Origin of the sequence: Mesorhizobium sp. M1142, assembly GCF_040318565.1 — a bacterium.
In the GTDB taxonomy this organism is placed as follows: domain Bacteria; phylum Pseudomonadota; class Alphaproteobacteria; order Rhizobiales; family Rhizobiaceae; genus Mesorhizobium.
The window spans coordinates 228,352-286,022 of record NZ_JAMYMK010000006.1; the positions used below are offsets into that span (position 1 = coordinate 228,352).

Below are 57,671 nucleotides of genomic sequence, written 5' to 3' on the forward strand. Positions count from 1 at the left end.
GCTCTTTCGGCCTGTTCGCGCTGACGGCGGTGCTTCAGTGGTCGCGGATATCGGCTTGGCGCCGGCGCTCGCCTCAGCTCCTGGCTTCCTCGACCGCCGCGCTCTCGTCTTCGGTTTTGGCGTTCCCGCTTTGTCTGCCGGTTCGCTATGAACTACTGCTGACTCGGTTTCCAGGGGATTGGCCATGAAATGTTCCACTCGCGGTTTGTCCAAAGGTTCAGCATCAGGGGCCACGACAGTAGAGTCAACAAGCTGACGATTTAACGGCTCGACTTCCTTTGCTGTCTCGGCCATCGCCGCGGCGATGTCGAAATTGCCCCAGATGGAACGTGCGGCTTTTTGATAATTGCGCTTTTGTTTGACTTCCACGGTGAATGGTCGCGTCTGCCGCCTCATAGTTCCTTCCTGAATAGAAGAATGAAGTCGCCGCTCGAATTTTTGGCGCTTCCTGCTTAGCGCGGAGCACTATCGTATAGCCGCTCAACGGGCAAGTGATGCCGGTCTTCGATGGCTGACCCATCTGGGGGGATTTGAGCGGCTTCGCGCGTCCTGCGCATGCCTGTAAGGCCGCCAAGTTTTCTGGGTTAGCAGGCGCGCCACTGTGGCAGCTTGGCTTGTACGGCGAGGCCATGGTTGAGTGAGGCGAAACAAATCCAGCCCCGCGGTCGATCCCGAAGCTTCCCACAATGGCGAAGAGAACATCTTCACTCGTTCCTTTTGAGCACAAGACCTTCCGTTCGCTATGGTCGTCTGCACTCATTTCGAACCTTGGCACCCTAGTGGAAGGTGCGGCGGCAGCTTGGCTGATGACGAGCATCGCAGCAGTAATTTTTGATCGCCCCATTCGTGCTGTGTACCAGCCCTGTGTCTTGCGCAAGTGGTCACGAACGGCTGCCGGAGCCTCGAAGACGCCCTAAAAACACATGCTGCGATTTTTGAACACGCTTGACGTGTTAGATTAATTCATCCACAATGCGTGTGTTGAACACGCGAGGTGAGTTATGAACATGAAAGAGCTTAGGGTTCGACTGGGCATGACTCAAAAAGATTTGGCAGAGCAGATGGCAACGACGCAACAGACTGTGGCCCGTTGGGAAACAGGCAAAACGCAGTTGAACGTCGAGCAGATCAAGGACCTTTGTCTCACGTTGAAATGCACGGTCGAGGAGCTGCTGGGCTGGAAGATTGATGTCGAGGAGTGGCGCACGAGCCCGTTTGCAATTGCCGATGCCGAAACGCGATACGGCACGCTCAGAATCAAGACGACTGTTGGCAGCCGCCAATATCCTATCGATGAAAAGGCGCGTGAATCGATTTTACGTCAGTTGAAGGAACTTCATAATCTGCGTAGAAATAACACAAGCAGGCCATGGCTGTATTGTTGGAGCCTTGACAACAAAATACTCTTGATAAATCCGCAATATGTCCGCACCATTGAGCTTATCGGTGACGATGTAGAGGAGATGCCAGAGTATTATCATCCAGAAATCTATCGGGCTTTGGATGACTGGGATAAGGGTGAGGTTTCAGGAAAGCTGAAGAAAGAATGCGATGCCATCATCGCAGAGATGGGTGATCAGGAAGCCGCGCGCATGGCCTCCTATGTTCGCGTCACATATGACGACGGAGAAGATGAGTGGAACTTCTTGGATGAAGAAACCGCTACGACTTTCTTCGGATTGGAAGCTGCGACCTTTGACGTTCCCCAGTGTAGTTTCGCCGAAGTGGAGGAAGAAGGTTACTACCGAGCGCGATATGCCAACCTTGATCGCGTCGCGGTGATGGAGGTTCCAAGCGACCGTTATCACAGATTGACCGCGCCCGAGGAAGCTTAGAACCATCCACGAAGGGCGCATGTTACATCTCGACCTTGCGTGGTGCGTTTTCAGTACGAGATGACGTTAAGCGTAGGTAATGGCAGGTAAGAGTGCTCGACCAGAAGCTCAACTGCCTCCTCAATATCGCTGCCGATGTGCCGCAGGACACGTCCACGGGAGCGTGGATAGGCGTGAAGTTCCTGCACTCCACGGTCCGCTCTCCCATCGCCGGTGTGTGCCCGACGCCATCTTGTGGACGAGCTTGGCCGCCTGCACCCGGTTGTATTCCGGCTTGCGGTCCGCCTGGGCGGTCGGCCGCGATGGCTATCTCCATGTCAATCGGCGCCGAACTTTGACTGCCCGCTGCTTTTGATGAATTTGGCGAGGTCCCGCGCATAATCACTCTTGGTCTTCTCCTTGAGGCCCTGTGTCGCGAACTTGTGGTCCAGCAGGGCAAACAGGTCCAAGTCCCCTTCCGCCTGTGGCGCTGGCTTGCCCTCACCGCCCTCGGCTTCCCAATTGGGGACCGCTTCTGCGCGCTGCACCGTGGCGATTGTCCGCCCAAGACGCATCACAAGATCGAACGCCAAACCGTGCGCGTGCACGACGATTTGCCGCTCAGGCCTCATTTGGACAGGACTTGAGCTGGCCCGGTGGTTTGAGCCGGGTTACCTTGAGCCGGTGGGCTGCGAACAAGCAGTTCGAGACATTGGCCTCGATCACTTCGCAACACGCCGCTGCGCCTGGCCTCGGTGTGCTCCCCCCGAAATCGTTGTGTCATATCACCGAGGGCATCACGGCCAACAGCTTCCACATGGGCAACAGCCTCGCCATTGAGCCGAATACGGTCGCGAGCAGATCACCAACGAAGCGGTCGGAACCTCGGAGCCGAAGTTCGACGCCGAGGTGGTTCGCATGATGCGCTAAGCAGCACCACGGCGCTTGCCGGTATGTTTGCTGCCGGCAGCCGACGAACTCCTATCCTCCTGGACAAGGGCGCCGTGCGTCATTGCTTTGATTTACCGGCCGCTCAAGGCTTCCACAGTTTTCGCTTTCGAGGCGACCTTTGGAACATGCCAACGGAAATTTAACATAACGACATAAACATTTCTTTATGCGGCGTTTGACAAAGAAGCGAACTGCTGTAATTGTCTCCCGCGTCGTGGTTCTCCGTACGGCGCTGCCGCAGCGGAGCTAAGAGGGAAGCCGGTGCGATGCCGGCGCTGCCCCCGCAACTGTTAGCGGCGAGCCAACCCCACTCATGTCACTGAGGCGAATAGCCTTGGGAAGACGGGTAGAGGCTATGACCCCGCGAGCCAGGAGACCTGCCACGGCGAATTACGTCCACGGGCGGGGTGTCTCGGTGGCCGCTGCAGCCTGGCGTTCGTGCCGGCCTGCTAGCGCCTTCCTTGCACCGACGCCCCAACCATCGGGGTCTGGCATGACTGTCTCTCAGCAAATTCCTGTAGCAACGCTCGGCGTGCCCCGCTTCGGTCGTCGGCGAGAACTGAAATTCGCGCTTGAAAGCTACTGGTCCGGAAAATCGTCCGCTGCCGACCTTCTCACGACCGCGAAGGCGCTCCGTGCCGCTAGCTGGGAGGAGCAGCACGATCGCGGCGTGTCGAAAATCCCGTCGAACGACTTCTCGCTCTACGACCATGTGCTCGACACCGCAGCCATGGTCGGCGCCGTTCCATCCCGTTACGGCTGGAATAGCGGCGAGGTTCCACTTGACATCTACTTCGCAATGGGGCGGGGCAACCAGGGTCAGACGGAGGATTGTCGACACGCTGGTCACCAGCAGGCGGCTCATCGGTCTGATGTAACCGCGATGGAAATGACCAAGTGGTTTGACACCAACTATCACTACATTGTGCCGGAACTCAACGATGATCAGACGTTCGCCCTCTCGTCGACGAAACCGGTCGATTACTTCATCGAGGCTAAAGCTCTCGGCGTTCACACACGCCCAGTCATCCTTGGACCGATCACCTTCCTCAAGCTGGCGAAATCGCCTGCCGAAGGATTCGATCCCATCGCGCTCCTGCCGCGGCTGCTGCCCGTCTACGAGCAACTCCTGCAGAGGCTGAAGCTGTCTGGAGCCGACTGGGTGCAGATCGATGAGCCAGCGCTTGTCCTCGATCTGAACCCGAACGAACGAGCTGCGTTCGAATTCGCCTATGGCCAGCTGTCGAAAGCCGCGCCCGAGTTGAAGATCATGCTGGCTACCTATTTCGGGCCGCTGGGAGACAATCTCGAAACCGCGGTTTCTCTGCCCCTGGCCGGGCTGCATATTGATCTCGTGCGCGCTCCCGAGCAGCTGGAAACGGTGGGTCGGCTCGCACCGAAGGATCTGGTGCTCTCGCTTGGCTTGATCGATGGCCGCAACGTCTGGCGTGCGAACCTGCCCGCCATTCTCGACCGCATCAAACCGATCGTCGCCGGCTGGCCCTTGGACCGCGTCGAGATCGCGCCTTCTTGCTCGATGCTGCATGTGCCGATCGACCTCCGCATGGAGACGGAACTCGACGCGGACATCAGGTCGTGGCTCGCCTTCGCGGCCCAGAAGACCGACGAGTTGGTGTTGCTTGCCCGGGCCCTGTCCCAAGGCAGGGATGCGGTGGCAGGCGCGTTGAAAGCGTCTGCCGAGGCTGCCGCCACTCGCGTGACATCCACGAAGATCCATGACCCGCTTGTTGAGGGACGGATCGCCAGCATTGACGACAGCATGAAGCGACGAGAGAGCGCTTTTGCCGAGCGCTCCAGAGTCCAGGCCGGCACGCTCGGGCTGCCGCCGTTCCCGACGACGACCATCGGGTCCTTCCCGCAGACGCCGCAGGTACGCAGGGCGCGGGCCGCTCATGCGAAGGGCCAGCTGAGCTATGTCGACTACGAGACCTTCCTGAAGAAGGAGATCGAGGCTGCAATTCGCTGGCAGGAAGAGATCGGGCTGGACGTGCTGGTGCACGGTGAGTTCGAACGAAACGACATGGTACAGTATTTCGGCGAGCAGCTGTCCGGCTTCGCCTTCACCCAGCATGCCTGGGTGCAGAGCTATGGGTCGCGTTACGTGCGCCCCCCCATCATCTTCGGCGACGTATCGAGGCGCAATCCGATGACGCTGCGCTGGTGGCAATTCGCCCAGTCGCTTACGGAAAACCCTGTGAAGGGAATGCTCACAGGCCCAGTGACCATTCTCAACTGGTCTTTTGTTCGCGACGACGTACCGCGCTCCGAAGCATGCCGCCAGATCGCGCTCGCCATCCGCGACGAAGTGACGGATCTCGAATGGTCCGGCGCAAGGATGATCCAGATCGATGAGGCCGCGTTTCGCGAAGGATTGCCACTGCGCCAGTCTGATTGGAACGACTATCTCGACTGGGCTGTCGAATGCTTCCGGATCGCTTCAACGGGTGTAAAGGACGCGACTCAAATCCATACCCACATGTGCTATTCGGAGTTCAACGAGATCATCGACGCGATCGCTGAAATGGATGCGGATGTCATTTCGATTGAGACGTCGCGCTCGAAAATGGAACTGCTGGACGCCTTCACGAGCTCCAAATATCCGAACGAAATCGGGCCCGGAGTCTACGACATTCACTCACCACGTGTCCCGGAAGTCGGGGAGATTTCGGATCTCGTCATGCTTGCCCGCGAGCGACTGTCGGATTCCCAACTGTGGGTAAACCCGGACTGTGGCCTCAAAACACGCAAATGGGAGGAGGTCCGCCCTGCCCTCATGAACATGGTCGATGCAGCACGTGCGCTCCGGTAGAAAGTGTAGGCCGGAGGGTTTCCCGGTTGTTGGTGAGTGACCGGCTGCCGCATGTCGGCCGTGAATGTGCCAAAACGCGATCACATCCTTTGAAATAAGTCACTCGAGCGAGAATGTGCACTTTCCTTCGGCACGTCTATTAATCGCTCAGGAGTAAAGGGTACCGTTTTCTCCCTGTGACGTGTCGAGTTCGAAGGGGATGTGATTGGCGTCGAGACCGCTCCGGCCATGGGTTATCAGCATGCCAAGTGCACTGTTCTCGATCAGTTCGTAGAGGACTTCTCGGCTCGGTTCATCGAAATGCGCGGGTACATACATGACAGGTTCCTTCACTGGCCGCCGGGTTCGCTGTTCACCGGTTGACATCCGATGGCAAGCGTTCCAACGCGGCGGCGATCTGGCGCTTCGCTGCTGAGGGCAGAGGCAGGATGGGACGCGGGGGGTCGGCACGGCAAATGTCGAGCAAATCGGCAAGTGCATAGACGACGCGAAGGCTCGAGAACTCCTTGAAGAGGCTCCAGAGCGGCGCAAGCGTGGCATCGATCCGTCGCGCTTCGGCCGGATCGCCCTGTTGCGCCGCCGTGACGATCTTCACGCAGACCTCGGGCAGGATGCCGGCGAGGACGCTGTACCATGTGTTGGCGCCGGCGATCATGGCCTCTGCGGCGTTCCAGTCGCCGCTGTAGCCGATCGAGAACCCTTCCGGCATAGTGCGCCTCTGGTCGGCCAGATGGCTCTTGATCGCATCGCCCTTGTCTGTCGGATTCTTGATAGCGACGATCCCCCGCACCTTTGCCAGGCGGCTGACGAGTGCTGGGGTGAAACGGAAATGCGTCGTTCCTGGATTGTCGTAGATGACGATCGGAAGGCCACTTTCGCGCGCCACCGTGGAGAAATGTTCGAACACCTCGTCATCAGTGAGCGGGGTGTAGGAGGCGGCGGCAAGCAAACCCGCAGCAGCTCCAAGGGCCTGGGCGTCTTGCGCGAGCCCCACGGCTTCATCGGTGCGCAGCGCGCCCACACCCACCACGACCGGCATTCGCCCGGCGATTTCGTCCAAGGTCTCGGCGAGCGCCCGCCGCCGTTCCTCGCGCGTCAGATACATGTATGTGCCGGTGCTGCCGAGAAGACCGATGGAATCGACCTGAGCGGCGCCAAGCCGAGCAATCAGCCTGCGCAGAGCAACGGTATCGACGCGGCCGTCACGATCGGCGGGCGTGATGGGAAACGCGGAAAGACCGCTCAGGAATGCCATGGCAAGGCTCCAGGTTTGTGCGTCAGCGCAGGACTGGCCGGACGACAGGTCATCACAAGGCGTCCAGAGCCCGCCGCAGGTCCGCGACTAGGTCGTCGGCGTCTTCAAGACCCACCGAGAGACGCATGAGGTCCTCGCCCACTCCATCGGCCAGATGCGCATCCTTGCGGATCGGCTGCCGGGCACGGGTCAGGCTTGCTGGGTGATAGATGAGACTGTCGGCATCGCCGAGGCTGACGGCGCGAGTGATCAGGTTGAGCCGGTCCATCATCCGGCGCGCTCCTTCGTATCCAGCGTGGAGGCCAAAGGCCAACATGCCCGATCCGTTGGACATCTGTTTTCGCGCCGTCACCTGATCAGGGTGCGAGTCGAGGAAGGGATAACTCACCCATGCCACCGCCGGGTGCGCTTCGAGCGCCCGAGCCACCGCAAGGGCAGTGGCGCTGTGGCGTTCCATGCGCAGCGTCAGCGTCTTCAGACCGCGCAGGATCAGGAAAGCTGACATGGGCGAGAGCGCTGCGCCGGTGATGTAGCGCAGGCCCGTTTCGTGCAGCGTGCGGAGCGTTTGCGCGTCGCCGAGAATCGCCCCGCCAAGGGCATCGCCGTGCCCATTGATGTATTTGGTCAGCGAGTGGAGCACGAGGTCGGCCCCATGTTCGAGCGGCCGCTGGAGCGCGGGGGAGGCGAAGGTGCTGTCGACTGCAACCTTTACACCGCGCGCGTGGGCGCGCTCGGCAATGGCAGCGATGTCTAGGATGCGGCTCAGCGGATTCACCGGCGTCTCGAAGAAAACAAGCCGGGTCCGCTCGGTGATCGCGGCATCGAGATTGTGAGGATCGGACAGGTCGACCGCGACGACCTTGATGCCGAAGCGGGGGACCGCCTGTTCGACCATGGCAAGCGTGTTCGCATAAAGTGTCCTGTGGACGATGAGTTCATCGCCTTGGGACAGGAGCGACAAGATCAGTGTGCCGAAAGCCGCCATCCCCGAGGCAACGACCAGACCTGCCTCGGCTCCTTCCAGATTGGCGAGCCGTTGTTCGAGGATCTCCGTCGTCGGATTGTATTCGCGCGCATAGAGCCTTCCGCCAAGCGCGGCGGCGGCCTCGTTCGCTGCCACGCTTTCGAATCCATAGGTCGAGGTCAAGAAGACTGGCGGCTGAACGGCATTGGAAAAGCCGGCGGGATCGTAGCCATGATGGATCGCCCGAGTGGCGAATCCGGGACCGGTGTCGTTGAGCGACCGCGTGAGAGCATCGGTTTCCGATTGATAGGAGCGGGTCATTCGGCCTCTAAGATCTTGCTTGGGTTTCCGAAAGATTGACGGCAAACTGGCCAATGTGAAATATCCAGTTGGCGATGAATGAAATGGTCCAGTCTTCAAGTGCCGGTTCTGCAGGTCGCACGCACGCGATGGGTGCACGCCAGATCTACGAGGCTCTTCGCGAGCAGATCCTCGGCGGCGTCTATGAAACCGGTAGTCAGCTGCCGTCCTCCCGCGGCCTGGCAAATGACCTTGGGATTTCGCGAACGACGGTGACGGTCGCCTATGACCAACTGACCGCGGAAGGCTTTATCGAAGTCCGTCAAGGCGCACGACCTCGCGTTGCATCCTCGCTGATCGGTCCTGAGACGAGCCGCACTGTCGCGAAACGAGTCGGCCCGGTTCATCTGTCCGCCTATGGCGAACGACTGCGCGTTACGCCGCCCTGGCCGGATTATCTGCCGACTGGGCTGAAGGTCGATTTCCGCTATGGCGACCTGGCGACGTCAGACTTCCCCGCATTGGTCTGGAAACGTGCGATGAACGAGGCGATGGGGCAGCGCCCGTTGCGTCTTGCCTATGACGACCCTCGCGGCTCGCGCCGGCTGCGCCAGGCGCTCCAGGGCTATCTCTGGCGCGCCCGAACCCTGAGCTGCGACCTCGAGCAGATCATCATCATCAACGGTTCGCAGCAGGGCCTCGATCTGTGCGCTCGCCTGCTTCTCGATCGTGCCGACCGCTTCGTCATCGAGGACCCGTGCTACAGGATGGCGCGTCAGGTCTTTGCCAGTACGGGTGCCTTGCCCATCCCCGTCACCGTCGACGAGGACGGGATGAAGACGGAGTTGCTGGCGGGGATCGGGGCGCGACTGGCCTATGTCACGCCATCGCATCAGTTTCCGCTGGGCGGCGTCATGCCGATCGCGCGCCGCCATCAGCTTCTGGAATGGGCGCGGCACAACAACGCCTATGTGATCGAGGACGACTACGACAGCGAATATCGCTACGACATCAATCCGGTCCCTCCGCTGCACAGTCTTGAGGACCACGGGGCTGTCATCTACCTCGGCACGATCTCCAAAACGCTCTCGCCGATGCTGCGTATCGGCTACCTCGTCGTCCCGGCGGAATTGCAGGAGGTCTTCGCTACCGCCAAACAATTCGCGGACCGGCATTCGCCGGTGGCTGAACAGGAGGCTCTGGCCTGTTTGATCGAGAGTGGCGGCTACGAAAGCCATGTGCGGCGTGTGCGCAGGCTGAACGGCGAGCGTCGGGGGACGTTGTTGGGCGCCTTGCGGCGCAGCTTCGGAGATCGCATCGCTGTCCAGGGAGCAGAGGCCGGTCTGCACGTCGTCGTTTGGTTCGACGAACTCCCGCGATCGCGGGAAACGACCCTGGTCGAAGCCGCCCGAGGCGCGGGCCTGGGGCTACACCTGATCTCGCCCCTTTACGAGCGGCAGTCGGACGAAGGCCACATCGATCGCATGGGGCTTGTAATGGGCTATGCCGCCTTGAGCATTCGGCAGATCGAGAAGGGCGTTGAGGTCCTGCGAGCGGTTGTCAGGCAGGTACAAGACGCGTTGCCGGGACACGGTGGCTAAAACGGCGGGGACGCGGCGTGCTGGCGAGGAAACCGACCCTTGGGCTGAACCGCGTTTCGTTGCAAAGCCAACTGGACTGGGAAAACGCCATACCATGCTGTTGATCAGGCCAGTTTGGCGGCAGATTTTCGTGCGAGACGAATTTCCGAAAGCGATGCATGACCCGGCAAGGAAAGCTGCTTCACATCCATATCGCGCCCGCTGCCTCCTATGAAATGGAGGATCTGGAGGAGGCGTAGCTTGTTGCCGGCCGAGGTGGGCTCGAGCACCCGCAAGACATAATCGACGATCTCTATCAGGCCTTGTCCACCGCCGAATGATGGAATTATCCAGTGCATGGTGCGGCATGCACCATGGCGACGCCAGAAGATCTGGACGCTCGACAAGCACCTTTCTTGAAACATTTCCCGAACCACCCGCGCAGCGCAAACCTCCCCATGAGAAAAGAGCATCCCATGTCTTTCACGCCATTGATTGCCCCGAGATCTAGGCCCGCTACCGGGATTTTCATCTGATCAGCATTGTGGTGCGGAACGCTGGAATCGACGTGCCGGATGCACAGGCGTTGAACGACACGATTGCGGCGGCGGAACAGGCGGCGCTTCGCGATGACGCCCAAAGGGACGCGCGTCTTGCGGCGTGGGCCGTTGCCTACGAGGCTTTCGGCACAAAGGCCAATCGAACGCCGTGCTCGGCCGCCGCGCTTCTCAAGCGGGTGCGGAAAGATGGCTCTCTCCCGCGGATTTCCCCACTGGTTGATGCCGATTGGCGGGGAAGATCTCGATCTCTACCAGGGGTCCCGAGACTTTTAATTGCGAAGGGAGCGGAGCCATTCGACACGATCGAGCAAGGTGAAATGGTAACCGAGCATCCCGAACCGGGCGAAGTCATCTGGTGCGATGATGCCGGTGTCACGTGCCGCCGCTGGAACTGGCGGCAGGGGCGGCGCACCATGGGTCACGGTCGATACCCGCGCCATGTGGCTCGTGCTGGAAGCCCTCGGCCCAATGTCAGCTATACAGATGACGGGCACCGGAGAGCATTTGATGGGACTTATCCAAGCGTTGTGCCCGGGTGCGCGAATCGAAACCGCGCGGATCGACGAGTCCACTACATCTCGTGTCCCTTAGGGCATGGCCCACCTTTCGGAGAAACACACCACTCAGCCCTGTCCGGATCTGGCGCTCCTTGCTCGCTCCGCTGGCCTACACAGTTGATTGCGAACGACCCAGAACGGCTCTCGAAAACGAGCGTCGAACGAAATCAGATCACTGCTTGTTCTCCCTTAGCGTTGTTTGGCGTACTTTTATCGCGATGCTTCCAGTGGGGATGGTCCAAATTGCGCAAGCTCGGTCGAGTGATCGCGGAGAAGCTTAATGTCGACTAAATCGAAATTCATGGAGCGGTACGGACAACGGGTGCGAACCCGGGACGTCGTCCCGGTGTCGTCAGGCTCTCCCGTCCGACTGAGTCTCAGTTTTCTTCACGGCGCGAATACTCCTGAGGCCGCCCGGATTCTCGTTAAGAGACAGCTGCCGCTCAGGACGGCCCACGCGATACTCACGGAGATGGTCGATCACGGCAAGGCGTTCGTGACGGTTCCTTGCGTCGACGACCTATTGGCACTGAAGAATGAACTGTCGTCCGCAGGCGTGATCGCGAAGGTTCATGCGCCGCGGCCGATAAGTGTTCGCGAAGTCCGGGGTCGCACGAAGCTCTCTCAGGAGGCATTCTCCGTGAGGTATGGCCTCGATCTGGCAACGCTTCGAAATTGGGAGCAAGGTCGCTCGAAACCGGATGCAGCGGCGAATACTCTCCTTTGGACCATCGCCCGGAATCCGGAAGCAGTCGAAGAATCGCTGGACATGGAGGACGGAGTGGCTGCCCCTTCGCCCTAAGGGGGCCGATCACTTCGGCGCGCGGCAATTCGGCCGCCAGCGCGATGGCCGGCCGCCGCGCGGTATCGACAGCGCGCGAGCCTCATGCGTCAGACGCCTTCCTTGGCATGTCGCACGCCAGATCCCAAACATGATTCCACCGCAACGAGCTGGTGACGGAAGCAGTGTCTGCACTTTGGAAACGAGCCATTTGCGTTCTCATGGACGTCGCGACTCGTCTCGTCCAGTAAAAGTCGCAATCATTGTCAATTGCGATGTTCCGCAGTCAGCTGGCCGTTTATTTTCCTAAGATCTGCGTTATAGGCCGGGGTGTTGTCGCCGTTTCGGCGGGTAAGATGGGATAGGCGACCTCGGGTGCCTTTCCGGTTAGCGAGTTGAGGAAGGCAACAAGCAGGTCGACTTCTTCGTCCGCCAGTACCACGCCAAGCTGGGTGGTTCCCATGATGGCAACGGCCTGTTTCAGATCCCAAACCTTGCCCGAATGAAAGTATGGCGCGGTGAGTGCAACGTTGCGCAGCGGCGCCACGCGGAAAACATAGGAATCGTCGGCTGCATTGGTGACCGCAAATCGGCCCATGTCTTTTTCCGGCAGGACCTCGGCGCTGGGCTGTTCCACGAGGCCGAATGGGTAATAGGCTTCCCCACCAACGTTGATGCCGGCATGGCAGGACGAGCAGCCTTTGTCCATGAAAAGCGCCAGGCCCTGTTTCTGTTCGGAAGTCATGGCAAGCTCATCACCATTCAGGAAGCTGTCGAAGGGGGCCGGCGTGACCAGTGTCGCCTCGAAGGCTTCGATTGCCTTGGCGAAGTTGTCGAAGGTGACCCGATCGGCTTCAGCCGGAAAAGCTGCATCGAACCACTCGACATATTGCGGCATGGACTTGAGCGTGGCGATGACTTGGCCCGGTGTATTGGCCATTTCGATGCCGGCTTGGACCGGTCCCTTCGCCTGAGCCTTCAGGTCTGCGGCACGACCATCCCAGAACTGGGCGATGTTGAAGACAGCGTTCAGTACAGTCGGCGCGTTGCGCTGTCCCTTCTGCCAACCATGGCCGATCGAGGTTTCATGATTGTCGTCGCCGCCGGTGGCCAAGTTGTGGCACGAGTTGCACGACAAGACGCCTGACGCCGAGACGCGTGGATCGAAGAACAGTGCCTTGCCGAGGGCGATCTTCTCCGGTGTGATCGGGTTGTTAGCGACTACCGGCGTGGTGGGTGGCAAAGCCTTGAAAGTGGCCAGTGCCGTTTCTCTGAGGTCTGCGGGGATCGAATCCGCAGCAAAAGCGATGGCTGTCAGCAAGGGGACAGCCATCGTACTGAATAGGATTTTCATAAATGATCTCGCTGCGTCGTGCACGCAGCCACTCTGGGATATGCGGCTCATGAACGCCCTGCGCTAGATCAGTTGCGGGAGAGGACCGGGTGGTCTGACACCTGTTTTCGCGGCAGAGCTTGGACCGTCCCGGAATTGAACGCTCTTCTCGATTGGATTTCAGGGAGGCGGAGGATTGCTGCTCGGCAAGCGGCGGCGCCGGAGCCCGGAGCCGTGCTTCGGTTCTCTCTGCGCCTTCAACTATGAAGAAATCGGGGCCACCTGTCCGATTCGGTTTGGGGCCGGTTATCTGTTCCGCAGCAGGTCCTGCTCGACTTCCGCCTGCCTTCGCCAGATCGACGTGGCCCCAAATCGATCCGCGATAGTGTCTTGTAGCACCTTTGCGGGACGATCTTATTTCGACTGTAGAGGGCCGTTTCGGGTGAGCAAAATTACACGAATTTCAAAGGGCGCCCGAGTAGCTGTTTTGATTGGCTTGTGAGGCCTATAGCCTCCATCGAGCGAATATTGGCAGACGACGGAGCACAATTTTGGCTTCGTTTATCAGCTTCAATGGGCCAACTGCTTTGCTATAATTACAGGGCAATTTACCGTCATGAATTCGAGAGAACCAAGTCCCACGCAGTGATTTTCACACCAGAAGCGTTGCAGTCCTGTCGCGAGAAGCTGGTTTACAACAAGATGATTAACGTCGCCATAGCGCGCAAAATATTGTTTGTTCGCTATAGTACGCTCCAGATGCCGGCGAAATCTCGATACAATAACCTCGTCGGCGTTCCCGCTCCGGCTTCAGATACGACTGCGACGCCTATACTTGCGCTTTTCCACTGCCCGACATGCAGGCAGCGAGCCATTGCATCGCGGAGGTTGCATCTTCCAATATGGCGACCTGTTCCCCAAAGCGGAAAAAAGTCTTGCGCGCTGCGCTCGCAGGTATTCGTCCGTTGTATGCATCAAAGCACGCCGTGAGAGCGGCTTCGTAGATCCGGTCTCTGCCATCTTCTGGCCATTCGTTGAGAAAATCGATAGCATCCGCAGGACTGGCAATCTCTTGCACGATGTGCGCTGCCCGCCTTACGGAAAGTGGGCTGCTGAAAGTCCCTGAGCTCATTCGTTCCTCCCGACCTGCTGAACCGCTAGTTTGCGTGAACAGGCGCCTCCTCTACACCCGCCCACCATTGCGGAATGTGTTGTCACAGCGATAGCGGTTCAATAGCAAAGCAGCGGCGTGATGTCCTCGGTTTACCAGCGGGCCACCCTAATATCCTGCTGCGAGAGCGGCTCACCGGATGAATCTACATCGTTTCGACCATTGCGAATCAACGCTTGATAGTTCCTCCACGCGCCATCAGGAAGCGGCCACTGCTCTGCCACCGATTTCACAGCCAAAGAGAGGATGGCGAAACAGAAATAGCCCGCTTCGTTTCGAGATTACTGGTCATTTCGGCGCAAAGCTTACGGCCGAGACGCGCCTGAAAATGCGCAAGCACCGCGGCAGCTCGCCAACAACGGACCGATCAACGGTCACGACGGCGGGATACCGCGCCGTAGATCTCGCTGGACGAACATCGCAATAATCCTGTCGAGACCTTTGTTGCTTTCAGCGGCGACCGCCACTATGAAGCGACGCTTCGCCGACTGTGTTTCACGCCGCCTGGAGAGTTTCATGACAGAAGAAGCCGAAAAAAACATCGACACCCTCATCGAGCTCACGGCCGATGTCGTCTCAGCCTATGTCTCCAACAATCCGATCCCGGTGGGGGATCTCCCTGCCCTCATCGGCCAAGTGCACGCGGCTCTGAAAGGGACGGCGGAAGGTGTCTCTGCAAAAGAGCCGGTTGCCCTTACGCCTGCAGTCCCGATCAGGAAGTCGGTGACACCGGACTACATCATCTCCCTTGAAGACGGGAAGAAATTCAAATCGCTAAAGCGCCATCTGTCGACCCACTATGGGCTGACGCCGGATGGATATCGGGCCAAATGGGGCCTACCGGCGGATTATCCCATGGTCGCGCCGAACTACGCCGCGGCGCGCTCTTCATTGGCCAAGACGATGGGGCTCGGCCGCAAACCGAAAGCGCCGGAAGCACCGGAGCCGGCGCCGACGAAGCGAACCCGCAAGAAGGTCGCGGCTTGATTTCGGCAATCGAGATTCGGTCTGGAGCGTTGCAGCCATCGGCTTAATCTGCGCGTCATATAAAAAGGCGGGGCCTACCCCGCCTTCCTTTCAAACAACTGCGTTTCATAAGGAATTCGCGACGCCTGCAGCAATCTGCTGCCCTCAGTTTTTGCTCGCTCCTATCGAGCGGCCGTGAGGACCTCCGGACCTACGCGCCCACTCTTGCCAGGACGCAGGAGAAAATTTCAACCAGCTTTGCTGAGGCTGCCAGCGGAGGATTTGCCAGTGCGGCGGTCCTGCTCGATCTCATAGTTGATCTTCTGGCCGTCAGCGAGGGTCGAGAGGCCCGCGCGTTCGACAGCGGAAATGTGGACGAAAACATCCGGACCGCCATTGTCGGGCTGGATAAATCCAAACCCCTTGGTGCTGTTGAACCACTTTACCGTTCCAGTCGGCATATACGTATTCCTTTTTAACAATTGCAACGCGGGCAGGCCATTAGGGCCAGCCCGATTCATAGCCGAAACTTAGGCGCAGCAGAACGAAAAATTTCAAGGCCCGGCTTGATTGGTCGGCGGCAACTGGCGCACTCCATCGCGACCGCCTACAGCCAGCAGGCTCTGGCATGGCCCAAAGCACCCGATCTTCGAGCGCTCCCGCCACGTGCTACGGCTGGTCCTTGGAGACCGATCACGGGACGTACGACCTGCCGATGCTCGTAGAATGCGCTGACGTCGACCCAACTACATCGCGCACTAAGCGCCCTCGCCGCGTGACGCCTTATTCGTCGGGCCACCAGGTCAGCGGCTGGGTGGTTCACGGGCCCACCTTCGTGCATAACCCCTTGGCAAGCGCTTGAAGGAGTTTCGCATTGGATTGTTTCAAGACGATCGAGGGTCTAATCGATGCGGCCAGCGCGGATGCGATCGATAAGGCGCGCGTTTTGCTGGATCAGTTCAAGGGTAAGTCAGAAACAATCGCCCAAGCGATCGACGACTTCCTACTTGATTTGATGACCTTTCTGTTTGTGGTAGAAGCTACCCACGAGCGGTTCCACAATCCGGCGCGGCGGTTGGCGCGCATCAGAATGAGCAGGATCAGGCTATTGTTGACTGGATAGCCTTAAGCTCAGAGGCCGCCCCGATTAGAGAGGCCTTTGCAGCAGGCGCCAGGCCATCTTGCCGCATGAGGCCGGCGGAAGATGCGGACTGCTGAAAATAGACGGTAAGCTGCGATGCCTACCTGCCGCAAGGGCATCGCGGTTTAAACACGCGAACCCGCTATGCGGATCAGTCTGATCGGCCCTATGCCGCGCGCTACATAGGCCGATCCGCACAGCAAAGCGATGACGGCCCAAGACTATTTTGATGTCATCGGATTTCAAGATGGCCACAATCTCAAAAGCCCATTTGACGAACCTGCGATGTTGACGGACGTTACCTGTAATCAGCCTCCGACAACGGGTCTGTTTGAAATCAATGACGGTGGCTTGTAGGCGGCCGGCAAAACTTTTTCGTGACGTTGCTATATTTGCACGTCTCAGTTTGGGATCGCAGATGGCTCTGACAAAGTCCCGTTCTCTTGGAGTCCTGACGCTCGAACGAGTGCTGGCCTCCAGCGACACGCCGTCGCTAGGACCGCCCGGTTCGCTGGTGAATCCGTCAACATTTGACTTTCGGATCATCTGGGAAACTGTGTCCGGCGCTTGGGCGGAATCTGTTTTCTCCTCAAGTTCGACCAAGGCCCCACGCAAACGATCCCTGTTCCGCAGCAACTCATCACGCGCAACGACTTCGGGCAAGCTCATCCGCCAAAAGCGCTCAACGCATCCTTCTTTCTCGCCTGATGTCCTACGATCTTCGTTTCCAGCGCCTCGCGAACATTCCCTAACTGTTGCAGATCCTTGATGAGATCCGTCTTCGCGCGCGAAAAGGCTCCACGCGCTCGAACCCGCCACGCTCCTGTCTCCTCTGCCGTTCAGCCTCGACCCTGGCGTGCCTGTCGAGGACAGCCTTCCGCTGGGGCGACCAACAGCTAAATTCTCACTCACTCAGTGCAGCGGCTATTCGAAGCGCATCCTATGCCGCTCCCCCGGCAGCGGGCCCAATCGTCTTCCGAACGAAGGAGATATCGTCCCAAGCCGCGCGCGCGTCGCGTTCGGCCCTGTCCAATGTCCGACGATGTCGAATACGCAACATAGCAGCGCCCGATTTATCGCATGCCTCGAACGGTTTTCTGATCTGGCGCAGTTCATGCCTAGTCATCCGCAAACGCGTCACGCACCAAGGAGAAGTCGCCCCCCATGATCAAATCACCAAGAAATACCGCCGCAGGTCTCCTGGGTTCATCCAAAGACGAGGCTCGAGTAAGGCCTAGCATTGCTCATCTGGCTCGGCGCTGCCCGCCGATCCTCCCACGGGGGGAGACGAGGACGCAGCGCCTTCATCAAAATGAGGAACAAATCACTTTGCCTCGAACCTTGCCTTTCGACCAGCCAGCACAACCGGAGCCATCGATCAAACTTCGGTCCCCCTGGCTGCGCAAGGCATTCATTGCCACCGCGCTGGCCCTGGTGACGACCGCTCCGGCTCCGGCCGCCACCGACGACTGCAAAGTGACGGATTTCCTGCTCGACAACGGCATGGAAGTGGTCGTCATCCCCGATCACCGCGCGCCGATCGTCACTCATATGGTCTGGTACAAGATCGGCAGCGCCGACGAGCCACCGGGCAAATCCGGCATTGCCCATTTCCTCGAGCGTCTGATGTTCAAGGCGACGACCAACCACGCCGCCGGCGAGTTCGACCGAGCCGTCTCAGCCATCGGCGGCTACAATAACGCCTTCACGGCCTATGACTACACCACCTTCCTCGAGACGGTGGCGCCCTCGGCGTTGGGTGAGATGATGGGCTTCGAGGCCGATCGCATGTTCAACCTCATCCTCAACGACGATGATATCAAGACCGAGCGCGACGTGATCCTGGAGGAGCGCCGTTGGCGCAGAGAGACGAACCCGCAGGCTCTGCTGGACGAGGAGGTCAACGCGACGTTGCGGCAGAACCAGCCCTACCGCATTCCGGTCATCGGCTGGATGCAGGAGATGGAGAAGCTGAACGGCACCGACGCATTCACCATCTACAACAAATACTACCGACCGAACAATGCCGTGCTGGTGGTGGCCGGCGACGTAGAGCCTGAGACGGTGAAGGCGCTGGCCGAGAAGACCTATGGCAAGGTTGTGCGCGGGCCGGACCTGCCCCCGCGCAACCGCCCGGTCGAGCCGGAGCAGAACACCAGGCGCACAGTGACGCTGACCGATGCGCGCGTTTCGGTGCCGAGCTTTTCCACTCAATGGGTGGTGCCGTCCTATCATACGGCAGAGCCCGGCGAGGCCGAGGCGCTCGACCTGCTGGCCGAGATCCTCGGCGGCGGCAACCGCAGCCGGCTCTATCAGGAGCTTGTCGTCAAGCAAGGCATAGCCTCGGCGGCCGGCGCCTTCTTCCAGGGCACCATGCTAGACGACACCAATTTCACCATCTCCGGCTCGCCGCGCGGCGATGCAAAGCTCGTCGATCTCGAAGCGGCGGCCGTTGCCGAAGTCGCCCGGATCGCCAAGGATGGCGTCACCAGCGACGAGCTGGACAAGGCCAAAGACCGCTATATCCGCTCGGTGATTTGTGCGCACGACGAGCTGGACCAAATCGCCAACATTTATGGCAAAACGCTCACCACCGGTGGCAATGTGAAGGACGTGCTCGAGAGGCCGGACCGCGTCCGCAAGGTCACCACCGAAGAGGTCAAGGCGGTCGCCGCGCGTTATCTGGTGCTCGACCATTCGACCACAGGCTATCTTTTGCCGTAGCAACAGGCGGGAAATTGATCATGAGCTCCATCCCCATGCGCATGCGCCGCCCGGTCTTCCCTTCACCCCTTGTGGAGAAGGGAAGACCTGGCGCGCCTTCGCCACCCTGTCTCTCTCCATCCTCTTTTTCATCTTGCGGGCGCTCGCCCGGTAAACGGGATCTGTTTAAAGCCGCGAGGAGCGGTTTTCGCGGGCCTTGTCAGGCATTTGCCGGTGCAGGTGTCATTATTGGGGTGCGCTCCTCCTCAGGCCAGCCTCTCTTCGAGTCGATAGAGTCGCCGATTCGTGGTCCGCAGATTGTAGGCGCAGGCCACCAGCATCCACTCCGCGCGGCTGGCGAAGCCGATGTCCGTTGTTCAATCGTTCGACTAGTAGAACCGCGAGGCATCTTCTAGCGTATTCAGGTATTCTCCCTTTCCAGTTGGGTACCGTGGTCTACCAGCTGTCTGGCCGAGGCCCTATAAGAAACCCGGACGTCGCGGAGTACACACCGCACCTGCTATATATACCTGCTGCGTTGAGGAGGAATCCGGTATTGCCCCTGTGCCTGCCGATGATCCGTCACCTGAGATCCCCTGACCTGTTTGGACCCATTGATCGCCTGCCGGCACTTGGCACGCGGACTAGCGAGCGGACATTCGAGGTCCTCAACCCGTCGACTGGCGAAGTGCTGGCAGAACTACCCGACATGGGTGTCGAGGAGACATGCGCTGCGATCGACAAGGCCTATGTCGCTCAGCCTGGATGGGCAGGGTTGACCGCACGTGAGCGCAGCGACGTTCTATGGCGATGGCATCAGTTGATCATCGACCACGCCGACGATCTCGCCGCGATTCTCACCGCGGAGATGGGCAAGCCGCTTTCAGAAGCCAAGTCGGAGATATCGCATGCTGCGGCGTATTTGCAATGGTACGCCGAGGAGGCCAATCGCGTCTATGGCGAGACGATCTCCGCACCATCGATGGACCGCCGAATGCTGGTAATCAAGCAGCCCATCGGAGTTGTTGGCACGATAACGCCATGGAATTTCCCGGCCTCGATGGTGGCGCGCAAAATCTCGCCAGCCTTGGCGGCGGGCTGCACGATCGTCCTCAAGCCCGCTGAACAGACGCCGCTCGTGGCGGGAGCAATGTTCGCCCTCGCCCATCAGGCTGGCTTTCCCGAAGGCGTCGTCAACCTGATCTATGCGTCCGAAGGTGACGCGGTCGGCCGCGAACTTTGTACCAATCCCAAGGTCCGCAAGATTAGCTTCACCGGGTCGACTGAGATCGGGCGCCTTCTCATGCGCCAGTGCTCGGACCAGATCAAAAAAGTCAGCCTTGAGCTCGGCGGCAATGCACCTTTCATCGTCTTCGATGATGCCGATATCGATGCCGCGGTTGACGGTGCGATCCAGGCGAAGTTCCGCAATGCCGGCCAGACCTGCGTTTCGGCGAACCGCCTTTACGTCCAGTCGGGCGTTCACGACGAGTTCGTCGAGAAATTCGTGCAACGGGCTCGCCAACTTCAAGTTGGTGACGGTTTCGCTCCCGGAGTGGACATCGGACCGCTCATCGACAAGCACGCTTTGGCCAAGATCGAATCCCATATTGCCGATGCCGTCGCCAAAGGCGGCGCAATTCGATGCGGGGGCAAACGCATCGGCACGAATGGCACGTTTTTCCAACCGACAGTCCTGACCGGTGTCTCCAGCGAGATGACCGTCGCGCAAGAAGAGACATTCGGGCCGCTGGCACCGATTATTCGCTTCAAAGATGCGGATCAGGTCGTGCGTGAGGCCAACGACACGATCTATGGCCTCGCGGCCTACTTTTATGCCTCCAACCTGAAGCGTGTCTGGCGTGTGGCCGAGGCCTTGGAATATGGAATGGTCGGGGTAAATACCGGCCGGATGTCTTCAGAAGCGGCGCCGTTCGGTGGGATAAAACAGTCCGGCATCGGGCGGGAGGGATCCCGCCATGGCCTCGAGGACTACCTCGAAATGAAATATCTCTGCATGGGCGGCATCTGAATTTTCGGCTTGCAGGGTTCACAGCCGGTAACCTAGCGAGCGATCTCCAAATATGTGAATTGTAGGATCGCTCCTCGATTGGGAACTGAGGGGCGGCTTCGTACCCGACCAAACCCGCAATCCTGAAGGAACACCCTGGCTGGACTTATCTCTCGACGAGACAAGCGTCTGCATTGTCGGCGAAGACGGCGTGCATGTGACGGAGGATACGCTTGCGAGGGATTTGGCGGCCCTCGCCGAGTATCTTCAGGCGACGGGCTGTCGTTGCGCGGGTATGGTTGGAAGCTTGTGCACCATCGCGATCGTGAACGCTGGTTGTGCGCAATATCCGGTTTCTGGGGCAGAATTTTGAACCTGCTACCTTCCGATTGTCAGTAGCTCAGTTGTTCTTCGGCCGACTGCCGCACCAGTACAGGCTCGGACAGAATCGAAGATACCATCAGGCAGGCATTCGCATTCGACATTTCCGGTGATCGGCGCACGATCCAGGGCGCGCCAGGTTGACCAAGCGCCTCGAACCGCATGACAGTCTTGACCGGCTGGAGGACGGAAATCCCGCGATGCCGAAGAGGTTGGTCGGCAGTCGAGCCCACACGGCATTTGCGGCACGAAACAGCAAGGGCTGGGAAGCGATCGGCCGAGCGGTCCTCGAAGGCGCGGGCCAGGGTGTCGACGATGCGTTGGTTCAGGTCCGCCAATCTGGTCTCTACCGTCTGATAGCGGCTTCGGTCGCCAGTGACAGCGAGTAAAGATATTTGGCATCATCGGCTTTGATTGCCGCGCAGATCTGGTCGAGATTGGGATAGCTCACTGGTGCACCTTTGGGCTCATAGTGCTTCGTCCTCATCGAGATGAGGATTGCCGGATTTGGCGTAGAACACCAACACGGGTCCGAGATCAAAGCGCGTCCCGGGCGCAAGGCGCTGGACGGACCGGGGCCATGTTTCGTCTGAGACGCCATCGATGCCTCGCGCCAGAGTTCTGGCGAATCGGGGCATCAGCGGAGCGAGTGTCGGTGCCAGGATCGCAGCGGCCGTCGTCTGAAGGGCTAGCGAAGTCCGATTGCGGGCGGGATAGAAACGTCGCGCCGCCGCATAGTCTTGCGCCCGACGGTAGATCACGCAATCGCGCACGAAATCGCAGACCTGAGCGGCCGCGCGCCTGACCGAGAAGCCTTCGTCCGAATAGGCGCGCTCCATCGCCGCGCGATAGATCTCTATCCGAGCAAAGAAGGCGCGGTCGACCGGGCTCCAGTCGCCTGCATCGGGTACACGGCCGGCAAAATCCTGCTTGGTTTCCTGGTTCAACGCATCAAGCCAGTTCAGCCAAACCCCTTGGAACACCTCGTTCTCGGTGCGGCGCAGCGCGTCCAGCGTGAAATCCGTCCGCTCACCTTCCGGGCGTGTCAGGCCCAAATGGAGGCGCACGACGTCGACTGTCTTTGGGCTCAGAACCTCCTTGCCCCAGACCGCATGGCGGCAGCTGGTTGAGAACTTTTTGCCGTCGAGCAGGTAGAACTCGTTGACGTGATAGTGGATGCGTGGCGTCCAGTGGGAGAAGACCTCGGCGTAAAGAGCGGGGTAGAGTAGCGCGTGGTAGAACGAATTGTCGAAGCCGAAGAAATGGACAATCTGCCAGTCGTTGCCGGGCATCTCCGCCTTCCAGTCGCGACCCAGCAAGCGGCCGAGCGCCTGGATGTTGTAAAGAAAACCGAAGGCCATTTCGGGCCAGACCCAGATCACTTGCCCCGGGAACCCTTCGGCCGGCAGGCCCCAGTCCGAGGGGTGGGTAATGGGCACTGAAAAGTTGCCGCGTCGGCGTAGGCGCGCAAAGAGATCCAAGATCCGTAGCGGGACGCCCGACGCCCTTAGATGCCGGTCGATATTGTCGTAGCATCGGTCCAAGGCAAGTTCCGGGCGGCGGACGGAGCCGACCAGCGGCGCCTCGGCAGACTGCCGTGACCGGGCTGCACCGTGGCAAAGGTTTGGGGCGCCGCATTCCTCGCAGATATTGCCACCGGCGGAGCCGCCGCAATCGGGGCAGAGGCCGCTAACATTCGGCTCGTAAAGATAGTGGCCTGTCACAGCATCGAAAAGCGCAGGGCTCTGGCGCAGATCTACCGCCGTGCTGCTCAGAAGACTGCGGAAACACGCGGCTTGAAACGCGCCGTAACCGTCATCGCCCATTGTGGGTTGGAAGCTGTGGACGTCACAATCGAGAAGTGCAAGCGTGGCGCGAATCTCGTCGGCGTAGTAGCGCGCCACGTTTGCAGGCGTCGATTGATCGGCATCGGCGCGTATCGTGACGTAGCTCTGGTTATCATCGCTTCCAGTGAGGTGATATGCTTCGACTCCTTTCATGCGCAGGAAACGAGTATAGACGTCGGCGCCGAAATAGGGGCCAGAAAGATGCCCCAGATGCAGATCGCCATTTGGCGTTGGCGGCGTGGAGAAGACGAAGATCGGCCCGCGTGGAGCCGTGGTCTTTGCAGCGGCATCAAGGGCGGCCTCGCCGTCTCGCCAGTAGACATCGACGAAATCTAGGTCTTCGTTTCCGTCGTTGCGCAGCACATGCGCTTCAAAAGGGTGGAACAGAACGACATCGCCCGCCTCGACCGGGATTTCCCCAAGGTCGGTCCTGACCTTGCCCGATCCTGACAGGATCACGAAGGCCTCGAGTTCGTCGTGCCGATGGGGCTCGGATGTAACGCCCGGTGCCACCCTACCGAACGAAAACCCCGTGCCGGCGCTTCCCGTTCCAAGCGTGGCCATGTTGATACCGAACGCCCGCGACAGCGTCGTTCGAGAAAGCGTAGATTTCCGCATGACAAACCTAATCAGTTGAAACAGTGGCATCTCCCGATGCCAACGCAATAGCCTCTTGTGCAAGTTGCGCAGAGAAGCGGCAGCCCAACCCGTTGGCGGCCCCGGCCAGAATAATGCGGCTCTGGGCCGCCAGGCGGGCGACGAGGGGGGCGCCAGTCGGGCTGTAGGCGTCATAGAAGACCGCCCTGCGACCACCTCCACAATCCACGTGCCAAAGCGTCGTAACGGGCTGCGGTCGATGCTCCGCGAGCGCGCAAATCAGAACGCCATACTCTCCGCGCATTTTTGAGCGGTCGATCAGTTTCCTGTGCATGCCTCCGCCTGGCTGCGTGAGCTCAATCGCGATAGAAAATGCCATTTGGGGGCTTGAGTTTGTCGAGATCGGCCACTTTGCCCTCGGGCGGGTTAAGGGCGCGCTTAAGCACGTTATATTCAGCGCGGGTCGGTCCACCGGTTGAAGCACGCTGGAACACCAAGTAGAGTGTCCGCCGCGAACGATTGCTTTTGTTCGGTCGTGAGTAGTGCGGTGCGTAATCGTCGAATATGAAGATGTCGCCAGCCTTCCATACTACGGGTTCCCAGGAGAACATTTCGGCGACTTGAGGATCGATCACCCCACCGGCATCCATGGGAAACACCCCCTTCTTGTGGTTGCCGGGGCTGAAGAAAAGCCCGCCGTTTTCCGGGTCGGAGTCGTCGATGCCTATGGCAACCACCGCATGGACCATCCGGTCGGGGAGATTGTGTGGAATGTGATAAATGTCCTGATGCGGGAGATAGCCGCCACTGTCGGGGTAGTGGAAAATCAGCAACTCCTTGAGCCTGCGCGAATCTTCGCCAAGCAAATCATCGACCGCTGACTTTATGCGCTGATCTTCTAAGAGCAAACGACGCAATGGATCATGGAAGTCGAGAAAATTCTCGATCTTGGAGATGATCTTTCGATTGTCCGTCGTCTTCTCGAACCACATGAGCCATTTATCATCGCTGACATCCCAGCGTGACATATCTTCGACAAAAGTAGAGATATCGTTCTGAGCCGCTGGAGCGAAGAACCTTTCGAGCCTGACGTATCCGTCTTTCTGCCACTTTTCTCTTTGTGCATCAGTCAACATGCGAAAAGCCTCCTGTTGGAAAGACTGGTTGGTCGGACATCCCAATTAGGGCAGTCGGGCGTGGTCAAGTTGCGGGTCCACGGAGACGGACTCACGTCATGTGAGACGGCGATGCTAAGTGCGTTCCGCTCCGGCGGATATTGTCCGCAGAAGCTCGGCGCGAGACTGCCTATGTCAGGCTCAGCCGGGTCCAGGGGTTCTGTAAACTGGGCCGGATCAATCGCTTCACCCGGTCCAGCCACGACACGCATCGCTAAAGGCCGGCACCATCCGCTGACCGCCGACCCAGCCATGGCCGCCAAGACCACGGCGCTCTTTCGAGTGAGCGACCTGGTACGGTCTTGACAACCGTAGGGGAAATGCACGCCCCCAGAATAATGCGATGCGCCGCTTGGTCCAAGGGCTTGTTCAGTCACGATGATTTCGGAGAAGCCTCCGGCCTTCGCCGCAGCGGAGGCGGACATCATTCCTAGGATGCCACCGCCGATGATCAAAAGTCTACGAGTCATATCCCGCTGCCCATTTCTTCGGCTGCGGGGTCGGGCCAGCTCTCGATCGAGGTATGGCTGATGAAGCCAGGATGCTCGGGGTTCGCGCATGGCGCGCGCCCAAGAAGGCTATCGAGGATGCGGCGCGCGCGCCAGGCCAGCAGGCTTAGGTTCGGATCGGCCAGGCCGCGCTGCCCGAGGCTCGCGTTTTGTACGAAGATGCGTCTGTCATGCGGTCCATCCCAGCTCACCGAAAAATCCTCGCGAATAGCTAATTCATTGTCGATCTGCTCCAGCCGGTGCGCGATGGGTGCCAAGAAGTCTGGCACCGCGTTCTCGTAACCGGTGGCCAGGATGACGATGTCAGCCGTGACTTCTTCGACCTCGACCATGCCGTGCTGCAGGGTTAGCCTGTGACCCGCGCCGGCGTTGATGCAGTGCGAGACGGTGCAGCCCGGCCGCAGTGTGATGTCGGATCGGTTTGGCTCGAAAAATGCGTGGCGGTACAGCGCCTGATAGATCGCGCGCAACGTGCTTTCCGAAATGCCGTCCGAGGCAAGCACGAAACGCCGCAGGAGCAGCTTACGCTGCGACTCGCTCATCGCCGCGAAACGATCCGAAAAGCAGGGCATGAACAACTCGTTTGTGAACGGGCTGTCGTCGAGAGGCAGGTAGTTCTCACGCTGCGAGACCCAAGTGATCGAGGCAGGCCGCCGTTCTTTCGGCAGGCCGACAAGGTGCAACATCACCTCGGCTCCCGACTGGCCTCCGCCAACCACGCAGACATGCTTTCTCCGCACCTCAGGATGGACGTGCAATAAAACAGATGAGTGGAACAGGTTGCGTCCAGTCCAGCCCTGAAACTGAGGCGGGATTTGCGCCTGCTTACCAATGCCAACCACGACGTTTCTGGCGCCGAGAACCGCGTTATCGGTCCGCACCCGAAACGCGCCGTCAAAGCGGATTTCGCGCACCGTCTCGCCGCCACGGACAAGTGGGTTCCTGTGGAAGGCCCAGTTCAGGTACTGCTCAAACTCAGCTCTGAACACAGCCTCGAACTGTGCGTTCAGGAAGTGGTACAGACGCCCGTTCTCGTACAGGTAGTTTACGAAAGTGTAGGCTGATCGCGGATTCACCAGCGTGACCAAATCCTTGAAGTGGCTCACCTGGAGCTCTGAGGAATCGAAAGCGATGCCTGGATGCCAGCGGAAGTCGACCTGCCGATCCAGGAACAGTGCCCCTTGCCCAACTTGCTCGTGTATCTGACACGCAAGGCTCAAATTGGACGGGCCAGCACCGATCCCAACGCAAGATAAGTCCACTGCTTCCTCCTATAGAGTCTTCCCACTAGGCGGCTTGTTAGCGGCGAATATCGGCCATAGCCATTGGGGCCCCCTCGCGGACGTTTCGATCCCCGGTGCCGACCGGATTTGCGAGAATTGTCCTGCGGGTTGTCGAATGTAGACCCGAGCATTCCAGCGCGGTGACAATCGACGGGTCATGCCGGCGACGTGGGTTGGGGGCATCAATGTATATCCTTTCCGCCCGCCTCGATGACCGCGTCGCCGTTACGCGAGACGCTTTCCAGGCCCATCAGGTGTTTGAAGCGGGCCGAGTCGCCCGCCTCGACCATGACGCGCCGGCCTTTCGCCGGCTTGGTGGCAGGCAAGAGCGCGGGTTTCACGGCGGCGACGGCATTTTCGGTGCGCATGATCATGGACGACCTATCTTTGATGGCGTTCGCAGAATCCCGCGCATGAGCCGTGCCAGAGAAGGAAAATTTTATTAAACAACGGGTTGGCGGATTCGCGATCCTGTCGGAAATCCGACATTGAGGGGGACGCCTCATGGCGGCGCCAAATTTGCCCGGCGATGTCGCCTTTTTCCGAATAGCTAATCGGGCAGATTCTGAACCAGGATACTTCTCTTGCCCGACAGATCGCGATTTGCCTTCTCCCATCGAGGGCATGCAGACCGAAGCGTCGGGCAATAGCGGCTGCCGTTTGGGATGCTCGGTGAAGGTCGGAGCTGTAGATTTCGAGCTGTTTCTGACCAACCAACGCCGCCAGACGTTCGGCCGTGGCCTCCGCATCACGCGAAATCAGCTACGGCGTGGCAGGTGGACAACCGCAAGATTGGCTTGATGCTCGCTATAATCCCATCTCCGATGACAATCGGCTAGATCACCATTGTGGGATTGAAGGCGCAGAAACCCGCCGGGAGGTAGCGACCCGCGTATTTCCTCGGGTGAATGCGATTGTGGATCGACCGTGCGCAACTCAGATCATTGTGACCCATGGCTTCACGCTTAGTTTCGTCATCGGGGCATGGATGAAGATACCGATTGATGGGGTCGGCTTCTTAAGCTTCCCCGCGAAGTGAGGAAGCATCACGCATCTGCGTGAATCTCCGGATTCTGGTAAAGAGCCCGAGCCAACCCAAGGCGCTGCTTCTCGCCGCCGGAGAGGCGTACGCCGTTCTCGCCCAAAATGGGTCTGGAAGCCACCGGGCCAGCGCTCGATCATCCATGAAAGCATGAACGCAACAGGCACTTGAATCGACACCGACACACTGTCCGGGACTTATCAGTTATTCCCGGTCACCCCGAATATCTGGACGCCCTCGTCGCCGGAATAGGAGCTGAGGAATATGCCGGCAGTTAACCGCTCGTTAATCATGCGGGGCGTAGCCAAGAAGCGTCACTGCACCTTCCCAATCGAATGTGACCTTGAAGACCCGGCACCCAATCCCTCCAGATTGGGTGCCGGGTCTTTTTGTTAGCGAGAGCAAGGGCTGAGAGGTAGTTCTGCATGGCGATGCTATCGTGTTGCCATGCGACGCCATCTTGAACTTGCAGAACATGCACTCGGTCACATTCGTGCGAGAGATGCGTACTATTCAGGTCTGAACCTGACAACAGATGCACGGTGATTTACCGCTTCTATGCTTCCATCCGGAAGGAGCTGGAGCAAGAACTGTTTCTCCTCGATGCCAATATTCCGCAGAAGGTTCGTTTTTTGTGGCGGCGATAACCGGATAACTATAAGCCGTTCAAGCCTTTGCCCGAACCGACGGGCCTCATTTCGGGCTGCTCGACGTGCTGAAGGAGGCGGCGCATGTTCGCAGGCCGTTATCAGCCGAACTGCGAGGCAGGAGGACCGTCACAGCTTTCCAACGCGCCATTGCGCGGATGCGATGATGTGAGTGGCGAGAGCGGCGCGTCTGGGGTGACGAAGAGATTTCGGAGCGCCGAGAACATCGAACTGACGAAAAAGCATGCAGCTCTCGCCGCATGGCGCGCGGCAGCAAGCTGCTTCCCCTCGCGGATTCGCATCGGGCGTCACCATTTTTTTGCGGCGACATCCTTCAGAATCGCGTTGTCCAGGATCTGCTCGGCCAGGAGCTTCTTGAGCCGGGCGTTCTCGTCCTCCAGAGCCTTCAGGCGACGTACGTCGGATACCTCCATCCATCCCGCCGGCCGAAGCCGAGGCACGCTACTACGCCATGCTGGAAGAAACGGCTTTCGGCAAACCCGGTGCGGTTCAGTCTGAGCCTGTTAAGCTCTTCGATCAGTATTCATGCTCGCCATCTACTGGCAAGTACGCGCTCCGCCCTGCTCGTCCGGCTTGCTGGAGCAGCAGAGGACGTTTACGAAGTAATCAGGGTCAGAATCTGACATACCACACAAAATAATATTAATAGCAATAAGATGAAGCTAAAGGGCTTTGTCTTTGCAGCATGTCGGATGTTTGCGTCCGTAACGACTACAGGAACTGCATGTGCGATGAAGGCAATCATGTTCCCCATTAAGAAAACGCCCATGAGCGCGATGCCAAGAGCAAAGAGCACGGGGGTGTTGGGGGCACCCATATCCAGTAGACCTTTAATGATTGCGCCAGAGAACATCAAGGGCAGCACAAATTGCCAAAAGATAATCTTGCGAGATGATCGCTCCCGCAAGTCAGGCATGAAGCAATAAGCGATCAACGCGTAGCATCCAACAAAGACCCAAGGCATCCACGGTTCGGACGAAAAATTAGCTATCAAGAGCTGGGCCAGTGCCGGGAACAGACTGAAGTCACCGAAGATGTCCATGAAAGCCTGAGAAATTCATGAGGGGGGTGGCGGATGTAGCACAAGCCATTGAAATGCCCTGGGATTTGGTCGCTAAGGCCGATCCGAATCATTTCGGAGACTACACCCATGAATGATCTTACGCCGCCGCTGAGCGGTTTGTCATCTGTCTGCGGCAAGTCGAAAACGCGGTACCGCAGACGGTGCATTGCGTGCAGTTCGTCGGCAAAGTCGTCGTACCAATCGGGTACGTTCAGCTGCATCATGAAGGCCTCCGGGCAGAAATGACCCTGCCATTGGAGGCGAATGCGTCCGCGAAACAGCCTGTGCACATGCACAGGGGACCAAAGAATTCAGTTTCTCAGAAAGAGAACACCGTGAGGAGGCCAGCAGCGCAACGGCCTGATTTTGGTGCACACGCCGAGCTTCTGGCGCCCGAGCGCCCGCCCTTGCCTGCCTCCCCGCTGGCGGTACGCTTCTGTCCTGCCTGCTCGTTTTGTCCTCCGCTCGCCAATCGCGGCTTTCCCCGGAAGATCCCATGGGCGTTGAGGCAGCGCTCGATTCCAATCTCGCGTGCCTGCCCCCGTGAGTGGGGTGGGCGGCAGAAAGCGACTGGCCAGGCCCGCTGAACGAGGCAAGCCGCACCCGATGGGCCGGAACGAAGGGGAGGATGCGAGGGAGCGAGCATTGCGACATGCCGCAGCGGGCCTAGAAAGGAGCGTCGCCCACCCCCGCGAGCGGGGGTAGGCAATAATCAAACCGCATCGCGAAGCGATGGCCGCAGCCGCGATCAAATCGCCTCGACAGGCATATTGCTCAAGAAAAACTTGCAGGGGTCATATTCATGAATAATGAAACACCCAATGTGCAGCCGAGGCGATCCACACGACGCTGGGCGCCATCTTCCTGTCTCTGGAGCTCAGCCGCTCGACTTGGTTGGTGACGAGCTTGCTTCCCTGCAACGGAGAGAAGTTATCAAAGCACACCGTCAAGGCAGGCGATGCGGCCGGGTTGTTGGACCTTGTCGGGCAGTTGAAGGCAACGGTTCGGCGCAGAACGGGCCGTGAAGTGCCTGTGATCACAATCCAGGAAGCTGGTTTGGACGGCTTCTGGATCCACCGCGTTCTTGAGGGTGGAGGCATCGAAAGCCATGTTGTCGATGCCGCATCCATCGCCACGTCACGCAGGTGCAGCTGCCGATGCGCAGCGACCGTATGTGAGTTTGGACCGGTGTTATCACCGCGCCATGACGACAGGCTCGGACCCTGGATCACAACGCGCATTGAGGTGATATGCGAAGACGGCCTTGACGAAAAAACCCCATGTGAGCGGGGTGGGCGGCGAGTCGCCACCCGGAAAGGCCCGCCGTGGTAGGCGGACCGCATCCGAAGGACCGGAACGAAGAGGAGGACCCTGAGCGGCACGCGAAGGGTTGCGGGCTGCCGCGGCGGGCCTAGAAGGAGAGCCGCCCACCCGCGCCGCCGGGAAAGGCGCTACAGAGAAGAATTGCGCGCGTCTGACGAGCCGCGCCAGGGGCGAAGCCGAATGGCCGAAACCGCCTGAGCCTGTCGAAGAAAAAGCGGGCTTGGTTCACGAGCACCCGGCGCGCGCCGTCAGGCGCGCGGGCGCCCGCTACGACCGCAGGCTGGACAGAATCTCGCAGGGATGGGCGTCAAGCGCCGCAGTTACGTCGAGAAACTCAATGACATCGAGACGCCGCTCTCCACCGTCGTATTTGGCCACAAGGATTGCGGACGACCAAGCTTCTTCAGACGAGGAAGTGCCGGTATCCGCCATTCATCAGTGCACGGCCGCGAGAGACGGCGCGGCGGATACGGTCGCGCAGGTGATCGCGCGGATCCCTCCAGTCGGCGTGGACGCGCCGTTGGCCGATCAGAGCTTCAGCGAGAACACTTTGCAAGATCTTTCCCGGGCAAGGTTCACGACGACCCGAGTCGCAATAGCCTTGCCCGGCCCTCCGGTCAGCAACCAATCAATGTGCTGAATGCGCGCTAAGGATATGAGCCGCCCTTGACGAGGCAATGCATTTGCATTACCTATCGGAGCGATGGTCCAATGACTCAGGAGGCTGACATGGTTGCGCTCGCTCAGGATGTCTCGAAGCTCACCGATCGCTATCAGACGACGGTGCCAAGCGGTGTGCGAAAGCAACTTCAGCTTGGGAAGGGCGACCAAATCCGGTATTATACCGAACCCAGTGGTCGGGTCTATATTGAGGCGGTGCACGAGGCTGCCGATCCGGCGCTCGGGGCATTTCTCGATCTTCTCGAAGCGGATATTCAAGCTCACCCCGAGCGGCTGAAGGCGTTCGACGGGGCGCTATATGATCGGCTAAAAGCGCTGGTCGGGGATGTCGAGGTTGATCTCGACGCAACACTGTCTGCCGATGACGAATGACGAGGCAAGACGGGCCACTTAAGGCTCCCCTCGTCATCAACGGGTGGTCGATCTACGCGCAGCCGCTCTTCCTCGATCAGCTTGAATGTCTGATCGAGGAGGTTGAGGCCCGCAAGGCGCGCGACCCCGTCAACTACCGGAAGAAGAACTGCACGAAGCAGCTGGCCCAGACTCGTGACCAAGGATATCCCGGCTGACCCGGCGGGGGCGCAATTTCGGCAGGGTGATACGCTCGGCAGCGACCGCAAGCACTGGTTCCGTGCGAAGTTTTTTCAGCAGTATCGTCTGTTTTTCCGGTTCGATAGCACCAGCAAGATCATCGTGCTCGCGTGGGTAAACGACAATGACAGCTTGCGTGCCTACGGGAGCAAGACAGATGCTTACGCGACCTTCAAAAGCATGCTGGATAGCGGCAATCCTCCCGACGATTTCAGAGTGCTGTTAAAAACGGCAAAGGCAGCGGCAGAACGGTTCGAGGCGGCAGTCAAAGCGGCAACTGAGGGCTAGGCAGGGCTTCAGACCAACCGAAGCCTACTGCACGAATCCGCCAGTTCTGGAATTCCCCGCCATTGGAGACGAACCTTCACGCTATAGATAGCAGCCTGTGCAGTTGCAGGTGACTCATCAGTGAACCGAAAAACGAACCGGCCAGACGCGCAATGGCTTGTCTAGTGATGCTCACGCCGAGCTTTCTCTGCGGCCAGTATGGAGATGGAGCGCGGCTGTGCGCCGCTTGAACCTGGGATGCAGCCGATTTCCGAGGCCAGATTTGCCCCGCACTGCCCCATTCCAGCACGCACACCAATTCACCACAGCGTCAGCGCTGGCAGGAGAGTTTTGCGGCAATCGGAAATAGCAAAACAGGTTGCGAGGACCTGAAGACCTTGTTCGTAGCGTTCCGCGCCCGGAAAACGCTGGAGGGCCGCTCAACGGCAAAGGTCATAGCGGCAACACTGATGATCGGGCTCGGGATCCTCACGCACAGCAGGTGCCAAACTGCGTGTCGTTCTTGGAAAACCCTCTGCTGACGCGCGAAACCTCAAACACCCTTACCGCTCCTGGATGCCTTCCGTTGGATTGAGCCCTGCCCGCCCCCGACGTCGCGTGAAGACTTAGGAGGCAGAACTCGCACCACTTACCAGTACGCAAAACACTGCCCGCGCTTGCTCGCTGGCCTCAGTGGCCTCCAGACACTGGCCCATGTGGATCCCGAGGATGGGGTCAGGCAATCATGCGCAAACATAATGCCCGAGAGATGCGAGTCTGCCGACCTCAGCGTTGACGGCGCGAGTTCAGCCTGCAGGAGGGCGTTGAAGAAGCCGGGTTTTCACGCGAGTTTCGCGATAGCGCCTGCATTGCCGGCGTCGGTTTGGATTCTCAGGCCCGCCGCGGCGGATCAAAGGTAACAGGCTGAGCCGATACCGCCGAAATCGAACAGGAGAGTGGGCGCCCAACCGCCTGAGGTTCATGACCGCTGCGGTGAGGAAGACCGGCATATCCAAACCAACTTCGGTGTGAGCTTCACTGCTTGAGTTATGCAAGTTTGCTGCGAGCTCGCACACGAGATCGATCAGGCGCTTACGGTTGCAGTCATTGTCGGATCTAAGACGATGCCGGACATAAGACACAGCGCCATCAGAGTGGTCGCATTGTTCTGAAACGATTTTCCTGGTTGGCACGACACATGCAGTCCTATGCGCAAACGCACTGCCGCGTCGCACCAACTGAGAAGAACTCATCCTATGATCACGCTCGCCGAGCATGCGCTCGCCGCCGCAAACAATGAGCTTTCCCGAGCGGACGGAAGCCTTTGCGCTTTCATTCTTCAGGTTGCACGGACATGACCGCATTCGATTTCCGCCCAACGCTGAATGCTCCCGACGATGATCCTTATCTTTGGCTTGAAGATATAGAAGGCGAACGGGCACTTGACTGGACCGCCAGCCAGTCGGCCAGGACACTGGAGCACTTCGGTGGAACGCAATTCGAGCGGGACCGCGCGGCCCTGACAGCGATCTTCGACCGTCCTGACAAGATTCCCTTGATCACCCGCCACGGTCACTACCTCTACAATTTCTGGCAAGATGCCCGCAACCCGCGCGGACTGTGGCGCCGAACCACCTTTGCCGCCTACATGAAGGCGGATCCCCAGTGGGAGCTCCTGCTCGATGTGGACGCCCTCGCCGCTAGCGACGGAGAGGACTGGGTCTGGGGGGGCGCGTCGATCGAGCCAGAGAGACGGGAAAGAGCCGTTCTACGCTTCTCGCGCGGCGGCAGCGAGGCGGTCGTGCATCGCGAATTCGATCTGGAGTGTGTTAGCTTCGTCGCCGACGGTTTCAACCTCGCGGAGACCAAGGGCGGGGTAAATTGGCTCGATCCTGACACGCTTCTGCTTTCCAGTGCGCTTGGTGATGGCATGGCCACCCGCTGCGGCTACGCGCGCACCGTGCGGCTGTGGAAACGTGGCGCGGATCCGCTCACCGCGCCGGTAATCTTCGAGACCGGTCCCGAATCCCTCGGCGTGTCCTGCCATCTGGACCGCACCGCCGAGAGCGAGCGCCTTTGGTTCATTGAGCAGGCGACCTTCTTTGAGAAGATCGGCCGAATTGGCGACAGGAGCGGGCCGAAGATGCGGATCGACCTTCCTCGGGACGCCTCGTGGAGCGGCTTCGGCAACTGGCTGGCGGTAAAGCCGGGCAAGCCGTGGACAGTGGGAGGGACGACCCATGCCGCGGACGCGCTGATCGGTATCTCGCTTTCCTCCTTCATCGCCGGCGAGCGCAGTTTTGCCACCCTCTTTGAACCAGGCGACAGGCGCTCCCTGCAGTCATTCTTCTGGAATAACGGGAAGCTCATTATCTCCTACCTCGTCTACCTCGTTCCGCGTTTCGACATGTTCACCCCCGACCGCGAGGAATGGACGCGCCGAGTGCTGGACACCGTGCCCGCCGAAGGGACTGTTCACCTTCGGTCGCTCGATGCGGAACATCTCGAGACCAACGGAGAGGTCCTCGTTTCGGCTCAGAACCCGATCAAGCCGCGGAAGCTTCTCCTATTAGACCTCAATGCCGCGGCGCCTCTCGGCGCTCCAGTAATCCTGAAGCGCAACCCGGAGAATTTCGACGCATCCGGGCTGGTGGTCACGCGCCACGAGGCAGTCTCGACCGGTGGGGAGATGATCCCCTACACGCAGGTCGGTCCGGCGAACGGGAACGGGGATGCCCCGGTTCACCTCACCGCCTACGGCGGGTACGGCATATCGCTCCTGCCCCACTACAACTCCTCGCTCGGCAAGCTGTGGCTCGAACGCGGCGGCACGTGCGTGGTGGCGAACATCCGGGGCGGCGGAGAGTTCGGCACCCGTTGGCACGAGGCCGGGCGCAGGGAGGGCAAGCGTCTCGCCCATGACGATTTCGCCGCCGTTGCCGCCGACCTCGTGCGAAGGGGCATTACGCTGCCGAGGCGGATTGCCGCCGAGGGCGGCTCAAATGGCGGCCTTCTGATCGCCAACATGCTTACCCGCTATCCTGAGCGTTTCGGCGCGCTGTTCTGCAAAATGCCGCTTGTCGACATGCGCCGCTACACCAAGCTTTTGGCGGGCGCGAGCTGGATTGACGAATATGGCGATCCCGACAAGCCGGAGGAATGGATTTTCCTAAAGGAAATCTCCGCTTATCACGTCGCGACGCCGGGACAGCCCTATCCGCCGATCCTGCTTGCCACCACGAAGCGGGACGACCGCCTCCACCCGGGCCACGCGCGTAAGATGGCCGCAAAGCTGCAGGCTCTTGGCTATCCCGCTTACTTCTATGAGCCCGGCGCGGGCGGGCACGGCTACGGCAAGAACAATCGGGAGCGGGCCGCATTCATTGCCTTGGGCACCAATTTCCTTCGCAGTGCGATCGGCTGGCAAGCCGATGGCGTTCGATAGGTCAGCGGGACCCAGACAAAGAGCAACGTTTCAATCAGTGGGTACAGGTCAATGGTCGCGAGCACGGCGCGAATAATGTGTGCGCGTTCCCACGCAAATTGCGCATGAGCGCTCCGCCAATCAAGATTTTTCGTAGTTCGGTCCACATTTTCTGAAGAGCAAGGAGAGAATATCATGGCGAGAAACCAAATGCGCGCGGCGCGGGGAGTAACAGCGGCCGTTGTCCTCATCGTGATGGGACAGCAGGCCGTCGCGGCGGACCTTGCGCAAGCCGCGAGCGTCCCGCAGGCAGGAGCCTCGGTCACGCAAGAGCCAAGTCCTTGGCAACTCCGCCTGCGTGGGTTGGGGGTCATCACCGAGGATTCGGGCTACGTCAATGCAGTGTCAGGCTCCGGTCTTTCCTACTCGAACACTGTGATCCCGGAACTCGATATCTCCTATTTCTTCACGGACAACATCGCCGCCGAGCTCATACTCGGCACCACCTATGCCAACATCGAGGGCCAAGGAGCGATCGGCGCGCTGGGCAATATCGGCAAGGTTTGGCTGCTGCCGCCCACGCTCACATTGCAGTATCATTTTACCGATTTCGGCGCGTTCAAGCCCTATGTAGGCGCCGGCGTGAACTACACGATCTTCTATAACCAAGGTGCCGGCAGTGCCGATGCTCTCAAGGTTAAGAATACGTTCGGCACCGCGCTGCAGGTGGGATTCGACTACATGGTGGATCAGCACTGGGGCGTCAACTTCGACGTGAAGAAGCTTTTCCTCAAGCCAGACTTCGACGTCACGGTCGACGGCGCGAAGCTGACGGGAAAGGCGGAGCTCGATCCCTGGTTAATAGGCGCAGGTGTGACCTACCGCTTCTAACAACGAAAGCTGAAGGCGGCTGCTGATAGCCGATCGGAAATGAAGGGCGCCTCGCACGCCCTTTTTTACGGTCGTCCCTGCACGGGCGACACTTGAAGAAGCCGTTGTCGACAGGCGGCCGCCCTCCTCCAGCGGACCAAGAAGGGTACCCCTGGTCAATGCGGCCTCGACTAACGCCTGAAATGGACGTGCTTAGATGCCCTTCGGATCAGGATGGCTGTTGGGTATTGTTGATGGAATGCCCGGCATCAGTCTCCCGGACGTCATGTCAGAGCTATGCGCCTGCGTAAGGCGAGCACGGAGCTCCTCGACGCCGACAAGATGCCTTGTTCAGCCATGCTGCGACAGCTGCTGTCCTTTTGCTGCAGGAGCGGTGGCTGGCGCCCCGGAAGCATTCCTCGGCAGGCAAAGGCCTGCCTTTGCCCTGCCCCATGGCTTGACCCATGGCACGGTGCCGCGCTCCAGTTCGGCAATGAAGCGGTCGGTGATCTCCTGATAAAAGGCTGGCGCCGGGCGCCCGCCCTTGCCTGCGCCAGCCTCTGTGCTGGCACAACGCTTGCTGTTTGCACGCATGTCTTATCCTCCGCTCACCAATCGCCGCGCCTTTCCCCGGCAGTGGGGTGGGCGGCGAGTCGCGACCGGAAAGGCCCGCCGTGGGAGGCGGACCGCATCCGAAGGACCGGAACGAAGAGGAGGACCCTGAGCGCAAGCGAAGGGTTGCGGGAAGCCGCGGCGGGCCTAGAAGGGGGTGCCGCCCACCCCGCGCCACCGGGAAAGGCCAACAGACAAACCGCGCCGCCCGCAAGGGCGGCGGCCGTCACAGCCCGAAGGAGTGCCCACGCCAAGGAATGGCCGAGACCGCCTGAACTTGCCGAAGAAAAGCGGGCTCGGTTCACGAGCACCTGGTGCGCGCCAAAGGCGCGCGGGCGTTCCTGTCAGCAGCATGAAATGCCTGGAAAACCTTCTGGTCGAGTCTCATCAACCGCGATTTCGTCGCTGCTTCCAGATTTATCGAGTAAATCGGCCGGCTCGATTCCGAGCACTCTGGCGAGTTTTGCCACCGTATCAATGCTGGCGCCATAGACCGACCGCTCAAGTGCGCTGACATATGCTCGGTCGACGCCAGCCTCATGGGCCAGCGCTTCTTACGACAATTTCTTTTTTGGCCATGCCTACGCAGATTGCGGGCAAAGACCTCTCGGATTTCCATGCACGAGAAGCCACCCTATTGTCGAGGATTTCACCACGGAGGATTCTCTACAAAAATCAGAGATAACAAAGGGGAGCGGCTGCACGGCATCACTTTAGCGAGGCAAATCCCGCTGAGCCGTAAACTCAAGGAGGTAAATCGTGAAGTTTGGCACCCAAACCAAGCGCAACGCGATCTACAGGTCACGAGAGCGACGCATTTGTGCCAGAAGCTCGCAAGGATCGATATCGAGAGCCTCGGTAAGGTCGAGAAACTCAATTACGTCCAGCCGACGTTCACCACCCTCGTACTTGGCCACGAAGGATTGTGGGCGGCCCAGCATATCAGCAAGCTGGGTCTGGGTGACCCCTTTGGTTTTGCGCGCCGCAATCAGCCGTTTTAGCAGCCGGCGCTGGCGAGCTGATCGAAGGGATTTCGGCATCAGACGAACCGGCCAAGAAGGAACCGGCTCACCGACTAATCCCAGTTTCGGATTATCCCATTTTATGATATTGTACCGTGCGCGGGCGCGGAATAGGTCTTAGGCGAGACATGAAATGGTAGACAGATTGTTCCAACCTGCTGTTGCCGACGAGGTCCCATGGGCGGAAAGCCTGACCGCTTACGACGATGAACACTTCACGACATATTTGAAGCTCATAGACGCATGCGCCGACAATGCGAGCGAAGAAGAGATGGCGCAGGCGATATTGGGCATCGATCCAGTGCAAGAGCCAGCGCGCGCCCAAAGGGCGGTTCGCAGCCATCTCGCGCGCGCCCACTGGCTGGTGGTGGCGGGGTACAAAGAGCTGTTCTCTGGCCAAAAGGCCTGATGGTGACAGTCGTTATAGAAGAAAACGCTTATAACCACCGTTCATAAGCGAGCGCCCGCGTCTGACTGCACGGCGGACGCTGTCGCGAAGATGGTCACCGGGGTGGGCCCAGTCCTGCTCGACGCGGGCTCTGCCGAAGAGAGCAAGGCCGATTTCGCGGTGTGATGCGCCAGCGATGGAGCCGTCGAGCGCACGCAAGACTCGGCGCAACCGCGAGCAACGGGGCTCGGTCGGAAAGAATCCTGGTTGCAGCCTGCCGGTCCAACAGAGGCTGTTCAGACATTCCAGCGCGTTTAGGCGTTGCTTCAGTTCCTCTGGCGACCAGAGGACGGAGGATGTCAATCGCACAGGTTCGAGGATGCTGACGCCGGAGGCAGCCAGCTGCAAGCTCCTGCCACTGTCCTCTACAAGTACGTGCTGATGCCCGTCCCGCGTGACGAGTATGGAGATGCGGCAGGAGCGCGGGGCGAGATCAAGCAAGTCGACCCCGCGCGGCCGCGCCGCCATTTCGGCAGCAACCGGCAAAACATGCGGACATTGGCAGGGGCACCAAAAGACGCTCGCATCAGTTCCTTTTGAGCTTGCAAAACAGAAGGCCCCACCGCGAGAGATCAACAGTGTTCGAAGGCAGGCTGATAATGTCCACGGATCGGGCGTTCGTGCGTTCGGCACCGCGTAACGCGTTCGCCAGATCCTTCTGGAAGTCCGGATTGCGCCTGAGGAATTCCCAGGCCCAGCCTCGACTGGTGAGCTGCTCGACATAGCCATAGGCACCATCATCTTGCCTGTCCGGCCAAGCAGGGCCAGGTCTTGTTTCGTCCATTGCATCATTTCCAGGAAGGGTTGGATTCAAGGCTCAGGCGATCTTCATGACCGGTGTCCACAGCACCGGGCCCTTGAGCCCGCCATTGCGACGGAGGGCTTCCAAACTCTCTGTTGAGACGTCGAGATATCCGGCAACGGCGCGCGTGTTGCCTATTGTTTGCGGATCGGACAGCCGTTCGAGTGGCCAGCCGGCGCGACGCAAGATCCGCTCTATGCGCAGATCCGTTACGGTAACGATACTGCACAGACCACGTGACAACCCAAACTCGACCATCCCGGAAAACAGCTCGTAGGTGCCAATAGCGATGCCCGCCTGTTTCGGCGCGGAAGGCGGCAGATCAAGCGCAAAACGGCTGCTTTCCCAAACCCGCGGATCTTCCGGCGCCGAACGGTCTGCAAGGAGAGCGCAGAAGCTGTCGCGCAGCATCGTCGGTCCGGTGGTCGGCAACAGGCGCACGCAACCGTCGATGCGCCCGGTGGGCGAACGCAGCAAGAGGTAGTGGGGACGAAGCGCGTCGAACGGATCGACCTCATAGCCGCCGCTGAACGAAACGTCCCAATCAAGTCGATCCCTGAAGACGCGATACCGCAAGCGGTGCATCTGCTCGAGCTCGTCGCTGAACTCAGCGTAACAATCCGGCGTGATCAACTGCATCATGATGGCCTTTCTCCCTCGCATGGATAACACCTGCGATTGAAGGCAAGGGCCGGAGTTGATACAACCTGTGTATGTGCCCAGGTTTCGGAGATCAGGTGAAGAGAGATGGCCTGGATAGTGCAAGCCGAACGGCTGCCTGAATAACCGTCTTCACGCCAAGCTTCATCCTGGCGTTATCCCGATGATAGGCTGCGGTGTGCCGACTGATTCCCAAGATGCGGCCGATCTCCCACGCCGTCTTTCCGCGAGCCGCCCACTTCAGACACTCCATTTCCCTTCGCGATAGGGCAACGCCATCCACGATCCTGCCGTCGGCCAACTTGCGACAGGCATGAAGATGGAAGAAGACCGCGATGAGCTGCAGCACGCGGTCATATCGGTCAATCAGGCGGAAGAACAGTGGTCGCCTTTCATCCGAGGCGAAGGTCAGTGCTGCAAACGTACCGGTGCTGCCATGGATCGGGATCGTGAAGCCGCAGTGAATGCCAAATTGCGTCGCCTCATCCATCAATTGTCGCTGCTGCGTCGACAGTTCGAGATCAGCACCGTGCGCATCCCAGTTGAATGGTTCCTGACCACCACGCGCCTGATGGATAACCGGGTCAATCTTTTCATACCGACTGTGAAGGTAGTGAGATGTCCAGGATTGAGGATAGGTGGATATCAGGCGCACCTTGCGGCCCTTGCCAAGCGAAGGGAAAAGATAAGCAAAAGACGGCAAATCGAGCGAAGAGGCAATCTCGCCCAGAGCGTTGCGCAGGTCCGTCGCGTCAGCGCTGTCTGCGATTTGCTCTACAAATCTGTGAAAAACGTCTTGCATAGCTAAACTGCAGTGAGTTTGCCCATGGCTTCTGGCCCTACATATCGGAGCCAAGACGGGTTGACCAAAGCGCAGCCATTCAGGGAAGAAGGCCCGGCAGGAGACTGAGCTCCGTGCCGGGCCGGTGCGCCTTGGGAGGGCGATATGTGCTTCGACTTTGCTCTTATCGACACCGAGACCTCATTCCAACGCCATCTCTTAGCAGGCGATAGTTGTCATCCTTGGGTTGGCACTTCCTTACGGTCGGGGTGTCTGTTTGCGGGCGGTTGAAGACTCTCTCCATGGAGTAGCTCAACCTCACGGAAGCTTGCACATCGGCGGTCGTCTCTGAAAGCGTCACCTCTACAATTCTGCAACAGCCTACGTTGCGGTCTCGGACGCGAAGGCGGTATTGTGTTTCGAGATTTGCGTCGCGCGCGCCAGCTCATGACGCCACAGGGGCTCCCGGAGGTGATATCCTGGTCGATCCGAGTGGGAGGCGTCATCCGTCACGTCAGATCATATCGCGCCCTCCGCCTTCAGCGCGCGATAGGTCGTATCGACTGATTTCGCAGTTGCGTCGACGATGATGTCGATCTCTTTTCGGGTAATGATCAGAGGTGGGGCAAAGCCGAGGATATCGCCATGCGGCATAGCGCGGCCTATGACGCCATTTTCAAACAGAGCAGCGGCAGCGCGCACGCCGACTTGAAGTCCGGGTTCAAATGGCACCCGGCCCTTCGGATCCCGCATCAGCTCCACGGCGGATAGAATGCCGACGCCGCGAACCTCGCCGACAATGGGATGTCCCTCCAGCTCGGCCTTCATCCGGGTATGCCAGTACGGTCCGACATCCCGAACATGTTCCAGGATATTTCTTTCCTTTAGCAATTTAATGTTGGCAAGCGCGGCCGCCGCGCAAAGCGTGTGACCCGAATATGTCCAGCCATGGCCGAGTGGCCCGTGCTTTTCCGTCCCTTGTTCCAAGACCGACCAGACCCGGTCACCGATAATCGAACCGGAGATAGGCAGATAGGCGGAACTCAAGCCCTTGGCGATGGTTACGAAATCCGGGCGCATGCCATAGAGGTGGGAACCGAATTTCTCACCGGTTCGCGCGAAGCCGCAGACCACCTCATCGGCAATAAGAAGGATGTCGTACTTGTCAAGCACCCCCTGAATCGCAGCCCAGTATCCCTTCGGAGGCGGAACGATGCCACCGGTCCCAAGTACCGGCTCTCCAATGAAGGCCGCAACGGTCTGTGGGCCTTCAGCGAGGATAAGGGCTTCAAGTTCGTTGGCACAGCGCCTGGAGAACGCCTCCTCATTTTCGCCGTCGCGCGCCTGGCGATAGTAGTGTGGCGTCGTCGTATGGCGCACCAAATTAAAAGGCAGATCGAAGAAATCGTGAAAAAAGGGAAGCCCTGTCATGCTTCCGGTGACCAGCCCGGACCCGTGATATCCGCGATGCCGCGAGATGATCTTCTTCCTTTCGGGGCGGCCGAGAATGTTGTTGTAGTACCAGACCAGCTTGATGTTGGTTTCGTTGGCGTCTGAGCCGGAAAGGCCGAAGTAGACCCGTCGCATGTCCTGTCCGAAATATTCGACCACGGCCTCCGCCAAAAGCGCGACCGGCTCCGTGCCCTGGCTGGCATAGACATGCGCGAACGGCAGCTCGTGCGCTTGCCGGGCGATAGCCTCGGCAATCTCCGTGCATCCATATCCCATATTGACGCAGTAGAGCCCGCCGAAACCGTCAAGGCTCTTTCGGCCTTCCGTATCCCAGATGTACACGCCTTCTGCACCGACCATGATCCGGTTTGGCGTCTCGCCGCGGCTGTGCTTGGCTAAGTGCGTAGACGGATGAAAGACGAAGCTTCGGTCCTTCTCCCGCAGTTGCTCGGTTCCCAGATTGCTCAAACGCATCGTCCCTCTCCTCGCGATCCCTCGGCTGGGAACACTCGGCCAGCCGCCCGTTGCAAACCAGCATACTGACAAACCTGCCTCGGGTTTCGCGGAAATGCATGTCCTTAGCCGACGAATTCACGGAATCGGCACCAATAGCCGTGAAAACCAAGGCTTCGGGAGTTTACCGTTGCCTCTGGGTGGACAGAGGAATCGGTGAGTTGGATTTCACTGGTTTCGTCACGACAAGGCTGTAGTATTGCTCGATACCCAAGCCTGCCTGCAGCAATTCCTCCATGAAATCCTGATACGCAGCCATGGAAGGTGATGAAACGCGCATCAGATAGTCGATCCGCCCCCCGATAGCCCAGCAGTCAAGGATTTCCGGAATCTGTTGGATCGCAGTCTCGAAGTGCCGTTGGTCCTCCAGACGATGGCGATCCAGAACCACCTCAACCATTATAGAGATGATGCCCCCCATGAGGGCTGGACTTAGTCGCGCGTAGAACCCCTCAATGATCCCCGCGGCTTGGAGCACGCGGAGCCGCTCCGAACAGGCCGACGCCGAAAGGTTAACACGCTTTGCGAGCTCGCTTTTCGAAATCCGACCGTCTGACTGGATCTCTGAGAGAATCCGGACATCCAAAGCGTCCAGTCGCACAGGATCGGGTTTCGATTTCATGACCTTTTGCTCTCAAGCGGTAGTCGACAGCGCAATTAGTGCCAACCAATTCCATCATTAATCGAAGCGAACGAACACAGTGGCCGTCATTCGTCCTCGGACTGCAAGCTTCACTGCGAGGGTTGTAGATCAGGGAATTGAGAACGATCCAAGCAGAACGCTGTAGAACAGTTGAGCTATTGTCCCTCCCCTAACCGGGCGATGGCGTATTTGGAGAGGGTGATCGCCTGTCGGCGGCGACCTCGTCGTAAATAGATAGCGCATTTTTTTGGTATCTCCGGTGCTTGACCTCATTGGCACCCTCGACCGCACCCGGGCGTCGATCGTATAGACGGCAGTCGATGCAGTGTTTACATCCGAGCATTTGGCATCGAGAGCGACTTGAAGGCCTTTCTTATCTGGCTCGCCGAGGAGCTGAACCACAAAATGCCACTTGTGGTACCGTTGCAGCCCAAAATCTGGCGCGGGAGTCTGGCCGGTTTGCGCAGCCGGCGGACTCAAACGCCGATGTTGCGCGCGATGGTCGGCCGCCATGCGCTTGCGCCACTCAAGAGGCCCGGAATTGTGAATGGAGTTTCCCTCAACATCGACAGCCATGATCACCGGCATGTCCTGCACCTCGAATTCATAAATGGCTTCCATGCCCAGGTCTTCAAAGGCAACGATCCGCGCCGCCTTGATCGATTTTGAATCAGGTACGCAGCGCCACCCACTGCGATGAGATAGGGCGTTTTGTGTCTCACAATCGACTCGATGGCGGCCGGGCCCCTCTCCGCTTTGCCAACCATTGCATATAGCCCGGCCTCGGCGAGCATCTTTTCAGTAAAACTGTCCATGCGGCTGGAGGTTGTCGGGCCAGCCGGCCCGACGACCTCATCCCTCACTGCGCGGACGCGTCCGACGTAGTAGATCACGCGTCCCCGCAGATCGACCGGGAGCGGCTTGCCGGCATCGATCAAATCGACCATTCGCTGGTGGGCGGCGTCACGGCCCGTCAGCATCTTCCCGGACAAAAGAAGCGTTTCCCCGCAGCGCCACGATGCCGTCTCTTCCTTTGTGACCGCATTCAGATTGACCCGTCGGACGTCGGCAGTGTGCAAGTCCTCATTTCCGATCTGTGGCCATTCGGAAAGGTTTGGTGGTTGGAGCTGGATCGGCCCTGTGCCGTCCAATGTGAACGTCAGGTGCCGGTTGGCGGCGCATTGCGGAATGAGCGCCACAGGCTTGGACGCCGCGTGGGTAGGATATGTTGCAACCTTGACATCAACGACTGTCGTCAGGCCGCCTAGGCCCTGAGCGCCGATGCCAAGCGCATTAATTCGTTCATAAAGCTCAACCCGCAGTGCCTCCTCCGCGCTTGACGGCCCCCTGGCGGTCAGTTCCGACATGTCAATCGGTTCGTTCATGGCCTCCTTGGCCAGCAGCATTGCCTTTTCGGCACTGCCACCGATGCCGACCGAGATCAGGCCGGGTGGGCACCATCCGCTGCCCAGCGTCGAAACGGTATCGACCACCCAGTCGGCAACGGACGCGCTGGGGTTAAGGGTGGTGAAACGCGCCTTGTTTTCGGACCCGCCCCCTTTTGCTGCGATGGTGATCTCAATCTGGTTGCTGGGCACGAGGTCGACGTGGACGACTGCCGGCGTGTTGTCACGCGTGTTCACCCGCCCGGCAAGCGGATCCGAGACAATCGATGGTCGGAGGGGATTGTAGGGGTCGAGATATGCTTGGCGGACGCCCCTATTCACGAGGTCAGCGAAACTCGCCGTTGACTTGATGCGGGCGTCCATGCCGACCTTGGCAAAGACAACTACGAGACCGGTATCCTGGCAGATCGGACGCCGTCCGAAGCCCGCCATGCGCGAGTTCAGCAGTATCTGCCCGATGGCATTCTTCGCCGACGGGCTCTGTTCGCGCGCATATGCCTGCGAAAGAGACCGGATATAATCTGGAGGATGATAGTACGAGATATACTGAAGGGCGCGGCCAACCGGTGCCCCCATCTCTTTCCGCTGGCGTTGGATGTAGATCCGCACGCGCAGACGGTCTTCGTCATTCAGATCGTCCTCACAATGGCCATTTGAGGGGGTACGTGAAGCGTCTTTGGAGCGACAATGTTGCCCCGAGTTCGCTGTGAGCTTTACGGCTTGAGTTTGCAGGGTGTTCCTGCGAGTTCGAACATGAGAATGGATCAGGCGCTTACGGCTGCACTCGTTGTCGGATCTCCGACCATGTCGGACATGAGACACAGTCCGATCAAAGTGAACTCATTGTTCTGAAGCAATTTTCTCAGTTGGCACGACACCTGCTGTCCTATCTGCCGACGCACTGCCGAGCCGCACAGACTCATCCCATGATCACGCTCGCCGAACATGCGATCGCCCCCGCGAACACTGAGCTTTGCCGAGCCGACGCAAGACTGTGCGCTTGCTTGCCAATCGGCATCGAGTAACGCCGCCACCTTCACCATCCCGAGCTTGGTTATGGCTAGACAGAACAGGCAAGTTCGTGAGCACTGAACGCAAATTCCACGGCATTCCCTTCTACTCCTTCGCCGAAGAAAGTCTCACTTGGATCGGAAAGAATGTAGTTGCGATGGCGCTCGCACCCGACTAAGCGCGCGCCGTCATCATCGACAACGACGCGGGGGGAAGTTGGCCTTCATCCTCGATCACCACTGGCTCGGAGCAGGACACAGGCGAGTCGGCCCGCCGGCGCTATCATTCACGTCCACAGGCAGTGGCGGTCGCCTTTCCGCGCCGACATCCGATACAGGCCGACCAAGAGTATCTTGGTCCTGGCGCCGAACGTACAAGGGTCAGACTGGCGCCAAACTTGCTACAAAGAAGGATGGACAGCGTCGCCCGCCGGCCCGCCAGTCGGCTCTGGCCGGGCGCTCTTCCGAGGCTACGAGGCGCGGATCGCGGTCTGCGGTGGCTACGTGGCCTTGCCACGCTCGCGGATTATCCGGAACTCTGGAGGGCGCGCTCGGCGGGCTCTGCCGAAAGGATGCCGAAAAAGACACTGAACAGGAGCTTACCATGAGAGTCGCGCCAGAATTTAACGAGGTTATTGAGGTATCCGAAATGAAGTCACTGCCCTCCAAAGCGCGAGCTGTCATAATCGGAGGCGGGGTGTCGGGGTGCTCTGTCGCATATCACTTGGTGAAGCTCGGATGGACGGACGTGATCCTGCTCGAGCGTAAGCAACTTACGTGCGGCACGACCTGGCACGCCGCTGGATTACTCAGCGAGCTTCGCGGGTCTAGCGATATGACAAAACTGACCAAGTACTCAATGCAACTCTACTCGAACCTGGAAGGCGAGACGGGTATTGCAACCGGACTTCGCCGCGTCGGCTCATTGTCTATCGCACTTACCCAGGAGCGCAAGCACGAGCTATACAGGCAACTCTCTCTCGCAGCCGCCCACGACGTGGAGGCGCGAAAGGTCTCTGTGCGAGAGCTCGAGGAAATGTACCCTCATGTCGATGTGTCTGATGTCACTGCTGCGCTTCATTTCCCTAATGATGGACAATGTGATCCAGCCAACGTCGCGATGGCGCTGGCCAAAGGCGCACGTCAGCGCGGCGCCTCAATCTTTGAAGGAGTGAAGGTAGCCGGTGTTCAGGCAAAGAACGGTCGGGTATCGAGCGTAACATGGGAGAAGGAGGGCCAGCGAGGGGTGATTGAGACGGAATGCGTCGTAAACTGTGCTGGCATGTGGGCACGGGAATTCGGAGCTAGAAGCGACGTCGCGGTTCCATTGCATGCGTGCGAACATTTCTACATGGTTACAGAACCAATAGACGGACTAACTCGGCTGCCGGTCCTACGGGTCCTTGATGAACATACGTACTACAAGGAAGATGCAGGAAAAATTCTTTTCGGGGCGGTGGAACCGAAGGCGAAACCGTGGGGCATGGACGGCATCCCGGAAGATTTCTGCTTCGATCAGTTGCCCGAGGACTTTGCGCATTTCGAGCCTATTATGGAGAAGGCTCTAAAGCGAATTCCGATGCTGGCCACAGCCGGTATTCGTACCTTCTTCAACGGGCCAGAAAGCTTCACTCCGGATGACCAATATCACTTGGGTGAAGCTCCTGATGTTAGGGGCTATTGGGTAGCATGTGGTTACAACAGTACAGGCATAGCTGCCTCAGGAGGTGCGGGCTTAGCGCTGGCGCAGTGGATAAACGACGACGAGCCGCCCTTCGATTTGTCAGGCGTGGACATCCGTCGGATGGAGCCGTTTCAGAAGAACTGTTCGCGCTTGAAGGAGCGGGTTTCGGAGGTAGTGGGACTTTCCTTTGCCGACCACTTCCCCGCTCGTCAGATGACAACAGCGCGCGGCATTCGACGCTCGCCAATTCATGAACATCTCAAAGCACGCCGGGCGGTCTTCGGTGAGATGGTGGGCTGGGAGCGGGCCAACTGGTTTGCTAGGGAGGGCCAGGAGCGCGAATATCGATACTCCTGGCACCGCCAAAACTGGTTTGATAATCAGCGCGACGAGCATGTTGCGGTTCGTGAACGCGTAGCTGTTTTTGACTTGACTTCATTCGGAAAAATCCGAGTGGAAGGCCGAGACGCTACCAGCTTTCTCCAGCGGCTTTGCTCCAACGATGTCGACGTGCCGGTTGGCCGGATCGTTTATACGCAAATGCTGAACGAGCGGGGCGGGATCGAGAGCGATCTCACCGTGAGTCGTCTCACGGAGACTGCTTTCCTGCTGGTCGTGTCGGCCTTCACGGTGCGACCCAACCTTTCTTGGCTGAGGCGGCATCTAGGCGACGAGTTCGTCGTTATCACCGATATGTCGGCGTCGGAAAGCGTCCTGGCAGTGATGGGACCGAATTCGCGCGAACTGCTCAGCAGAGTAAGTCCGAATGACTTCTCCAACGAAAACAATCCTTACGGCACCTGCCAGGAGATTGAAATCGGCATGGGTCTGGCGCGAGCCCACAGAGTTACCTATGTCGGCGAGCTGGGCTGGGAGATCTACATTTCGACTGACCAAACCGCTCATGTCTTCGAAGTAATCGAGGCGGCGGGCGCAGATGTGGGACTCAAGCTGTGCGGCCTTCATGCCATCAGCTCGTGCCGCATCGAGAAGGCATATCGCCACCTCCCCGATGATGTTGGCAGCGGGGACCATGTGCTCGAAGCGGGACTGGGCCTCGCTGTCAGGACGGCAAAGCCTGGATTTATTGGCCGCGATGCGGTGCTGAGAAAACTTGAGGCGGGACTCGACCGTCGGCTGGTTCAGTTCCGCCTTAAAGACCCCGCCCCTCTGCTTCATAAGAACGAAGTCGTTTTCCGAGACGGTCGGATCGCCGGAACAATCACTTCCGGGGACTACGGGCACACGCTCGGCGGAGCCGTTGGCCTTGGCTATGTACCGTGCAAGTACGAATGCGAGGCAGCACTGCTCTCCTCCTCTTATGAGATTGAGATCGCCGGCGAGCGCTTTGCCGCAGAAGTCTCGCTCAAACCGATGTACGACGCCAAGGGCGAGCGGGTGCGGGCTTGAATTACCAGTTGGAGCGGTTGGGCATCCACCAACGTATCCTGCGTATCTAAGCTCGCAGGCCGCATCTAACCGATCCCCACGATGCTGCAGGGCTCGCGCAACTGGCGAGAACGGGCTTGTACAAAGAGGTTCATGGCAAATCGCCGGGCGCGCACCGTGTACGCAGCATAATCACCACTCGCGGCCATCTGGAGGAGGCCCGCGTCCGGCTCGACATCATGATCGGTGGGTTGTGCGCCACCTTCGGCTATAAGGCCGGGCGTGTGGCAGGGAAAGGCCTTCATCGCACGCATCAAAGAAGCGTCCCACATCCCTGGTCTTGGCGAAGCGATCACCTCGTTGCTGCCGGTGCCCGTCCAGTTGGTCGAGCGGATTAAGGAGCTGGATCTCAAGCTGCGTAGTGCCGAGGGCAGTGTCCCGCGAGGGAACCACGACATCCAGCCGAGCATGAGCCGCATCGGCAATCCTTATGACAATGCCAAGACCGAAAGATTCATGAGGACCCTGAAGGAAGAGGAGGTGGATGGCCAAGCCTATCGCGACATAGACGATGCATGACAAGGATCGGCGAGTTCATCGAGGTGGTCTACAACAGGCAGCGCCTGCACTCTGCCCTCGACTATCTCTCGCCGGACGCATACGAGACCAGTCTCATGCAACTACGGCAAAAGACACCAAACGCAATTCACAACAAGGAGAACTGTTACTGATTACTGTCTCACCCAGGGGGTGCAGTCCATGATGACCTATGACACGTGTTTACGACGTCGTTTGCGACGTGTCTGGGGCGAGGTTTGCGATGCGTATCGAGATTATTGGTGAGGAACGGCGTCGGCGGTGGGGTGATGAGAAGAAGCTCGACATCGTCATGTCGGTCGGTGTCGACGGGGCGACGGTAACTGAGGTTGCGCAGTGGCACGATGTGACGCGGCAGCAGATTTATACCTGGCGGGCTGAACTGAGGAGGAAGGGTCTCCTGTTGCCGTCGGCGGTGTTCCTTCCCGTCGACATGTGCGTCGCGCGAAGTATGCCGAGCATGCGCAAGGATGCCGAGGGCGGGCGGTTACGATCAGGGCGGTCTTGCTCGCGCGACGGCAAGTAGCGGCCCAACATCGACCTATACCTCTTCATGCAGCGTTCGGCCAACCGGCGGCCCAAGGTCACCGACTACAAGCTGGTTCGGCGGTAAACTGAGATATGACCTTTGGACTCATTGGTGAACGCACCCCCCGCCCAATCTCCGAAACGCTCCGCTAGTCCCAGCCCAACGCACTCGGCCATGGTGTCGAGCTCCTGGTGATAAACGTACCGAACGCGTTGTGGTAAACGTCTGACCGATGCGCCAGAAAACCAGAGGATTGTTGAAATCAAGTGCTGGTTTATCGGGTCGTGGAGCACCGCATTGACCAATGTATTCTCATGATCGACGAACGTTGTAGTAGTTTTCTGGCCGCTGACAAAACCATCCAAGGATGGAACACGCACCTCGATTATTACAACCCCATTCTCTTTTAGTGCCTCCGCAGCCGATCGAAGGCATGCTATTTGCTCTTCGCGCCTGGAGAGCAGGGTGAATGTGCCATAAACACAGTAGACCAGATCGTAGCGTTGCTCCGAGCTGAAATCGGCAATGTCCCCCTTCCAGGCTTTGATCAGATCGGTACGCTTGGCGAGAAGTTTTAACATGCTGTCCGAATTGTCGATCCCTTCGACCTTGACCCCGCGCTCGCTCAACGGCACCGCCACGCGCCCATTGCCAATACCGAGCTCAAGAGCATCCCCTCCTCTGGAAAATCGCTCAAGAAAGGCAGCAGTTTCGTCTGCCTCCGAGACTTTACCTAATAGTTGGTAAATTGTTCATATGTGGAAGCCACACTCTCGTCATAGGCAAAAACGTCATTCATGTTCGTAATCCTGCATTTTTGTTTAAACGTCTTGTTTCGTAACGAATGCTTGCATCTCACTCTTTTTTTGCCAAGAGGGAAATTTACGCGCTTTCACTTATTTCATTTACCGGAGTAATACGGTTGTTGCAATGAGATGATAAAATTCGCGGAACGGGTCACTTAAATATCGCCACATTCCCGTTAATAATATTCAATATCATTCAACGAAATTGATCGTCTCAGGATAATCTTGGATGTTATTATATCTTTGCGTTATCTCTTCGCCAACTTTTATGTCCTTAATTGCCACAATGCTGGCCCACGCGCCGGATTCTTCATCAGTCCAAACCGTTTGTGCATTAGGTCTCAAAGAGTGGTTCACCAACGATGCAAGACCAAAAACAACATACCGAGCTATAGGGTCGATTTTGATACGCTTGTCGAAACGAACAAAGTAATACTCAAGTATTCCAGTACGATCTATATGCCACGCTTCCTGCTCATTGAATACCCATGTTGGAGCGCGTTCGATTAGATCTCCAGCCTTGAATGGGATATTGGCAAATAAACCACGACCTTTTCCGGGAACTTTCTTGACATACAGAGCATTGCTGCGATCATACACCCTATCGACCATCGTCTACCTTCTTAATGTTGAGCTTGGAGCATTTCCATGAGGGGGTGATCGTTAAGCTTCCGGCCGTGGTTCACCAGCAATGCTGGCTTTAAAGAAGCCGACGCCGGCTGTTCGCCTACGGGGCTCGCTCTTCTCGCCGCAAACCTCCTCCTCCGCGGAGCTACTATTGAGGCCTCGGCCAAATCCAAGTACACTTTTAGCCACTACGCGTCCCATTGCCCGGGAGAACGGACACCTCCTTGCGCTAAGGAACACATCGCAGGGAATCGGCAAGGCGCGTCTTCTAAGGACAACATTCTAGAGGTCCATTTCACAAGTTGTTCTCCGAAAGCGAACATAGCTCGTTCTCAAGATCGTCATACCTACCAATACGCGTGGGTAACGTTAGCTGCCAACCCCTGCCCTTACCGTTCCGTCTGCAACCAACGCTGACCGAAGTACGGGAGTACATGACTGGCCTGCTGCCAGTTTGTCGCCCGACGACGGTCCAAGCGTGCTTGATCGCTGGATCGAGACCCTGCTTGCCGAAGCTGGCCGGCCAAATCTGCATCGCAGCCGGAAATGCGGGTCAGGGGGTACGCATCCGGTGAAAACAGCAGACTTGCGTATCCGGTGGCCATGAGCACCCCAGCACCGCGGTGCTGGCGTCAAGCTTTCGATGGGGAGACGCGATGATATTCTTCGAGGAGGAGTTTGACCTACGCGATGCCTTCATCGGTGAAGGCCAAGATCCCGTCGTCATCATTGGCGCCGTACACCCAGATGGCGCCGTCCTCGGGCTCGAGACCGAGGGTCAGTTTCTGGATGAGCGCTTCGCTGACGCCGAGGTCCCTGGCGACACGTTCGACCGTGTAGACGTGATGCACCTTATTGCGCTGCATGATCAGGCCGCAGCTGGTTGGGTCCGCAGTTTTGCGGATCTCCAATTCCACGGCAGCAAATCATCGATCCGATGGGCCGGATAGGCGGGCAGTCGGGCGAGGACGTCGGCGAGCCAGGCCTGCGGGTCGATATCGTTCATCTTGGTGCTGACGATCAGGCTGTAGAGAATGGCGCCGCGCTGTCCGCCGCGATCGGAACCGCAGAACAGCCAGGACTTTCTTCCGAGAGCGATGCCGCGCAGGGCTCGCTCGGCGATCTTCTTCTTTTCGGGGCGACCGAGAACGTTGTTGTAGTACCAAATATTGGTCTCATTGGCGTCGGAACCGGACAGGCCAAATTAACCCTTTGCATGTTCCGTCCGAAATCCCACGGTCTCCGCCAAACGGGCAACGGCCGTGCCTGTGCTAGCATAGACATGCAAACGGCAGCTCATGCGCTGGCTCGCCAATGGCGTCAGCGATCTCCGTGCATCCACATCCCATGTTGACGCAGTAAAGTCCGAAACCACCAAGGCTCTTTCGGCCTTCAATATCCCATATGTAGACGCCTTCCGCCTCCGGCGTCTCGCCGCGGCTGTGTTTGCCAAATGCGTGACGGATGGAAGACGAAGCTCCGATCCCTTTCCTGGACTTGCTTGGTTCCCTGATTGGTCAGGCTCATTGCCGCTCTCCCGTCTACGCCCGGCGGAGAACACTAGATCAGGTGATTGTACGCCGGACACACCTGGCGTTCCACGGCAGTGCGCGAGCGCGGCCGACGAATTCACCGAACTTGATCCAATCTCAGCTGGAAAACACGGGCTCCGGAACTCATTGCTCTCTTACTGCGGACAAAGGTATCGGCGAATTGGATTTTACGGATTTCGTCACGACAAGGCTATAATATTGATCGATCCCGAGGCCTGCCTGCAGCAATCCCTCCATGAATACCTGATAAGCCGCCATAGAGGGAGCTGCAACGCGCATCAGGTAATCGACCCGGCCTCCGATAGCCCAGCAGTCCAAAACTTCGGGGATGCCCTGAATCGCGGTCTCAAAGTGTCGTTGGTCTTCGAGGCGGTGACGATCCAGCACCACCTCCACCATCACGAAAATAACGCCCCCGGTGAGGGATGGACTCAGCCGAGCGTAATAGCCTTCAATAATCCCTATTGTTTCGAGTATGCGGAGCCGCTCGGAGCAAGCCGACGCCGACAGATGAACGCGTTTGGCAAGCTCGCTTTTGGATATCCGACCGTCTGCCTGAAGCTCCGAGAGGATCCGAAGGTCCCAAGCGTCCAGGCGAACTGTGTTGAGTTTCGACTTCATGGCCTTGCCGGGCTGAATATGCTTTACGTGCACAGCTTGCCCCAAAAAAAGCACAGCTCTCACTGCCCTTCCGAGTCTATGGGTAAGCGAGGCCGGAGGGATTGCCTAACGGGAAGACTCAAACGCCGATGCTGCGGGCGATGCTGTCGGCCGCCATGCGCTTACGCCACTCAAGAGGCCCGGAATTGTGAATGGAGTTTCCCTCAACATCGACAGCCATGATCACCGGCATGTCCTGCACCTCGAATTCATAAATGGCTTCCATGCCCAGGTCTTCAAAGGCAACGATCCGCGCCGCCTTGATCGATTTTGAAATCAGGTACGCAGCACCACCCACTGCGATGAGATAGGGCGTTCTGTGTCTCACAATCGACTCGATTGTGGCCGGGCCCCTCTCCGCTTTGCCAACCATTGCATATAGCCCGGTCTCGGCCAGCATCTTTTCAGTAAAACTGTCCATGCGGCTGGAGGTTGTTGGGCCAGCCGGCCCGACGACCTCATCCCTCACTGCGCGGACGGGTCCGACGTAGTAGATCACGCGTCCCCGCAAATCGACCGGGAGCGGCTTGCCGGCATCGATCAAATCGACCATTCGCTGGTGGGCGGCGTCACGGGCCGTCAGCATCTTCCCGGACAAAAGAAGCGTTTCCCCGCAGCGCCACGATGCCGTCTCTTCCTTTGTGACCGCATTCAGATTGACCCGGCGGACGCCGTTTGTGTGCAAATCCTCTCGATCGATCTGCGGCCATTCGGAAAGGTCAGGCGGCTCAAGCCTGATGGGTCCAGAGCCGTCCAAGGTAAACTTCAGGTGCCGGTTGGCGGCGCATTGCGGAATGAGCGCTACAGGCTTGGACGCCGCGTGGGTAGGATATGTTGCAACCTTGACATCAACGACTGTCGTCAGGCCGCCTAGGCCCTGAGCACCGATACCAAGCGCATTAATTCGTTCGTAAAGCTCAACCCGCAGTGCCTCCTCCGCATTTGATGGCCCCCTGGCGATCAGTTCCGACATGTCAATCGGCTCGTTCATGACCTCCTTGGCCAGCAGCATTGCCTTTTCGGCACTGCCACCGATGCCGACCGAGATCAGGCCGGGCGGACACCATCCGCTGCCCAGCGTCGAAACGGTGTCGACTACCCAGTCGGCAACGGACGCGCTGGGATTCAGGGTGGTGAAACGCGCCTTGTTTTCGGACCCGCCCCCTTTTGCTGCGATGGTGATCTCAATCTGGTTGCCGGGCACGAGGTCGACGTGGACGACTGCCGGCGTGTTGTCACGCGTGTTCACCCGCCCGGCAAGCGGATCCGAGACAATCGATGGTCGGAGGGGATTGTAGGGGTCGAGATATGCTTGGCGGACGCCCCTATTCACGAGGTCAGCGAAACTCGCCGTTGACTTGATGCGGGCGTCCATGCCGACCTTGGCAAAGACAACTACGAGACCGGTATCCTGGCAGATCGGACGCCGTCCGAAGCCCGCCATGCGCGAGTTCAGCAGTATCTGCCCGATGGCATTCTTCGCCGACGGGCTCTGTTCGCGCGCATATGCCTGCGAAAGAGACCGGATATAATCTGGAGGATGGTAGTACGAGATATACTGAAGGGCGTCGGCCACGCTCCTTGTGATGTCGTCGCCGACGATATTCCGCGATCTATTTCCCACCGGATCTCATCCAAATGAGCCGAGGCCGTTGACCATTTTCAAGTTCTGGAAGCTCCGCACCCCCTGCTCGCCCCCTTCGTAGCCATAGCCGCTCTGTTTGATGCCTCCATACGGGGCATCTGCCGAAACCCCTTTCAGGTAGTTCACACTGACAGCGCCCGCCGAAAGACCACCGATCAGCGCCCGTTTAGCATTGGCGGCCCCGGTGAAGAAGTAGGCGGCCAAGCCATACTCAGTGGCGTTGGCTTCTTCGATCGCCTCCTCGATCGTGTCGAACGGCGCCACCGTGAGGATCGGTCCGAACGGCTCCTCATGAAGCACTTTCGCATCCTTTGGCACCCCTGTCAGGATGGTTGGCGGCCAGTAAAAACCGGGCTGGTCGAGGCGGGTGCCACCGGTATCGATACGGGCACCGCGATCGACCGCATCTTGGATCAGACGCTGCATGGCCTCGATCCGCCGCGCGTTTGCCATCGGTCCCATCTCCGTCGCCGGGTCGTCCGGAGGGCCGATCTTGACCTTGCGAGCGGCTTCCGTCATCCCGGACAGAAATTCCTCGTAGAGGTTGCGCGCGACGAGGATCCTGCTAGGCGCATTGCAGCTTTGACCCGCGCACTCGAACTTGTATTCCGAAATTGCCGGTATGGCCGTTGCCAAGTCGGCATCCTCGCATACAACGACCGGGGAGTGCCCACCGAGTTCGAGGATGCACCGTTGCAAGTTATTGGCGGCGAGCTTGGCGAGCTGTTTTCCAACCTCGGTAGAGCCCGTGAAGGTTAAGACCTTGACGATCGGCGAGTTGAGGAGATGCCGGGATATTTGCACCGGCACGCCAAAGACGAGATTGACCACGCCGTCCGGGATACCCGCTTGTCGCAAGGCTTCGACGAAGTGGACAGCCGCGCTTGGTGTCTCTTCAGCCGCTTTGAGGATCACAGGACAGCCTGCCGCCAGCGCTGGGGCAAGCTTGCGGGCGATAAGCACTGCGGGATAGTTCCACGGCGTGAAGGCAGCGACCACGCCGAGGGGCTCAGGGACGATCATTCGGTTTGGGCCATGTGGAATTGGGGCCGACAATTCTTCGGCGTGTTTGCCGTTCCACTCCAGCGTTTCGACTGCCCGTGCGTACTCACCTGTTGCTTCGGCAATCGTCTTGCCCTGTTCCCTCGACAAATCCTTGGCTGCGTCTTCAACCTTCGCTGCCAGAATCCTGGCGGCTGCTACGAGAATCTCGCCACGATCTTTTGCAGGCCGTGAGGACCAGGCCTTGCGGCTGCGCTCTGCCGAAGCGAGGGCCTCATCCAGATCCGGTGTCGTCGCCGAGGCCACCGAGGCAAATACCATCTCCGTCGCCGGATTGATTACCGGCAGAGTGGCTCCGCTACCACCGGCTCGCCATCTGCCGTTGATGAACAGCTGATAGCTCGTGGTGTTGGACATCGCATGCTCCGCCTTCGTGAATTTGCCAAGTACCGGAACGGCCGATATCCGAACCGTGTCTTGCTCCATTGCAATTTCATCGCGATAGTTGCATGCGGTCAAATATCGAATGTCGCCCAAAACCATCTCGAATCCAGATTGACACCACTCAAGCAACCGCGAAGAGCATGGCGCTAGGAGAATTTGGCTTGGGGATTCCCTAAGTCCGGTCTGGAATCGTGGCTGACCAGTGCCTGCCCTCGATCAATGTCCTGACGACCTTGGGGATCAGCTTGCGGACCGCAGAAACGGCTGGAGAACGCTCATCTTTCGAGTTGACGGCAAGCACAACGGAACGGGTGATCACTGGATCAATGATTTTAACCGTCCGGACTTGGCCTCGAGACGCCTCTTTCTGAATGGCTGACGGGGTAAGAATAGAATACGCTTTTCCTTCCATGACCATATTGATGATCGTAGAAAGGGAGTCGACTTCGAATCTTACGTCGAGCACACAACCGTGTTGCGCAACGACATCAGCCACCGAACGCCTGACATTGTTATTGCGCATCGGAACCGCCAGCGGAAACGCATGCAGGTCGGCGAGCGGTATCGAATCTTCGAAAGGCGGTTCACCCGGAGGCACCACCAGGCAAAACTCTTCGCGGGCCAGCACCGTCATTTGCCCTACGCTCTCCGCAGTGCGGTACAGGACTGCCAGATTGAAGCGGCCAGCAGCCATCCACTCCTCCAGCGGTCCAGTCATGCCCTCGATCATCTTAAGTGAGATCCTCGG

The 57,671-nt window shown here is 58.8% G+C and carries 51 protein-coding genes, 6 pseudogenes and 1 riboswitch (2 of these 58 only partly in view); of the genes and pseudogenes, 21 read left to right on the plus strand and 36 right to left on the minus strand.

Features of this window, described 5'->3' with window-relative positions; genetic code table 11:
* Window positions 1-396, minus strand: partial view of a transposase gene (locus NKH42_RS12975; protein WP_352706639.1) — the 5' portion only. The gene continues 267 nt to the left of window position 1, outside the view; only the first 396 of its 663 coding nucleotides appear in the window; its start codon is at window positions 394-396; the stop codon falls past the left edge of the window.
* A gap of 290 nt (window positions 397-686) precedes the next feature.
* On the opposite strand from NKH42_RS12975, the gene NKH42_RS12980 reads away from it, so the two are divergent.
* The gene (locus NKH42_RS12980; RefSeq protein WP_352706641.1) at window positions 687-917 is read left to right on the plus strand and encodes an MFS transporter; all 231 of its coding nucleotides are present in this window, start codon (window positions 687-689) and stop codon (window positions 915-917) included.
* Window positions 918-1,001: 84 nt separating this feature from the next.
* On the plus strand, window positions 1,002-1,835 hold the full coding sequence (locus tag NKH42_RS12985) for a helix-turn-helix transcriptional regulator (RefSeq protein WP_352706643.1): 834 nt from the start codon (window positions 1,002-1,004) through the stop codon (window positions 1,833-1,835).
* Between the two features lie 317 nt (window positions 1,836-2,152).
* Here the strand turns inward: NKH42_RS12985 and NKH42_RS12990 are convergent, their stop codons facing one another.
* The gene (locus NKH42_RS12990; RefSeq protein WP_352468275.1) at window positions 2,153-2,407 is read right to left on the minus strand and encodes a hypothetical protein; all 255 of its coding nucleotides are present in this window, start codon (window positions 2,405-2,407) and stop codon (window positions 2,153-2,155) included.
* 556 nt (window positions 2,408-2,963) lie between these two features.
* Window positions 2,964-3,164: riboswitch (cobalamin riboswitch) on the plus strand.
* Between the two features lie 94 nt (window positions 3,165-3,258).
* Here NKH42_RS12990 and metE point away from each other — a divergent pair.
* Window positions 3,259-5,595: a 5-methyltetrahydropteroyltriglutamate--homocysteine S-methyltransferase gene (gene metE, locus NKH42_RS12995; RefSeq protein ID WP_352706695.1), complete on the plus strand. Its 2,337-nt coding sequence runs from the start codon at window positions 3,259-3,261 to the stop codon at window positions 5,593-5,595.
* Between the two features lie 147 nt (window positions 5,596-5,742).
* Here the strand turns inward: metE and NKH42_RS13000 are convergent, their stop codons facing one another.
* From NKH42_RS13000 to NKH42_RS13010, 3 genes are read right to left on the minus strand one after another with little or no spacing between them, the layout of a single operon-like run.
* A complete protein-coding gene (locus NKH42_RS13000) occupies window positions 5,743-5,913 on the minus strand; it encodes an FMN-binding negative transcriptional regulator (protein WP_352706644.1) in 171 nt (56 codons plus the stop codon).
* Window positions 5,914-5,947: 34 nt separating this feature from the next.
* A complete protein-coding gene (locus NKH42_RS13005; RefSeq protein ID WP_352706645.1) occupies window positions 5,948-6,850 on the minus strand; it encodes a dihydrodipicolinate synthase family protein in 903 nt (300 codons plus the stop codon).
* A 52-nt stretch (window positions 6,851-6,902) separates the two neighbouring features.
* The gene (locus tag NKH42_RS13010) at window positions 6,903-8,135 is read right to left on the minus strand and encodes a trans-sulfuration enzyme family protein (protein ID WP_352706648.1); all 1,233 of its coding nucleotides are present in this window, start codon (window positions 8,133-8,135) and stop codon (window positions 6,903-6,905) included.
* An 83-nt stretch (window positions 8,136-8,218) separates the two neighbouring features.
* Between NKH42_RS13010 and pdxR the strand changes: the two genes are divergently transcribed.
* The 3 genes and pseudogenes from pdxR (at window position 8,219) to NKH42_RS13030 (ending at window position 11,613) form a co-directional block, all read left to right on the plus strand.
* Window positions 8,219-9,715: a MocR-like pyridoxine biosynthesis transcription factor PdxR gene (gene pdxR / locus NKH42_RS13015; protein ID WP_502906416.1), complete on the plus strand. Its 1,497-nt coding sequence runs from the start codon at window positions 8,219-8,221 to the stop codon at window positions 9,713-9,715.
* Window positions 9,716-9,873: 158 nt separating this feature from the next.
* Window positions 9,874-9,951, plus strand: a pseudogene (locus NKH42_RS13020) (MOSC domain-containing protein); the annotation flags it as partial.
* Between the two features lie 1,140 nt (window positions 9,952-11,091).
* Window positions 11,092-11,613: a helix-turn-helix domain-containing protein gene (locus tag NKH42_RS13030; RefSeq protein WP_352706649.1), complete on the plus strand. Its 522-nt coding sequence runs from the start codon at window positions 11,092-11,094 to the stop codon at window positions 11,611-11,613.
* 277 nt (window positions 11,614-11,890) lie between these two features.
* Here NKH42_RS13030 and NKH42_RS13035 read toward each other — a convergent pair whose 3' ends face one another.
* Together NKH42_RS13035 and NKH42_RS13040 are read right to left on the minus strand one after the other, a co-directional pair.
* Window positions 11,891-12,946, minus strand: coding sequence for a cytochrome-c peroxidase (locus NKH42_RS13035; RefSeq protein WP_352974174.1), 1,056 nt, complete (start codon window positions 12,944-12,946; stop codon window positions 11,891-11,893).
* Window positions 12,947-13,754: 808 nt separating this feature from the next.
* The gene (locus NKH42_RS13040) at window positions 13,755-14,057 is read right to left on the minus strand and encodes a DUF982 domain-containing protein (protein WP_352706652.1); all 303 of its coding nucleotides are present in this window, start codon (window positions 14,055-14,057) and stop codon (window positions 13,755-13,757) included.
* Between the two features lie 555 nt (window positions 14,058-14,612).
* Here NKH42_RS13040 and NKH42_RS13045 point away from each other — a divergent pair.
* The gene (locus tag NKH42_RS13045; protein ID WP_023679671.1) at window positions 14,613-15,083 is read left to right on the plus strand and encodes a Ros/MucR family transcriptional regulator; all 471 of its coding nucleotides are present in this window, start codon (window positions 14,613-14,615) and stop codon (window positions 15,081-15,083) included.
* A gap of 227 nt (window positions 15,084-15,310) precedes the next feature.
* Here the strand turns inward: NKH42_RS13045 and NKH42_RS13050 are convergent, their stop codons facing one another.
* On the minus strand, window positions 15,311-15,523 hold the full coding sequence (locus NKH42_RS13050; RefSeq protein WP_023679670.1) for a cold-shock protein: 213 nt from the start codon (window positions 15,521-15,523) through the stop codon (window positions 15,311-15,313).
* Between the two features lie 413 nt (window positions 15,524-15,936).
* On the opposite strand from NKH42_RS13050, the gene NKH42_RS13055 reads away from it, so the two are divergent.
* The 3 genes from NKH42_RS13055 to NKH42_RS13065 all read left to right on the plus strand — a co-directional run bounded on the left by NKH42_RS13055 (window position 15,937) and on the right by NKH42_RS13065 (window position 20,938).
* Window positions 15,937-16,185, plus strand: coding sequence for a hypothetical protein (locus tag NKH42_RS13055; protein WP_352496304.1), 249 nt, complete (start codon window positions 15,937-15,939; stop codon window positions 16,183-16,185).
* Between the two features lie 1,395 nt (window positions 16,186-17,580).
* Complete coding sequence (locus NKH42_RS13060; RefSeq protein ID WP_352755844.1) at window positions 17,581-18,927, plus strand: M16 family metallopeptidase; 1,347 nt, start codon at window positions 17,581-17,583, stop codon at window positions 18,925-18,927.
* Between the two features lie 553 nt (window positions 18,928-19,480).
* Complete coding sequence (locus tag NKH42_RS13065) at window positions 19,481-20,938, plus strand: NAD-dependent succinate-semialdehyde dehydrogenase (protein ID WP_502905745.1); 1,458 nt, start codon at window positions 19,481-19,483, stop codon at window positions 20,936-20,938.
* Window positions 20,939-21,309: 371 nt separating this feature from the next.
* Here NKH42_RS13065 and NKH42_RS13070 read toward each other — a convergent pair whose 3' ends face one another.
* The 6 genes from NKH42_RS13070 to NKH42_RS13095 form a co-directional block, all read right to left on the minus strand.
* Entirely contained in the window at window positions 21,310-21,636 is a 327-nt protein-coding gene (locus NKH42_RS13070; RefSeq protein WP_352706655.1) for a hypothetical protein, read from the minus strand.
* Window positions 21,637-21,765: 129 nt separating this feature from the next.
* Window positions 21,766-23,964 carry a class I tRNA ligase family protein gene (locus NKH42_RS13075; RefSeq protein ID WP_352974177.1) on the minus strand — a complete coding sequence of 733 codons (2,199 nt, stop codon included), beginning with the start codon at window positions 23,962-23,964 and terminating at the stop codon, window positions 21,766-21,768.
* A 134-nt stretch (window positions 23,965-24,098) separates the two neighbouring features.
* On the minus strand, window positions 24,099-24,878 hold the full coding sequence (locus NKH42_RS13080; RefSeq protein ID WP_352706659.1) for a phytanoyl-CoA dioxygenase family protein: 780 nt from the start codon (window positions 24,876-24,878) through the stop codon (window positions 24,099-24,101).
* A 505-nt stretch (window positions 24,879-25,383) separates the two neighbouring features.
* Complete coding sequence (locus tag NKH42_RS13085) at window positions 25,384-26,688, minus strand: lysine N(6)-hydroxylase/L-ornithine N(5)-oxygenase family protein (protein WP_352706660.1); 1,305 nt, start codon at window positions 26,686-26,688, stop codon at window positions 25,384-25,386.
* 203 nt (window positions 26,689-26,891) lie between these two features.
* A complete protein-coding gene (locus NKH42_RS13090; RefSeq protein WP_352706663.1) occupies window positions 26,892-27,083 on the minus strand; it encodes a hypothetical protein in 192 nt (63 codons plus the stop codon).
* 7 nt (window positions 27,084-27,090) lie between these two features.
* Window positions 27,091-27,471 (minus strand): histidine phosphatase family protein, encoded by a 381-nt coding sequence (locus tag NKH42_RS13095; RefSeq protein WP_502905746.1) that lies wholly within the window; start codon window positions 27,469-27,471, stop codon window positions 27,091-27,093.
* On the opposite strand from NKH42_RS13095, the gene NKH42_RS13100 reads away from it, so the two are divergent.
* Entirely contained in the window at window positions 27,446-27,748 is a 303-nt protein-coding gene (locus tag NKH42_RS13100; protein ID WP_352706666.1) for a histidine phosphatase family protein, read from the plus strand. The two genes, NKH42_RS13095 and NKH42_RS13100, sit on opposite strands and share 26 nt — an antisense overlap.
* A gap of 22 nt (window positions 27,749-27,770) precedes the next feature.
* On the opposite strand, the pseudogene NKH42_RS31235 reads toward NKH42_RS13100, so the two are convergent.
* The 3 genes and pseudogenes from NKH42_RS31235 to NKH42_RS13110 form a co-directional block, all read right to left on the minus strand.
* Window positions 27,771-27,888: pseudogene (locus NKH42_RS31235) on the minus strand (ATP-binding cassette domain-containing protein); the annotation flags it as partial.
* A gap of 824 nt (window positions 27,889-28,712) precedes the next feature.
* Window positions 28,713-28,838, minus strand: a pseudogene (locus NKH42_RS13105) (IS3-like element ISMamg1 family transposase); the annotation flags it as partial.
* 176 nt (window positions 28,839-29,014) lie between these two features.
* Window positions 29,015-29,461, minus strand: coding sequence for a hypothetical protein (locus NKH42_RS13110; RefSeq protein ID WP_352706668.1), 447 nt, complete (start codon window positions 29,459-29,461; stop codon window positions 29,015-29,017).
* Between the two features lie 858 nt (window positions 29,462-30,319).
* Between NKH42_RS13110 and NKH42_RS13115 the strand changes: the two are divergent.
* Window positions 30,320-30,628, plus strand: a pseudogene (locus NKH42_RS13115) (IS110 family transposase); the annotation flags it as partial.
* A 580-nt stretch (window positions 30,629-31,208) separates the two neighbouring features.
* Here the strand turns inward: NKH42_RS13115 and NKH42_RS13120 are convergent.
* The gene (locus NKH42_RS13120) at window positions 31,209-31,361 is read right to left on the minus strand and encodes a DNA -binding domain-containing protein (RefSeq protein ID WP_352706670.1); all 153 of its coding nucleotides are present in this window, start codon (window positions 31,359-31,361) and stop codon (window positions 31,209-31,211) included.
* Between the two features lie 173 nt (window positions 31,362-31,534).
* On the opposite strand from NKH42_RS13120, the gene NKH42_RS13125 reads away from it, so the two are divergent.
* From NKH42_RS13125 to NKH42_RS13140, 5 genes are all read left to right on the plus strand, one after another.
* Window positions 31,535-31,858 (plus strand): type II toxin-antitoxin system PrlF family antitoxin, encoded by a 324-nt coding sequence (locus tag NKH42_RS13125; RefSeq protein WP_352706672.1) that lies wholly within the window; start codon window positions 31,535-31,537, stop codon window positions 31,856-31,858.
* A complete protein-coding gene (locus NKH42_RS31240) occupies window positions 31,855-32,055 on the plus strand; it encodes a hypothetical protein (protein ID WP_502906417.1) in 201 nt (66 codons plus the stop codon). The genes NKH42_RS13125 and NKH42_RS31240 overlap by 4 nt, the downstream gene beginning before the upstream one ends.
* Window positions 32,033-32,365: a type II toxin-antitoxin system YhaV family toxin gene (locus NKH42_RS13130; RefSeq protein ID WP_502906418.1), complete on the plus strand. Its 333-nt coding sequence runs from the start codon at window positions 32,033-32,035 to the stop codon at window positions 32,363-32,365. The genes NKH42_RS31240 and NKH42_RS13130 overlap by 23 nt, the downstream gene beginning before the upstream one ends.
* A gap of 1,333 nt (window positions 32,366-33,698) precedes the next feature.
* Window positions 33,699-35,789 carry a prolyl oligopeptidase family serine peptidase gene (locus tag NKH42_RS13135; protein WP_352706676.1) on the plus strand — a complete coding sequence of 697 codons (2,091 nt, stop codon included), beginning with the start codon at window positions 33,699-33,701 and terminating at the stop codon, window positions 35,787-35,789.
* Window positions 35,790-35,963: 174 nt separating this feature from the next.
* The gene (locus tag NKH42_RS13140; protein ID WP_352706678.1) at window positions 35,964-36,659 is read left to right on the plus strand and encodes an OmpW/AlkL family protein; all 696 of its coding nucleotides are present in this window, start codon (window positions 35,964-35,966) and stop codon (window positions 36,657-36,659) included.
* 330 nt (window positions 36,660-36,989) lie between these two features.
* Here NKH42_RS13140 and NKH42_RS13145 read toward each other — a convergent pair whose 3' ends face one another.
* The 3 genes from NKH42_RS13145 to NKH42_RS13155 form a co-directional block, all read right to left on the minus strand.
* The gene (locus NKH42_RS13145; RefSeq protein ID WP_502905743.1) at window positions 36,990-37,232 is read right to left on the minus strand and encodes an ArdC-like ssDNA-binding domain-containing protein; all 243 of its coding nucleotides are present in this window, start codon (window positions 37,230-37,232) and stop codon (window positions 36,990-36,992) included.
* Window positions 37,233-37,594: 362 nt separating this feature from the next.
* Window positions 37,595-37,798 (minus strand): helix-turn-helix domain-containing protein, encoded by a 204-nt coding sequence (locus NKH42_RS13150; protein ID WP_502905747.1) that lies wholly within the window; start codon window positions 37,796-37,798, stop codon window positions 37,595-37,597.
* 246 nt (window positions 37,799-38,044) lie between these two features.
* Window positions 38,045-38,290: a helix-turn-helix domain-containing protein gene (locus NKH42_RS13155; protein ID WP_352694248.1), complete on the minus strand. Its 246-nt coding sequence runs from the start codon at window positions 38,288-38,290 to the stop codon at window positions 38,045-38,047.
* Between the two features lie 127 nt (window positions 38,291-38,417).
* Here NKH42_RS13155 and NKH42_RS13160 point away from each other — a divergent pair, with 127 nt between their 5' ends.
* On the plus strand, window positions 38,418-38,681 hold the full coding sequence (locus NKH42_RS13160; protein ID WP_502905744.1) for a DNA -binding domain-containing protein: 264 nt from the start codon (window positions 38,418-38,420) through the stop codon (window positions 38,679-38,681).
* Window positions 38,682-38,693: 12 nt separating this feature from the next.
* Here the strand turns inward: NKH42_RS13160 and NKH42_RS13165 are convergent, their stop codons facing one another.
* The 7 genes and pseudogenes from NKH42_RS13165 to NKH42_RS13195 form a co-directional block, all read right to left on the minus strand.
* Window positions 38,694-39,188 (minus strand): DUF2285 domain-containing protein, encoded by a 495-nt coding sequence (locus tag NKH42_RS13165; protein WP_352706681.1) that lies wholly within the window; start codon window positions 39,186-39,188, stop codon window positions 38,694-38,696.
* A gap of 58 nt (window positions 39,189-39,246) precedes the next feature.
* Window positions 39,247-39,504, minus strand: coding sequence for a transcriptional regulator domain-containing protein (locus tag NKH42_RS13170; protein ID WP_352706683.1), 258 nt, complete (start codon window positions 39,502-39,504; stop codon window positions 39,247-39,249).
* Window positions 39,505-39,537: 33 nt separating this feature from the next.
* A complete protein-coding gene (locus tag NKH42_RS13175) occupies window positions 39,538-40,164 on the minus strand; it encodes an acyl-homoserine-lactone synthase (RefSeq protein WP_352706686.1) in 627 nt (208 codons plus the stop codon).
* 91 nt (window positions 40,165-40,255) lie between these two features.
* The gene (locus tag NKH42_RS13180) at window positions 40,256-40,984 is read right to left on the minus strand and encodes a LuxR family transcriptional regulator (RefSeq protein ID WP_352974181.1); all 729 of its coding nucleotides are present in this window, start codon (window positions 40,982-40,984) and stop codon (window positions 40,256-40,258) included.
* A 498-nt stretch (window positions 40,985-41,482) separates the two neighbouring features.
* The gene (locus NKH42_RS13185) at window positions 41,483-42,889 is read right to left on the minus strand and encodes an aminotransferase (protein WP_352706690.1); all 1,407 of its coding nucleotides are present in this window, start codon (window positions 42,887-42,889) and stop codon (window positions 41,483-41,485) included.
* A 163-nt stretch (window positions 42,890-43,052) separates the two neighbouring features.
* Window positions 43,053-43,550, minus strand: a complete 498-nt coding sequence (locus NKH42_RS13190; RefSeq protein WP_352706692.1) for an Lrp/AsnC family transcriptional regulator — start codon at window positions 43,548-43,550, stop codon at window positions 43,053-43,055.
* A gap of 497 nt (window positions 43,551-44,047) precedes the next feature.
* A pseudogene (locus NKH42_RS13195) lies at window positions 44,048-45,553 on the minus strand (fumarate hydratase).
* Between the two features lie 1,083 nt (window positions 45,554-46,636).
* Between NKH42_RS13195 and NKH42_RS13200 the strand changes: the two are divergent.
* The 3 genes from NKH42_RS13200 (at window position 46,637) to NKH42_RS13215 (ending at window position 50,183) form a co-directional block, all read left to right on the plus strand.
* Window positions 46,637-49,081, plus strand: coding sequence for a GcvT family protein (locus tag NKH42_RS13200; protein WP_352707568.1), 2,445 nt, complete (start codon window positions 46,637-46,639; stop codon window positions 49,079-49,081).
* 261 nt (window positions 49,082-49,342) lie between these two features.
* A complete protein-coding gene (locus NKH42_RS31245; protein ID WP_502905762.1) occupies window positions 49,343-49,639 on the plus strand; it encodes an integrase core domain-containing protein in 297 nt (98 codons plus the stop codon).
* Window positions 49,640-49,880: 241 nt separating this feature from the next.
* Window positions 49,881-50,183 (plus strand): transposase, encoded by a 303-nt coding sequence (locus NKH42_RS13215; protein ID WP_352707560.1) that lies wholly within the window; start codon window positions 49,881-49,883, stop codon window positions 50,181-50,183.
* 65 nt (window positions 50,184-50,248) lie between these two features.
* On the opposite strand, the gene NKH42_RS13220 is transcribed toward NKH42_RS13215, so the two are convergent.
* The 8 genes and pseudogenes from NKH42_RS13220 to NKH42_RS13260 all read right to left on the minus strand — a co-directional run.
* Window positions 50,249-50,935 (minus strand): class I SAM-dependent methyltransferase, encoded by a 687-nt coding sequence (locus NKH42_RS13220; protein WP_352974196.1) that lies wholly within the window; start codon window positions 50,933-50,935, stop codon window positions 50,249-50,251.
* 249 nt (window positions 50,936-51,184) lie between these two features.
* Window positions 51,185-51,604, minus strand: a complete 420-nt coding sequence (locus NKH42_RS13225; RefSeq protein ID WP_352707563.1) for an SET domain-containing protein-lysine N-methyltransferase — start codon at window positions 51,602-51,604, stop codon at window positions 51,185-51,187.
* A gap of 698 nt (window positions 51,605-52,302) precedes the next feature.
* Complete coding sequence (locus NKH42_RS13230) at window positions 52,303-52,536, minus strand: hypothetical protein (RefSeq protein WP_352707570.1); 234 nt, start codon at window positions 52,534-52,536, stop codon at window positions 52,303-52,305.
* Window positions 52,488-52,739, minus strand: a pseudogene (locus NKH42_RS13235) (transposase domain-containing protein); the annotation flags it as partial. The gene NKH42_RS13230 and the pseudogene NKH42_RS13235, both read right to left, overlap by 49 nt.
* A 556-nt stretch (window positions 52,740-53,295) precedes the next feature.
* Window positions 53,296-53,793, minus strand: a complete 498-nt coding sequence (locus NKH42_RS13245) for an Lrp/AsnC family transcriptional regulator (RefSeq protein WP_352707565.1) — start codon at window positions 53,791-53,793, stop codon at window positions 53,296-53,298.
* Window positions 53,794-53,911: 118 nt separating this feature from the next.
* Complete coding sequence (locus tag NKH42_RS13250; protein WP_352974183.1) at window positions 53,912-55,456, minus strand: fumarate hydratase; 1,545 nt, start codon at window positions 55,454-55,456, stop codon at window positions 53,912-53,914.
* A 6-nt stretch (window positions 55,457-55,462) separates the two neighbouring features.
* Window positions 55,463-56,896, minus strand: coding sequence for an NAD-dependent succinate-semialdehyde dehydrogenase (locus tag NKH42_RS13255; RefSeq protein WP_352707326.1), 1,434 nt, complete (start codon window positions 56,894-56,896; stop codon window positions 55,463-55,465).
* Between the two features lie 199 nt (window positions 56,897-57,095).
* Window positions 57,096-57,671 carry the 3' portion of a LysR family transcriptional regulator gene (locus tag NKH42_RS13260; protein ID WP_352707328.1) on the minus strand. The gene runs 351 nt beyond the window's last position, so only the last 576 of its 927 coding nucleotides appear in the window; its start codon lies beyond the right edge, outside the window — the gene reads right to left on this strand; the stop codon is at window positions 57,096-57,098.

Bases quoted from the DNA above. Each gene is read 5' to 3' on its own strand.
- NKH42_RS13215 (WP_352707560.1), top strand. From the start codon at position 49,881: ATGCGTATCGAGATTATTGGTGAGGAACGGCGTCGGCGGTGGGGTGAT.
- pdxR (WP_502906416.1), top strand. From the start codon at position 8,219: ATGGTCCAGTCTTCAAGTGCCGGTTCTGCAGGTCGCACGCACGCGATG.
- NKH42_RS13035 (WP_352974174.1), bottom strand. From the start codon at position 12,946: ATGAAAATCCTATTCAGTACGATGGCTGTCCCCTTGCTGACAGCCATC.
- NKH42_RS13170 (WP_352706683.1), bottom strand. From the start codon at position 39,504: ATGGACGAAACAAGACCTGGCCCTGCTTGGCCGGACAGGCAAGATGAT.
- NKH42_RS13080 (WP_352706659.1), bottom strand. From the start codon at position 24,878: ATGTTGACTGATGCACAAAGAGAAAAGTGGCAGAAAGACGGATACGTC.
- metE (WP_352706695.1), top strand. From the start codon at position 3,259: ATGACTGTCTCTCAGCAAATTCCTGTAGCAACGCTCGGCGTGCCCCGC.
- NKH42_RS13140 (WP_352706678.1), top strand. From the start codon at position 35,964: ATGGCGAGAAACCAAATGCGCGCGGCGCGGGGAGTAACAGCGGCCGTT.
- NKH42_RS13155 (WP_352694248.1), bottom strand. From the start codon at position 38,290: ATGCCGAAATCCCTTCGATCAGCTCGCCAGCGCCGGCTGCTAAAACGG.
- NKH42_RS13245 (WP_352707565.1), bottom strand. From the start codon at position 53,793: ATGAAGTCGAAACTCAACACAGTTCGCCTGGACGCTTGGGACCTTCGG.
- NKH42_RS13090 (WP_352706663.1), bottom strand. From the start codon at position 27,083: ATGATCATGCGCACCGAAAATGCCGTCGCCGCCGTGAAACCCGCGCTC.
- NKH42_RS13135 (WP_352706676.1), top strand. From the start codon at position 33,699: ATGACCGCATTCGATTTCCGCCCAACGCTGAATGCTCCCGACGATGAT.
- NKH42_RS13050 (WP_023679670.1), bottom strand. From the start codon at position 15,523: ATGCCGACTGGAACGGTAAAGTGGTTCAACAGCACCAAGGGGTTTGGA.
- NKH42_RS13000 (WP_352706644.1), bottom strand. From the start codon at position 5,913: ATGTATGTACCCGCGCATTTCGATGAACCGAGCCGAGAAGTCCTCTAC.
- NKH42_RS31240 (WP_502906417.1), top strand. From the start codon at position 31,855: ATGACGAGGCAAGACGGGCCACTTAAGGCTCCCCTCGTCATCAACGGG.
- NKH42_RS13255 (WP_352707326.1), bottom strand. From the start codon at position 56,896: ATGTCCAACACCACGAGCTATCAGCTGTTCATCAACGGCAGATGGCGA.
- NKH42_RS13040 (WP_352706652.1), bottom strand. From the start codon at position 14,057: ATGAGCTCAGGGACTTTCAGCAGCCCACTTTCCGTAAGGCGGGCAGCG.
- NKH42_RS13225 (WP_352707563.1), bottom strand. From the start codon at position 51,604: ATGGTCGATAGGGTGTATGATCGCAGCAATGCTCTGTATGTCAAGAAA.
- NKH42_RS13175 (WP_352706686.1), bottom strand. From the start codon at position 40,164: ATGATGCAGTTGATCACGCCGGATTGTTACGCTGAGTTCAGCGACGAG.
- NKH42_RS13165 (WP_352706681.1), bottom strand. From the start codon at position 39,188: ATGGCGGCGCGGCCGCGCGGGGTCGACTTGCTTGATCTCGCCCCGCGC.
- NKH42_RS12985 (WP_352706643.1), top strand. From the start codon at position 1,002: ATGAACATGAAAGAGCTTAGGGTTCGACTGGGCATGACTCAAAAAGAT.
- NKH42_RS13145 (WP_502905743.1), bottom strand. From the start codon at position 37,232: ATGCGTGCAAACAGCAAGCGTTGTGCCAGCACAGAGGCTGGCGCAGGC.
- NKH42_RS13200 (WP_352707568.1), top strand. From the start codon at position 46,637: ATGAAGTCACTGCCCTCCAAAGCGCGAGCTGTCATAATCGGAGGCGGG.
- NKH42_RS12980 (WP_352706641.1), top strand. From the start codon at position 687: ATGGCGAAGAGAACATCTTCACTCGTTCCTTTTGAGCACAAGACCTTC.
- NKH42_RS13190 (WP_352706692.1), bottom strand. From the start codon at position 43,550: ATGAAATCGAAACCCGATCCTGTGCGACTGGACGCTTTGGATGTCCGG.
- NKH42_RS13030 (WP_352706649.1), top strand. From the start codon at position 11,092: ATGTCGACTAAATCGAAATTCATGGAGCGGTACGGACAACGGGTGCGA.
- NKH42_RS13045 (WP_023679671.1), top strand. From the start codon at position 14,613: ATGACAGAAGAAGCCGAAAAAAACATCGACACCCTCATCGAGCTCACG.
- NKH42_RS13010 (WP_352706648.1), bottom strand. From the start codon at position 8,135: ATGACCCGCTCCTATCAATCGGAAACCGATGCTCTCACGCGGTCGCTC.
- NKH42_RS13180 (WP_352974181.1), bottom strand. From the start codon at position 40,984: ATGCAAGACGTTTTTCACAGATTTGTAGAGCAAATCGCAGACAGCGCT.
- NKH42_RS13110 (WP_352706668.1), bottom strand. From the start codon at position 29,461: ATGGACATCTTCGGTGACTTCAGTCTGTTCCCGGCACTGGCCCAGCTC.
- NKH42_RS13185 (WP_352706690.1), bottom strand. From the start codon at position 42,889: ATGCGTTTGAGCAATCTGGGAACCGAGCAACTGCGGGAGAAGGACCGA.
- NKH42_RS13065 (WP_502905745.1), top strand. From the start codon at position 19,481: ATGATCCGTCACCTGAGATCCCCTGACCTGTTTGGACCCATTGATCGC.
- NKH42_RS13005 (WP_352706645.1), bottom strand. From the start codon at position 6,850: ATGGCATTCCTGAGCGGTCTTTCCGCGTTTCCCATCACGCCCGCCGAT.
- NKH42_RS13125 (WP_352706672.1), top strand. From the start codon at position 31,535: ATGGTTGCGCTCGCTCAGGATGTCTCGAAGCTCACCGATCGCTATCAG.